Annotated in this window: 47 protein-coding genes, 1 tRNA gene and 1 pseudogene (2 of these 49 cut by a window edge); 25 read left to right on the forward strand and 24 right to left on the reverse strand. The window is 65.2% G+C overall.

The window, feature by feature from the left end:
• Positions 1 to 692, forward strand: partial view of an RHS repeat-associated core domain-containing protein gene (locus tag J7J50_RS14480; RefSeq protein ID WP_215056262.1) — the final stretch only. 4,132 nt of this gene lie to the left of the window's left edge; 692 of the gene's 4,824 nt are visible here — the last part of the coding sequence; the start codon falls outside the window, past its left edge; it ends in the stop codon at positions 690 to 692.
• Positions 692 to 1,105 (forward strand): hypothetical protein, encoded by a 414-nt coding sequence (locus J7J50_RS14485; RefSeq protein WP_215056261.1) that lies wholly within the window; start codon positions 692 to 694, stop codon positions 1,103 to 1,105. The genes J7J50_RS14480 and J7J50_RS14485 overlap by 1 nt, the downstream gene beginning before the upstream one ends.
• Positions 1,106 to 1,133: 28 nt before the next feature.
• Here the strand turns inward: J7J50_RS14485 and J7J50_RS25135 are convergent, their stop codons facing one another.
• Positions 1,134 to 1,259: a hypothetical protein gene (locus J7J50_RS25135; protein WP_285222284.1), complete on the reverse strand. Its 126-nt coding sequence runs from the start codon at positions 1,257 to 1,259 to the stop codon at positions 1,134 to 1,136.
• A 2,756-nt stretch (positions 1,260 to 4,015) separates the two neighbouring features.
• Complete coding sequence (locus tag J7J50_RS14490; RefSeq protein WP_215056260.1) at positions 4,016 to 4,306, reverse strand: hypothetical protein; 291 nt, start codon at positions 4,304 to 4,306, stop codon at positions 4,016 to 4,018.
• 941 nt (positions 4,307 to 5,247) lie between these two features.
• Between J7J50_RS14490 and J7J50_RS14495 the strand changes: the two genes are divergently transcribed.
• Positions 5,248 to 6,105: a hypothetical protein gene (locus tag J7J50_RS14495; protein ID WP_215056259.1), complete on the forward strand. Its 858-nt coding sequence runs from the start codon at positions 5,248 to 5,250 to the stop codon at positions 6,103 to 6,105.
• Here J7J50_RS14495 and J7J50_RS14500 read toward each other — a convergent pair.
• From J7J50_RS14500 to qatA, 7 genes and pseudogenes are all read right to left on the reverse strand, one after another.
• Positions 6,098 to 6,306 (reverse strand): annotated as a pseudogene (locus J7J50_RS14500) (DDE-type integrase/transposase/recombinase); the annotation flags it as partial. The gene J7J50_RS14495 and the pseudogene J7J50_RS14500 overlap by 8 nt on opposite strands.
• Before the next feature lie 203 nt (positions 6,307 to 6,509).
• Positions 6,510 to 7,958 carry a hypothetical protein gene (locus J7J50_RS14505; RefSeq protein WP_215056258.1) on the reverse strand — a complete coding sequence of 483 codons (1,449 nt, stop codon included), beginning with the start codon at positions 7,956 to 7,958 and terminating at the stop codon, positions 6,510 to 6,512.
• Between the two features lie 272 nt (positions 7,959 to 8,230).
• Entirely contained in the window at positions 8,231 to 8,827 is a 597-nt protein-coding gene (locus J7J50_RS14510; protein ID WP_215056257.1) for a DUF4238 domain-containing protein, read from the reverse strand.
• Between the two features lie 945 nt (positions 8,828 to 9,772).
• Positions 9,773 to 10,585 carry a Qat anti-phage system TatD family nuclease QatD gene (gene qatD, locus J7J50_RS14520; RefSeq protein WP_215056256.1) on the reverse strand — a complete coding sequence of 271 codons (813 nt, stop codon included), beginning with the start codon at positions 10,583 to 10,585 and terminating at the stop codon, positions 9,773 to 9,775.
• The gene (gene qatC, locus J7J50_RS14525; RefSeq protein WP_215056255.1) at positions 10,582 to 11,955 is read right to left on the reverse strand and encodes a Qat anti-phage system QueC-like protein QatC; all 1,374 of its coding nucleotides are present in this window, start codon (positions 11,953 to 11,955) and stop codon (positions 10,582 to 10,584) included. The genes qatD and qatC overlap by 4 nt, the downstream gene beginning before the upstream one ends.
• Positions 11,952 to 12,539 carry a Qat anti-phage system associated protein QatB gene (qatB, locus tag J7J50_RS14530; RefSeq protein ID WP_343222515.1) on the reverse strand — a complete coding sequence of 196 codons (588 nt, stop codon included), beginning with the start codon at positions 12,537 to 12,539 and terminating at the stop codon, positions 11,952 to 11,954. The genes qatC and qatB overlap by 4 nt, the downstream gene beginning before the upstream one ends.
• 282 nt (positions 12,540 to 12,821) lie before the next feature.
• Entirely contained in the window at positions 12,822 to 14,810 is a 1,989-nt protein-coding gene (gene qatA, locus J7J50_RS14535) for a Qat anti-phage system ATPase QatA (RefSeq protein ID WP_343222516.1), read from the reverse strand.
• Positions 14,811 to 15,676: 866 nt separating this feature from the next.
• Between qatA and J7J50_RS24840 the strand changes: the two genes are divergently transcribed.
• The 5 genes from J7J50_RS24840 to asnB all read left to right on the forward strand — a co-directional run bounded on the left by J7J50_RS24840 (position 15,677) and on the right by asnB (position 21,317).
• Positions 15,677 to 16,216, forward strand: a complete 540-nt coding sequence (locus tag J7J50_RS24840) for an AlpA family phage regulatory protein (RefSeq protein ID WP_251044653.1) — start codon at positions 15,677 to 15,679, stop codon at positions 16,214 to 16,216.
• 464 nt (positions 16,217 to 16,680) lie between these two features.
• Entirely contained in the window at positions 16,681 to 17,370 is a 690-nt protein-coding gene (locus J7J50_RS14545; protein ID WP_215056253.1) for a winged helix-turn-helix domain-containing protein, read from the forward strand.
• Positions 17,367 to 18,725 carry an ATP-binding protein gene (locus J7J50_RS14550; RefSeq protein WP_215056252.1) on the forward strand — a complete coding sequence of 453 codons (1,359 nt, stop codon included), beginning with the start codon at positions 17,367 to 17,369 and terminating at the stop codon, positions 18,723 to 18,725. The genes J7J50_RS14545 and J7J50_RS14550 overlap by 4 nt, the downstream gene beginning before the upstream one ends.
• 295 nt (positions 18,726 to 19,020) lie before the next feature.
• Complete coding sequence (locus J7J50_RS25140) at positions 19,021 to 19,143, forward strand: hypothetical protein (protein ID WP_285222283.1); 123 nt, start codon at positions 19,021 to 19,023, stop codon at positions 19,141 to 19,143.
• A 173-nt stretch (positions 19,144 to 19,316) separates the two neighbouring features.
• Positions 19,317 to 21,317 (forward strand): asparagine synthase (glutamine-hydrolyzing), encoded by a 2,001-nt coding sequence (gene asnB, locus J7J50_RS14555; RefSeq protein WP_215056251.1) that lies wholly within the window; start codon positions 19,317 to 19,319, stop codon positions 21,315 to 21,317.
• Positions 21,318 to 21,431: 114 nt separating this feature from the next.
• On the opposite strand, the gene J7J50_RS14560 is transcribed toward asnB, so the two are convergent.
• The gene (locus J7J50_RS14560) at positions 21,432 to 21,908 is read right to left on the reverse strand and encodes a hypothetical protein (RefSeq protein WP_215056250.1); all 477 of its coding nucleotides are present in this window, start codon (positions 21,906 to 21,908) and stop codon (positions 21,432 to 21,434) included.
• 521 nt (positions 21,909 to 22,429) lie between these two features.
• Here J7J50_RS14560 and J7J50_RS14565 point away from each other — a divergent pair.
• The 3 genes from J7J50_RS14565 to J7J50_RS14575 all read left to right on the forward strand — a co-directional run bounded on the left by J7J50_RS14565 (position 22,430) and on the right by J7J50_RS14575 (position 27,821).
• Positions 22,430 to 24,271: a SpoIID/LytB domain-containing protein gene (locus tag J7J50_RS14565; protein WP_215056249.1), complete on the forward strand. Its 1,842-nt coding sequence runs from the start codon at positions 22,430 to 22,432 to the stop codon at positions 24,269 to 24,271.
• Between the two features lie 111 nt (positions 24,272 to 24,382).
• Positions 24,383 to 25,963: a peptidoglycan recognition family protein gene (locus J7J50_RS14570; RefSeq protein ID WP_215056248.1), complete on the forward strand. Its 1,581-nt coding sequence runs from the start codon at positions 24,383 to 24,385 to the stop codon at positions 25,961 to 25,963.
• 220 nt (positions 25,964 to 26,183) lie between these two features.
• A complete protein-coding gene (locus tag J7J50_RS14575; RefSeq protein WP_215056247.1) occupies positions 26,184 to 27,821 on the forward strand; it encodes a dihydroxyacetone kinase subunit DhaK in 1,638 nt (545 codons plus the stop codon).
• Positions 27,822 to 27,976: 155 nt separating this feature from the next.
• Here J7J50_RS14575 and J7J50_RS14580 read toward each other — a convergent pair.
• Positions 27,977 to 28,052 (reverse strand) — tRNA-Ala (locus J7J50_RS14580).
• Positions 28,053 to 28,155: 103 nt separating this feature from the next.
• Positions 28,156 to 29,259 (reverse strand): ribonuclease D, encoded by a 1,104-nt coding sequence (gene rnd / locus J7J50_RS14585; protein ID WP_215056246.1) that lies wholly within the window; start codon positions 29,257 to 29,259, stop codon positions 28,156 to 28,158.
• Positions 29,260 to 29,594: 335 nt separating this feature from the next.
• Here rnd and J7J50_RS14590 point away from each other — a divergent pair, with 335 nt between their 5' ends.
• A complete protein-coding gene (locus J7J50_RS14590; protein ID WP_251044652.1) occupies positions 29,595 to 31,427 on the forward strand; it encodes a formylglycine-generating enzyme family protein in 1,833 nt (610 codons plus the stop codon).
• A gap of 147 nt (positions 31,428 to 31,574) precedes the next feature.
• A complete protein-coding gene (locus J7J50_RS14595; RefSeq protein WP_215056245.1) occupies positions 31,575 to 32,498 on the forward strand; it encodes a M48 family metallopeptidase in 924 nt (307 codons plus the stop codon).
• 477 nt (positions 32,499 to 32,975) lie between these two features.
• On the opposite strand, the gene phbB (J7J50_RS14600) is transcribed toward J7J50_RS14595, so the two are convergent.
• The 4 genes from phbB (J7J50_RS14600) to gluQRS form a co-directional block, all read right to left on the reverse strand.
• On the reverse strand, positions 32,976 to 33,716 hold the full coding sequence (gene phbB / locus J7J50_RS14600) for an acetoacetyl-CoA reductase (protein WP_215056244.1): 741 nt from the start codon (positions 33,714 to 33,716) through the stop codon (positions 32,976 to 32,978).
• A 170-nt stretch (positions 33,717 to 33,886) separates the two neighbouring features.
• The gene (gene phaR / locus J7J50_RS14605; protein WP_057942443.1) at positions 33,887 to 34,375 is read right to left on the reverse strand and encodes a polyhydroxyalkanoate synthesis repressor PhaR; all 489 of its coding nucleotides are present in this window, start codon (positions 34,373 to 34,375) and stop codon (positions 33,887 to 33,889) included.
• Between the two features lie 336 nt (positions 34,376 to 34,711).
• A complete protein-coding gene (phbB, locus tag J7J50_RS14610; protein ID WP_215056243.1) occupies positions 34,712 to 35,452 on the reverse strand; it encodes an acetoacetyl-CoA reductase in 741 nt (246 codons plus the stop codon).
• Between the two features lie 42 nt (positions 35,453 to 35,494).
• Positions 35,495 to 36,421, reverse strand: a complete 927-nt coding sequence (gene gluQRS / locus J7J50_RS14615) for a tRNA glutamyl-Q(34) synthetase GluQRS (protein WP_215056301.1) — start codon at positions 36,419 to 36,421, stop codon at positions 35,495 to 35,497.
• Positions 36,422 to 36,650: 229 nt separating this feature from the next.
• Between gluQRS and htpX the strand changes: the two genes are divergently transcribed.
• Complete coding sequence (gene htpX / locus J7J50_RS14620; protein ID WP_215056242.1) at positions 36,651 to 37,565, forward strand: protease HtpX; 915 nt, start codon at positions 36,651 to 36,653, stop codon at positions 37,563 to 37,565.
• A gap of 178 nt (positions 37,566 to 37,743) precedes the next feature.
• On the opposite strand, the gene J7J50_RS14625 is transcribed toward htpX, so the two are convergent.
• Together J7J50_RS14625 and epmB are read right to left on the reverse strand one after the other, a co-directional pair.
• On the reverse strand, positions 37,744 to 39,843 hold the full coding sequence (locus J7J50_RS14625; protein WP_215056241.1) for an EAL domain-containing protein: 2,100 nt from the start codon (positions 39,841 to 39,843) through the stop codon (positions 37,744 to 37,746).
• 177 nt (positions 39,844 to 40,020) lie between these two features.
• The gene (epmB, locus tag J7J50_RS14630; protein WP_215056240.1) at positions 40,021 to 41,052 is read right to left on the reverse strand and encodes an EF-P beta-lysylation protein EpmB; all 1,032 of its coding nucleotides are present in this window, start codon (positions 41,050 to 41,052) and stop codon (positions 40,021 to 40,023) included.
• Between the two features lie 269 nt (positions 41,053 to 41,321).
• Between epmB and efp the strand changes: the two genes are divergently transcribed.
• From efp to J7J50_RS14675, 9 genes are all read left to right on the forward strand, one after another.
• On the forward strand, positions 41,322 to 41,888 hold the full coding sequence (gene efp / locus J7J50_RS14635; protein ID WP_215056239.1) for an elongation factor P: 567 nt from the start codon (positions 41,322 to 41,324) through the stop codon (positions 41,886 to 41,888).
• Between the two features lie 280 nt (positions 41,889 to 42,168).
• On the forward strand, positions 42,169 to 43,509 hold the full coding sequence (locus J7J50_RS14640; RefSeq protein ID WP_215056238.1) for a TRZ/ATZ family hydrolase: 1,341 nt from the start codon (positions 42,169 to 42,171) through the stop codon (positions 43,507 to 43,509).
• Between the two features lie 136 nt (positions 43,510 to 43,645).
• Positions 43,646 to 44,428 (forward strand): bifunctional 2-polyprenyl-6-hydroxyphenol methylase/3-demethylubiquinol 3-O-methyltransferase UbiG, encoded by a 783-nt coding sequence (ubiG, locus tag J7J50_RS14645; RefSeq protein WP_215056237.1) that lies wholly within the window; start codon positions 43,646 to 43,648, stop codon positions 44,426 to 44,428.
• Positions 44,425 to 45,123 carry a phosphoglycolate phosphatase gene (locus J7J50_RS14650; protein WP_251044651.1) on the forward strand — a complete coding sequence of 233 codons (699 nt, stop codon included), beginning with the start codon at positions 44,425 to 44,427 and terminating at the stop codon, positions 45,121 to 45,123. The genes ubiG and J7J50_RS14650 overlap by 4 nt, the downstream gene beginning before the upstream one ends.
• Positions 45,105 to 45,890: a phytoene/squalene synthase family protein gene (locus J7J50_RS14655; RefSeq protein ID WP_215056236.1), complete on the forward strand. Its 786-nt coding sequence runs from the start codon at positions 45,105 to 45,107 to the stop codon at positions 45,888 to 45,890. The genes J7J50_RS14650 and J7J50_RS14655 overlap by 19 nt, the downstream gene beginning before the upstream one ends.
• 88 nt (positions 45,891 to 45,978) lie before the next feature.
• A complete protein-coding gene (gene folE2 / locus J7J50_RS14660) occupies positions 45,979 to 46,914 on the forward strand; it encodes a GTP cyclohydrolase FolE2 (RefSeq protein ID WP_215056235.1) in 936 nt (311 codons plus the stop codon).
• Between the two features lie 44 nt (positions 46,915 to 46,958).
• A complete protein-coding gene (locus tag J7J50_RS14665; RefSeq protein WP_215056234.1) occupies positions 46,959 to 47,141 on the forward strand; it encodes a hypothetical protein in 183 nt (60 codons plus the stop codon).
• A 150-nt stretch (positions 47,142 to 47,291) separates the two neighbouring features.
• On the forward strand, positions 47,292 to 49,064 hold the full coding sequence (locus J7J50_RS14670) for a GGDEF domain-containing protein (protein ID WP_215056233.1): 1,773 nt from the start codon (positions 47,292 to 47,294) through the stop codon (positions 49,062 to 49,064).
• Positions 49,061 to 49,924, forward strand: coding sequence for a hypothetical protein (locus tag J7J50_RS14675; RefSeq protein WP_215056232.1), 864 nt, complete (start codon positions 49,061 to 49,063; stop codon positions 49,922 to 49,924). The genes J7J50_RS14670 and J7J50_RS14675 overlap by 4 nt, the downstream gene beginning before the upstream one ends.
• Before the next feature lie 13 nt (positions 49,925 to 49,937).
• On the opposite strand, the gene J7J50_RS14680 is transcribed toward J7J50_RS14675, so the two are convergent.
• The 3 genes from J7J50_RS14680 to yidD are packed head-to-tail and all read right to left on the reverse strand — an operon-like array spanning position 49,938 to position 52,431.
• Positions 49,938 to 50,756, reverse strand: coding sequence for a M23 family metallopeptidase (locus J7J50_RS14680; RefSeq protein ID WP_251044660.1), 819 nt, complete (start codon positions 50,754 to 50,756; stop codon positions 49,938 to 49,940).
• A gap of 53 nt (positions 50,757 to 50,809) precedes the next feature.
• Positions 50,810 to 52,141 carry a dihydroorotase gene (locus J7J50_RS14685; RefSeq protein WP_215056230.1) on the reverse strand — a complete coding sequence of 444 codons (1,332 nt, stop codon included), beginning with the start codon at positions 52,139 to 52,141 and terminating at the stop codon, positions 50,810 to 50,812.
• Positions 52,126 to 52,431 (reverse strand): membrane protein insertion efficiency factor YidD, encoded by a 306-nt coding sequence (yidD, locus tag J7J50_RS14690; RefSeq protein WP_215056229.1) that lies wholly within the window; start codon positions 52,429 to 52,431, stop codon positions 52,126 to 52,128. The genes J7J50_RS14685 and yidD overlap by 16 nt, the downstream gene beginning before the upstream one ends.
• Positions 52,432 to 52,788: 357 nt before the next feature.
• Here yidD and dksA point away from each other — a divergent pair, with 357 nt between their 5' ends.
• Positions 52,789 to 53,883 (forward strand): RNA polymerase-binding protein DksA, encoded by a 1,095-nt coding sequence (gene dksA / locus J7J50_RS14695; protein WP_215056228.1) that lies wholly within the window; start codon positions 52,789 to 52,791, stop codon positions 53,881 to 53,883.
• Positions 53,884 to 54,128: 245 nt separating this feature from the next.
• Here the strand turns inward: dksA and J7J50_RS14700 are convergent, their stop codons facing one another.
• The 3 genes from J7J50_RS14700 to cysS are packed head-to-tail and all read right to left on the reverse strand — an operon-like array spanning position 54,129 to position 57,234.
• Positions 54,129 to 55,364, reverse strand: coding sequence for an MFS transporter (locus J7J50_RS14700; RefSeq protein WP_215056299.1), 1,236 nt, complete (start codon positions 55,362 to 55,364; stop codon positions 54,129 to 54,131).
• Positions 55,365 to 55,414: 50 nt separating this feature from the next.
• Positions 55,415 to 55,864, reverse strand: a complete 450-nt coding sequence (locus J7J50_RS14705) for a SufE family protein (RefSeq protein WP_215056227.1) — start codon at positions 55,862 to 55,864, stop codon at positions 55,415 to 55,417.
• A complete protein-coding gene (gene cysS / locus J7J50_RS14710) occupies positions 55,861 to 57,234 on the reverse strand; it encodes a cysteine--tRNA ligase (protein WP_215056226.1) in 1,374 nt (457 codons plus the stop codon). The genes J7J50_RS14705 and cysS overlap by 4 nt, the downstream gene beginning before the upstream one ends.
• 291 nt (positions 57,235 to 57,525) lie before the next feature.
• Here cysS and J7J50_RS14715 point away from each other — a divergent pair, with 291 nt between their 5' ends.
• On the forward strand, positions 57,526 to 57,671 hold the 5' portion of the coding sequence (locus tag J7J50_RS14715) for a hypothetical protein (protein WP_215056225.1). The gene runs 325 nt beyond the window's last position; 146 of the gene's 471 nt are visible here — the first part of the coding sequence; its start codon is at positions 57,526 to 57,528; the stop codon falls past the right edge of the window.

A 57,671-nucleotide genomic window follows, 5' to 3' on the forward strand; every position in this document is an offset into this window, starting at 1 on the left:
ACTATGATCCAGCCTCAGGCCGTTATCTTCAGAGCGATCCGATTGGTTTGGCCGGGGGCTTTGATACCTATTCATATGTGGGAAGTAATCCCGTACAGTTCATTGACCCAAATGGATTGCAATCGAGAGATTTGGAATATATATACAAGGAATCTGGCGCGACACCGCCTCCGCCGGGTAATTTAAATTTTGCCGGCTGGATGTTAGCCGAAGCGCTTTGCGGCTTCTGTGACTTAAGCTACACGGCGCCAGAGGGCTTGCAGTCGATCGACGCGCCGTGGGAAATGGGATTCGGGGTTCGAGGGCTATCCAATGCCGCCGGACGCGCAACTGCAAGAGCAGCGGCCTCCTGTAAAGTATTTAAAAACTTAGCTCCCGAAGATGACATCATCCCTGCCGTGCTTTTTAAAATTAGCGACATCCTCAAGGTTAAATACTCGGGACGACTTACATATGTAGTCCGGGATTCAGGCGAGCTTATCGTCGGCAGAACTCCCCATACTAGCTTGGCACGAGGAGCCGACGTTATCGCTGCTGGCGAGGCGAGATTCGTAAATGGTGAACTCCGCTCTATAGATAACGCATCGGGGCACTACAGACCCTCTGGCGAGTCAGCTCGCGACGCTGCAGAAGCAGCGTTTAACCGTGCAGGGCTCAACGCGAGCGGAAAATACACAGAAAGGAAATTTTAATGGATGACACTCTTGCGAAAGACCTCTTTGATACTCTTGTCGAAAATTCCTCACGTGTTCTAGCCAAAGGCTACGGAATTGGATGGGCTGAGTCCTCTCTTTTTGAGGTGGTCAGACTATTGAGGCAAGAGGAATCGCTTAAAAGTTATTTTTTGGAGCGCGTTTCATCGGAGTTCTCTCGCCGCGCCCCGGGTGTGAAGTCGACAGAATTATCTACTGAACTTATTGAACTAGTTGCGCATGAACTGAGGTGGATGGAATTACTACAGCTCGCACAAATCAGAATCGAAACTGTGTTCCAGGGCGACAGTGTGCGCGCCGTTGGAGACATATCTGCTCGACTTGCATCGGCATACGATGACCAATGGGAGGACCGCGAATTCTATAAGCGTTACAGAGACAATAGTATTTAATCTTTATATCAATTCTCACTAGTTTGACTCACGCAGTTGGCAACAGCTCTTGGTTTTTAAGATTGAAAAGCGCGTCCTGGAAGTGAGTAAGTAGGTATGCTTCAAAAAAGGCCCCGGCAACGGGGCCTTTTTTGCGCAGCAGCAAATGCTTCATAGCTATGTGCTCGACTAGTGCCGCCAAAGATGTCGGCCACCCTTGTGGCCCCTAGCTTCACCGAGCGCTTGAGCTGCCTTGCTGACGTCCATGCGATTGAGTCTCGTCAGTTCGTCCTGTAGATCGAGAGCAAGGTTGGCTAGCCCCTCTCCCCAGCATCAGGATTGGCCTCCAGACAGGCCATCCTGCCGCTCGACACAAGTAGCGCCTCGACGGGGCGAAGCGTCTCGCCCTCGTGCATCCCGACCTGACCGGCCAGCGCGCGGCCAAGCATCACCCGCCGCCGGGACGATCGCCGTGCAACAGGAACCTCGACAAGCGGCTCCTTCCTCCAGCCGCAGATCCAGCCGCAGATCCAGCCGATATCGGCGCATACGCGAAGCAGTCGCGCTTCAATTCTTTCCCGCAGCGCAGCCTTCCTTTCGGGCGGCCGAGCCACTCGCCCTCGACGATTGCGCTTCGTAATCTTCATGCTCTTCGCCGCAGAAAACCAGACGAACACGATGTGGCCATAGCGGCTGCACCGCAACAGCCATTTCGTTGCTGTGACGGTGGTAATGGTCGTGACGGTGTATCCGGACCTTGAACTATGGGTGAGAGAGAAGAAAGCAGGTCAGCAGCGCGGACTCTCTTCTTCAACACCGAGCGCTAGGTCGGGACAGAGCGTCACCACCGTCACGACCATCACACCTGTGGATAACGTGACGGCCGTGACGCTGGTGATGGTGTATCCGGACCTTAAACTATGCGTGGAAGAGAAAAGGTGCCGTTGCCGCGGCACTTTAGGACAGATCTTTCCTTTCGTATCCAGCCCAGCGGAAGAGAGACGTCCTCAGATTATAAAATCAGCGCGACCGCCGTTAATTGTATTCAGCTTAGAGGTGAAGCAAACTTGAAGTCCGCCAGGACGGCGGATTCAAGGAGTGAAACTATGTTGAAGCTGACTTCGATAGCTGTAGGGATCATCTTGGCTGGCGCTGCGGTTTTTCCCGCGGCAGCCCAGCAGACCGTCGTGATAGGTGATATCCGATACACATGCCCGAATAGCTGCGTGGTAACGCAAGGCCAAAATGGTCCAGCGGTACGTGACAGCGAGGGTGCCCAGATCAACGCAGAGTTCTTGCGCAGCGGTGAACCGGATCGGGATCCCTAATACGGAAGTAATTGGAGCTGAGCGGCTCCTCCGCTCTGTCTCCATAACATGATCGTTACTGCGTAGCGTCGGAAAGAGGCTACGCAGTTCGTCATGTGTTTCCTGGATTGGTCACGATCGGGGAAGAAGGCGCCAAGTACTAATCAGATCGGAAGCTGCAACCGCTTTCGTTAGCGCCTAGTCGGCATGCTGATCGCGCTGTGTTTCGACGCGGCGCATCGCTAGGGCCAGCCTGGAGTGCCTCCGTCGCCTCCTCTGCTCCGGGCTGGCCCGCCTTCTCCAAGCTGCCGCGCCCTAGGTGCGGCCAATTGTTACGGCTGAGCGATCTCAAGCCCGAATCGATGCAAAAACTCCCGCAGGGTCGCGAGCTGACTCGTACCGGTGCAGTCGAAAGCCACGACGACTTTATGAAGATCATCCCGCTGTATGACCGGTGATTGGATGCCGGGGACACCTTGTAGGGCGATGATCGCCAATTCCTCTAGAGGCGTAGCGATCACTCGCGTATTCCACGCTCTGCGGACAGTAAGGGTCATCCACATGATGTCTGCTCCTTCCTGGATCGTTCAACGACCGAAATATTCGGGCGGCGGTGTCCGGGCGGGCACGCAACTGCGCACCGAAACTGTGGTGCCGTTCATTGGCGTCGGAACAGAACACTCATGTCCATCCTTCGATCAGAGCGCAGCGCGGTGAAGCTGGCAATAGGTATTTTCCCTCAGCGTCGCCAGGCTGCGATGAACGGCACAGGTCGGCTTGGATGGAAATCCCACCACGAAGATTCGCCCAACTGCATCCGGCTGCGGACACGCGGCCATCACGACCGAGTAGGTCAGAATTTTTCTGAGAGTAGCTAGCAGCTAAACCCGTCGCCATAACAGCCTTCGACGGCGTCAGGCGTACGGCCTAATCCTGGCGTCAGGAGAACGGGATGGATAGAGCGCTGGACATTGTCACCGGTGCGCTGGTTGACGCAGAACAGCTCTGGCTGTGACACGTCGCGGTACCAGTGCGCATCGTGTGGTATTGCACTTCGGCCGGCGGCATACAGCGTCGACGCCACGCGAAAGCGACCGTATTTCACTCTGGATCGTTCGGCCCGGCATGCCCCGAGCTGCCGGATGATGGCGTACAAGGAGTTGGCTCTTCGGGCGAGACACGAGCGCATTCCTATGGAGGAGCTGCGTCAGTTCAATGCAATGCCGGACCGAGCAAGGTTCGGCTCATTGGCGCCGAGATTCCCGGGAGAAGAACGTGGCCAAAGCCTGCGTCGCGTTGCTTCGGCCTATTGCAGCTTTCCTCATAACCGTGATCACACACTGCATATAGACGAGATAGCAGGCCAAACGTATGAAGATGCTATCCGGCGGCTCGCGGTAAACGAAATCGTGCGCTATGCGAGGAAATCAGTTTTGTTTGGTCGGGCCGCTAGGAAGACGTTTCCCTTAGAGTCCAACGCGGCATTTGAGATTACGTTGCGGGAAGGAGCGTCCTCTACCAATGGAGCGCAACGATCCTATCGCGTGCGAGTCCATTGGTTCTCCTGGCACCCTAACGCACGCCTCGCACTAGTCCGGGAGTTGAGGCCTTGCTGCAGGAATCTCTAGGCAATCGAATTAGCCGGTATCTGGCCCCCTGGGTGTTCTTTATTGGCGATCAGGATGCAAGGGATCCTGCCCTCTTTCATGTGCGTGACCATCGCCACATTTGTACTCGAAATGCGGTCGTCCAACTCAACGTCCCAAGAGAAGGCTCCCTCGGCCTGATGCGCAGGACGAGTTAGCAACGCCGCCCTTAGATACTTCGGCAGGCGCAACGTGCGCTGAGCCAATTCGACGAAGGCTTGTCCGAGATCGGAGAGCGGCCTAGGCCGTCCGTCATCGATATCAAACATGATGACGGTGCTCGCTATGCATCATTCGAATTTTACCCTGGTCCAGCCGGCATGCTGATTGCGATGCGCCGTCAGTCAGTCCGCATCTGATATCCGGAAACAGCGCTGCGACGTGTGCCATCGGACGTGATCGCGTAAGCCACAACGTTCGTGTCGGCACGGCACAGACCCAAGCGGTTAAGCGAGGCGTTGTCTATGACGGGTGGGTTTGTGCCCACCCAGCAATAGGAAACGAACACCGTTCCTCCTTCGATGCGTTCGGTACGGGGGTTGATGACTCCCGCTACGCCATCGATGACGCATTCTGCGAGTTCGCCCAACGGCAAGTCGTTGAAACCCGTATGTCAAAAACGCTTAAGCGCTATTCGCTGCCGAGTCATGGCCGTCCTCCCTTTGAGGCGAGGCGGGCCGAAACAAACACGACCACGACTCTCGCTTATGGGTCAGCGGGTTTACGTTGACAGCGGCACTGTGAATATTCGCTAGACGCGCACAGGCCACGCGACAGGCGGTGTGTGAGGCCGAGATTCATGATGCGGCGAGACCCTTGGCCGGGCTGGCTGCGGCCCGTAGTGCGCCGCACGTTGCGCCGTTTAGCCTGAAATCGCGGGTCCTTCCTCGCGACTTTGACAAGCGGGGGCATGGCCGCAAAACCCCGCTAGGGACCTGTTACGCGAAGAGGGCTGGATACCCGAAAGTGAGTCCGTGCGTGACGCGGCTACGCTTTTCAATCGACTGGCGGGCCAACCCGCCGGCGACGCGCGTTGGAGGCCCCTGGTCGTCAATGGCCATGACAGCCAACTGTTGGTCACTTCGGTTCTCGGCGTTAGAGTCAACGTCGCACATGAGCCAACCGATACGAGCATAACTGTTGCCGAGTGGTTCGGTGGCCAGCTAGTATTTTTCCTGGAACGCAGTCGGCGTACAGAGACTTTCAAAGCATGCTGTTGGAGATCGCGGCCACTATATTTTCGGCGACTTGCAATTTTAAGAGTTTCGCAGACGCAGCGACGCGGCTACTCGAAGCAGATGCTGGCATGGACCGCGTTGCGTTGATCGGGTCACTATGTCTTAGCCGTCAACGTGTTTTTAGCGGTGTTTCCCGTGTTAGCGCGTGGGAAAAGCATTCGCCAAGGCGATATGAGGCGAGGTCGAGCAGGCCGGCGATTACTCCTGAATTTCCGGCACAAGCGGCATCCGCAGCTGCCGACGTTGAGCAGCGTGATGAGAAATACTTCCCGAAGGTGACCGACCACCGTGATGTTAAGGTGCATTCGGTTATCGACGCGCACTTGTGGGATCGTGCGGCTTGGGCGGGCACCGCCTTCGGTACGCTCGATCTTATGGCACCGCCGTTCTTGGCTTTCATGTTCAGAGACAATGAAGCCGCGACGAAAATCTTTGAGAGATGGCGGGATCGGTTCGGGATGATCGACAAGGGCGAGGAAATTCACATCGGCATCGTTCGACGTTTCACCGTTGAGCACCCGGCGCATTATGGAATGGTCGTGACATCAAATCACCCGACGGATCCATCCGCGGCACGGATCTCCATGCTGGCGTCGCGCTCGCTCACTATGGAGCCCGCCGACGATTCCAATCTGACACGATTCCTCGGCGATTTCGAGAAAGCCGGCGCCTATCTCTTCATGCCAATGTTGCTGACGCCCGGGCAGCCACCAGTGCTTATGAAAGAACATTCTCTGCTAAAGCGGGAACTTCATGTAAAGATGGCCGCAGATATCGCTCCAAACGACCTTGAGAATGTGTTTCTTAAGCTTCGCGGCTTGAAGATGTGAATTTACTGCCCTGATCCGAGTGAAAGAGTAGGCCGGGTTCGGGCTTGCGGCGCCACACCGCCGTTAACAGGCTTGCAGTACCAGATCGGTGTGCTGCGTCGGACGCGTGGCTCAGCCCACCTGACGGGAGAACAAATCCAACACGACGGCTAAGTACAGAAAGCCTTCGTGGGTGCGGATGTAGGTGATGTCGGTGACCCAAGTAATGGCATTCCATAAGGACTGAGCAGCGTTGAATCTGCCGCAATGCAGCATGCGTGCGCGCTAACTATCCAGATTGGCGCCGCATCGAAGACCCGTCCGCTTACGGCCAGAAGCGGACGAGCCAAGGCACATAAAACTTTCGGGTCGACGGCCGTTTCACAGACAAGACCCGGCTGATTCCTTGATCACGTGGGGTGGCCTCAGGCCTCGGCACGCATTCGCTCCGCCGCCCGCTGCAGGGTGCGCGGAGCGCGCAAATTCACCTGCTGCGCCATCACGTGCTGCTCAACGAGTGCCTTGCGCTGGCCTCGAATGCCATTTGCCGTGGTGATCTCGCGCAGGATCTGGCCCAAGGAGACGCCACGTGCCACCGCCAAGGACACCAACTGCTCCAGTTCGAAGATGCTCACGAATAGCATGTGCCCCGGCGCAAGACGCAGCGAATCCCATCGCGCATGACCTGTGCCATCGGCGGTGCCGGCGACCAGTTCGCGCAAGGCCACTCCATCGGTGACCAGCAGTTGCTTGAAGGTCACGCATACGAAGTATGTCTCATTCCGACGCAGGTCCTCGGGAAGCCGCGAGGCGCTGTTCACCGCCTGGTCGACGGCGCGCAGCAGAGACAATTTCATCCGTTCGGCCAGCACGGCCGGTAGATTGTGGTAGAGCTCCTCGTAGTGGCCTTCGATTCCCTTAGCGTCGAGCAACACCAAGGCGTCGTCCGCGGGCATGGCAAAGTCCACCACGTTGCCCTCGCCTTGCAGGCGCTCTTTGAGCTCCGTCTCACGGATCACCGGTGCCGCCAGGTCCTCGAGGACTTCGGCAATGTAGTTCTCGAATGCAGGCCCGAATTCATTCATGAAGGCGCGCGCTCCAGTGGCGCGTGCCAAATCGAACACCGCAGTGCCCAACGTCTGGAACAGAAGCTTGTGGTGGATGCACACCGGCCCTTGCTGGGCGAGCAGGAAGGGAGTAGCGATGAAGGGCGACTGTTCGCACACCTCCACCTCCGGCGGCGTATTTCGTTGTTCGGCCTCGAGCGCGATGCGGTGCAGGTCGGGCACCGGTCGGCTGAAGTGCCGCCGGATCACTTCCCAGTGCTGCAGGTCGCGAAGGCCTGCCGGCCGCTGTTGCGATAGCCCCGGGATTTGCAGAGCATCGCCACTGTCGGCGGCGAGGTACGCGAGTTGGCGCAGAAACTGCGCCGGCGTTAGCCGGTGGCGTTCCACAAAGCGCGCGGAGGTCGCCGAGTTGGCCAGCATCTCGCCCAACATGCGATGTTGGCGGGCGAGAGACCCCGGGTCGAAGCGACGCTGGAACCAAATCTGCTGTAGGAACAATCGCCTCGCAAAGATCGTCTCCCCCGCACCGGGCATGTTAAGGGCGGCCATGGCATCCCAAATTGACTGGCCAACGAAGTTGATGTCGTCGTCGATCGGCACGGGACGCTCATCGTTCGGCCGCCAGCTGGCAAGGCCCCACTTGGCGATGAGTAACCACACGTGCGGTTTGCGCAGGTACCACTCTTCACCGTCGTCAGGTGGGCGCCGCAACATGTCAAAGGCCGCATTGAAAAAAGCCAGGCCATGGCAGGCGCGAAGGCGCGCCTTGGCCTGCGCGAGCAACTCTCGTCCGTGTTCGATTGTCATTGCATCGTCAGGGGCATTCATCGGCGGAGGTGAGCTTTGTTATGGACTCGGTGCAGGTTGCGATCGAGTTGATAGCAAATGCCGGTAGGTGTGGGCCTGTCTGCTGTTGATGATCGGCCGTTATCGGACAGGAGCGGACATATCGAAGTGCGTAGCCCGTCGATAAGAGTCGAGCAGCTGTGTGTGTGTGGACGCAGACGCGCTGAGCAGCTACTAGGTACCCAAATTTGGTCAAGACTTGAAGGGCATTAGGTCAGCTTCCGCCTGCGCAATCAAGACGCGGGCCGCGTTGTCCGCTTGACCCGATTCGTTTCAGCCACCTCGGTTGGCGTCGCGAGCCGGCGCGTCCAATCGGGAAGCAGCTCGCCGTCCGCGGGACTCCACCGAAGGGCCAGTCCGCTCGAGATAGGCAAGGTGAACCCCTGGCCGAGGTTGGGTGGAAACGGAGTGTCTCCCAACACGAAGGCCGTTCCGACCGGGGCGTCCAGGATCTCTACGCTGTGCCGCGCCAGTTGGAAGAAGACGCGCTCAATCGTTTCTGGATCGAGCGCGATCTGCGAGGGCAAGATTGCGTCGTTCGGAGGCCGGGTGAGCACATCGTCCATCTCCTCAAGTAACGCTTCCTCATCCCGTTTCCGAATGAGGTCGTAGGCCCACGCAGCTTCCTCAGGCCCGATCCCAAGCTTGCACAAGCTGACCTGATAGTCACTCAGAGACTGATTGAACGCGTCAACCAGCGCGACAGCGAGCTCTTTCGACCTGCGGTGACCCATGTTCAAGGTGTCCGGATGTCGGCATGCGCTGAAGGCCACGAACCATCGAAGGAAGATCTGGTCCTCGACCGAGCCCACTGCACCTAGCGTGTCCAAATTCGAGAACGCCTTCGCTGCCTTGGTCTCGAAGTGACCCGCCGCGCGCTCCAACGCATTGGAAGGACGCCCCCCCCGCGTCATAGATCGTGTAGAGCCAATCCTGGCTCATTAACTTCTTCGGGCCGACCTTCTTCGTGCGGTTGTCTTGTAGGGTCCAGACTTCTCCATTTCCAGCCTCGAAACGTCGCTGCCAGAACTGGGGCACGTAGTGTCGGTTCCGGGTTTCGAGCGGATCGTATTCGTTAGCGGAAGCCATGGGCCTATCTTACCGACGACAATGTCTGCTATGGGTCGAAAGCTGTCATTGGCGGCACATGGAAGCTCGCTCGCTTCGATAGCCACCCGTAAAAACTACATTGACCCACCGGCCAGCGCTTGCCGCACGGCAGTGGCGATATAGTTAATGTGTTCCGGCGTCCGCAGATCCCCGCTAATTTCCAGCTGCGCTCCCATTCCGCGACTTCCTCGATTACAAATGTTGGCAGGACGTCGTGCCGGGAACTCATGACCGCTAGCAATTGCAGGGTAGCTTGCTCCTATCAATGCGGTAGTTAACAAAGCTGCCAAGGACTTGTCCAAGCCCCCGACGCATATCCTTGCGTCGCCCGAACACCCATGAATGGCGACAACCGTATGCGCCAGTGCCAGCATTTCAAGACAGCGAGGCTCAGAAAATCGATGGCTGGTCACATGAAGCACGCCATTGCCTTCTGCCTTAAGCCCTTCAAACAGGTAGACAGAGTAGTCCGCACCGGCAATGCCCCTCGCGAGCGGAGAGGTTCCGGGCTCAATACCACCGCCATGGGGGGGGCGAGCACGAGTACGTCTTGCCTAGCTCCGCGAATATCGGTAATAGAGTAGTCGTGGCCAAGTATCTCAGCAGCGGCTAAGTCTTCAAAACTGGAGTAGTGGTCGGGTCTGCCCATAGTAGAAATCACAAGCTCAAGTGGTTTTGAACAGTCGTAGCTGTCTGTTGATGCTGGCGCCAGGTGTGGGAGAGAGCATCGAAGCCAAGTTGCTCGTAATCTGGTCAGCCAAGCGCGTGGAATCGATGCCTCGCAACTTTGCGAGCAAAGCTACTGTGGACGGAATATCTGTCGGGCGCGCTGGACGCTCATCGAACGTCACGAACGGCCCATCCGTCTCGGTTAATAGACGATCTATAGGTAGGGCTCGAAGCAATGCATGCATCTTCTCGGACCTAACCATCTCGACGTTGAGGGAGAAATAGCAGCCCAACTCTATCGCACGGGTCGCCTCAGACTTCGTTCCGGTAAACCAGTGCAGAACCGGCACACAGGTTTTATTACGTAGATGCAGATCCAGTTCTTTAAGGACCTTGGAAACAGCCCTCACGCTGTGAATGCTTAGGATCTTCCCACCGTGCTCATCGCAGGCCCTAAGGATCCGCTCGAACACGCGCCGCTGCTCTTGGAAGCTAGAGTAATACCGCGGTCCCGCATCGAGGCCGATTTCGCCCACATACCGCGCCCGGGATAAGAGCTTCTCAAATATTGGCAGTTCGTCCGCTCGCTCCGCGACCAACTGCGGATGTAGGCCCAGCCCTACGAGGGTGTAGGGATAGCCCATGGCCATCTCGACGTTACGCGCGAAAGCCTTGGGGGTCGTTGTTACCCCCAAAGTTACGATCTTCTCCGCATCGCACTCGCGTATGAGGTCCTGATGGTCCCGATACAGATCCAAGTGACAGTGGAAGTCGACCCATCTTGGTGATGTAGGAACCGCGCTAGTCAATCTGAAGGCCTCGACTCGACATTCTCCAGCAGACGGGCTACTTCCTCTAAGCCGTTACGATATACGGCTTCATAGTCGCCCCAGTTGTCCGGGAAGTCTATCAAGGGCCCGGGTTTGTGGATGTCGAATTTCGCCCTTTGCGGACGCGCCCTCAGTCGGGCGATGGCGAGCTGGAACGAGCGGACGTGCTCTCCCTCAGCACTCTTGCTGTCCAACGCGCTTTCTTCCAGGTCGATTAATTGGTAGTCGGTGTCGTCCCGTCCGAAACCGCGCTTCAAAGCAGCTCGTCTAATAAGGCAGGGAACGCAATGCCCACAGTTTTTAGGCTGACGCCTATCCTCGTCCTGAGAGAAGCGAGCCTTGTTCGGCGATGAGCACGAAATAGTGTTGCTAGCGTGCTCTACTAGAAACTTCTGATCCGCACAGTGCTCGACCATCTCTCCCTTCGTCATGTGACGATACGCATTATGGAGATTTCCGCTCACTCCAATGACGCGTAACAACTCGTTGAAACGAGCCATGTAGTAGGGATGGGTTGTCCGGGTACTAAGGGATCCCAAGCGGAGCGGATCGAGCGGTACATTGAGGGAGATCAAACCATTCTCGGGCACATGGATGATGACATCACCGCCGATCGCGTCGGCAGCAAGCGCCGCCAGCGCGAAGAAGAGAAATGACCTCCCTCTCAACGTGTTCTCGCCCTTGGAACCCTCTACCGTACCGGTCGCAAAACCCACTCGCGCCCTGACCGAATAGAACGAGACATCGGCATAGCTCTCATGGAGCGCGGATAGGCAAATGTCTTGATGTTTACTTGTGATGCCATCCCACCAGTGACTCACAAGCAAGACACTCTCTTTCTGGGTCAGCAGGTCTACAGCGCCAATGAAACTATCCAAGCCTCCGGAGAACAAGCAAACCGATGCTGGCTTGTCCGCAAGAGTGTCCGTAATTGGTTCGAGGATAGCCGCGACGGAAAGTGCCCGCGGCCTGAACGCGAGGGTCCACCTATCACCAGTGAGGAAGTTGAGTGTCGACTCAATGAGTGGCGTCGCCCCCACCCATATCTCGTGGTCGCTCATAGGAAGACATAGCTCCAGTTCTCGCGTCCACCCGTCTTGCCCGTCCACACCCCGTTCTACACGAGTATCTGCGGCGGTAACTGCTGCTGCGAGCAGTGCCAGATCAAGCGCTCGCTCAGATGGCTGCAACCCAAGCGCTTCCAGCTTGGTCAACATACCTCCGAGCTGATGATCGATAGCGTCGAAACCTTCGAAGAAAACCTCGGTGACGTGCGATCCATCAAGCCTCCGATCTACCTGTGCCACATCGTCTGCGCCGATTCGGAATACGATCGATTGCCTAGTCATTCCATGTCTCCCGCCGTTGCCGACACCAGTTCAAAGGAGGCCTCGTAGATGGATTCGACGACTTGCGCAACCTGCTGATCCGTCTTCTCCGTCAATCCATCGAAATGCCGGGCCAAATGACCGCGTACACATCCAGCGACAAAGTCGTGCAGTTGGTCCAGGATGCGTTCAACTTCCCGCACGTTCTCTGGTGAGTCGATCACGTGTTTTCCTATATCGGCGATCACACGTCCCTCAATAGTATGAATAACGAATCCTTGAAAGAACTCGGATAGCTGGTCCGCCGTCATCTCCTCAAAGGTACCCGCATCCGATTCCGCGAGATCCGCGATCGAATCGAGGAGTGCTTGCCTTGCAATGGCTTCATCTACTCGGCCGCCTGGCGGACACATTCCTTCTAGCAATTCGACAAAGACTTCAGCGGCAGGTCGACCCGCTAAGTGTCCGAGGTTGAGTCGCTGCAGAACGATGGCAGCGCCGTCTCGGTCGATGTCGCGAATGACCTGAAGTAGCTGCTTACCAACACCTCGGGACGCCCCCATACGCCGAGCGGCTTTACCAGCGGAGCCAGTGCCGTTACGCACGTATTGGGACACTGCTCGCCGAAGCGTTTCGGAATCTCCACTACGAACAAATCGAGTGAAGTTGCCCTTCGCTCCGCCAAGCGCACCGGCAGAGGAAGTGTCAGGCCCGGCAACTGGAACCTTTGGGGAGGTCGGTTGCGGCGCAGGAGATCCATCGTTGCCACTCGCGGGATCACTTGGCGCTGCGGTAGGCGCCCCCGCCGCCCCGGGGGCGGTGTCGTCAATCCAACTGGGAACCAGCCCCGATGGGGCTCCACCGTATCCCTTCGATGTGCCCATATACTATTTTTCTCCGATTTTACTGCTGAGATCCGCTGCTCGTTGAAGTTTCTTGTTGTCCGACTGCTCTAACCAACCCTTCAGCACCTCCTGATAGTCGAGGCGGGCAGCCGCGTCGGTGAACGCATTCCCGAACGCTGCCGGCGGCCAGACCCCCACTTTTTCTATAGGCAACTCTTTGATGAAACCAACTAAGCGTCCTTCCAGCTCGGGCCGCGCCTTAACAAGCTCCAGCAAACCACGTACGCCTTCGGGCTGCTTGCTGAACGCGTCCTCCTCAAGAATGCGGATCCTCACTGAGTCGAACAGTTCCTCCGCAAAGGACGCCGTCATGCCCTGAGCAGATTGTGCGGCGGCTTTGGCCTTCAAGGCTCCAGCCATGAGATCGTCAGTGAGTTGGCCGAGCTGAGTGGTGGCGCCGGTGCCTCCGAGCAGCATTCGCTTATCGCGAGTGACGAAGATGTAGGGCCGCAGATCGGCGTTGGCTAATGGCGGTGACAGCGATGCCCACGTCTTTATCCAATCGATTTTGATCCAATCTTCGATATCCTCAGGGGGGACAGGCTTCCCTGGCTTCATCTTCAACAATGCTCCCGGCTTGGCCGCTTCTGGCGGCGTGACCGAAGCAGGTTCGGCCACGAACTCTTCAAGCACCTTGATGCGAGCCGAGGATCCATCACTGGACCCACTGGCGTCCCGGGCGATCTCCTCGAAAAAATCGGACTTGAATCGCTCTGCAAGCATGAGTTTGGCAAGCGCAGGAACGGAAATATCGCCGCCAAAACCTCTCGCATCGCCGATTTCCTTTCGAAGCAGCATGGAGTTCAAGAAGCGTTTTATCTGCCGTGGATTTCCTTTTGTCCCTTCAGCCAACATTGCGGTTAGCTGGCCAGCAACAACGAGGGCCTGATCGGCCGCCGGCGGGGCTGGATCCCCCATCGCAGCAATCATTGCTTTGGCGGTTATGCCTTCGCTAAGCCAGGGGCGGCGCATGTCTTCACGCGCTGCTTCGAGAAGCTTGCCGAACCCGGCGTGGCTAGAACCGAACTCAGCTTCGACCATTAGCAACGTGATGTAGGTGCGTGTCTCCGCACCACCTAAGGAGGGAATACGGAACGGAACCTGGATGAGCTTTTCAAGATAATTTCGAGCGTAGCTGACCGGACCTGCCGAAGGAGGGAGGTCAGGAAAATGATCTCTGACCGCATATTCGATCATCATCTCGTCGGCACCGATGACAAATGCTGTGCGCTCGACGAACAGAAATAGGCGAATTGCTTCCAGAGTACCGATCGCAGTAGACGGCAAGCAGCGATCCAGATCGTCGACCATCACCACTAATTGCTTAATATCCGCGGCATCCAGCAAGTCGATGAACTCCTTGCGAAAGGCATGGATATGCATCGGGATGCTATCTTCCTCTGCATCCTTGAAAAGCCCAGTCGTCTCGTCGGCGAAACCCTCAATGTCCTCCCTTGTCAGCTCGCCAGCGGATTTCCCTAATGCCGTTTTGGCCGCGCCGATGAGGTCCCCTATCTGACTGAAGGTTGGAATACCAGTTGCGACCGTGAACGCGAGTCCCCCCGCCTTCTTCGCCACCTTCAGCCAGTCCACACGCTTAAGCAGTTTTTTGGCGGCATCTTTGACCTTCTGAGACTGGGGCCTCGCTCGCCTCAGCTCGTCAATAATCGTCTCAAGAACGACGGTCTTCGCGTCCTCGAACCCCTCGAAGGCCCAGCCGTTAAACCAGACGCAGAGGACGCCATCCTTCTCCTCTAGCACTGCTTGCGCCATCTTCAAGACGCTCGACTTACCCGCGCCCCAGTCGCCATGTACGCCTATCGTTATAGGTATACCAGGAGTCTTCTCGATCAGTTTGACAACTGTTTTGGCAATAGCGTCGTACTGCAACATGTCTGTCGCAGTTTCTTGGTCACTAATGAACACCCTACACCTCCGTGCATAGCAGACGCCCGTTGTCCGGCATGCCATCCACGAGATGGATACCGACCACTGCCAACTTGATTCGAACGAAAATGCCGTTCTTCGGCTATGCCGCATCCATGCAGCGTAGGCGGCAAGAAATCAATATACCAACAACCGCTATCGCAGCTAAACGCAATACGGGCTACATTGCGGCCATCTCTTCACGTCGATCTGTTAGCCACGTCAGACATGAACGGCCAGCTAGCCCTTTTGAACGGCCCTAGTTCCTTACGCCCCCCTTAAGAGGTGGATCTCGATTTCGCACAGGGACTGTTATGTCCGGCGAGGCCTCGCCGGTCGGCTTGACCACACGTACCAGCGCGCGTAACACCTTCCGCACCGCGGCGTTTCGGGCGCCCGCCTCGATGAAGGGCAGGGCCTAGGTCAGAGTCGGTATGGCGACGGTACCAGCACTGCCCGGAAATTCGCCTTGAGCTCGGCCTCGGACGACACTATCCACAGCGTCGGCGACGTGAGCCCAGCTCGAAGACAGGGCCAGCAACATCCGCAGCAGAAATCGCTTCGACCTCATGCATCACCTTCCCGGGCGACCAGGCGGCGAACATTGCACCGCAGATCGCGCGTCTCGCGGCTTCGGCGCGACTAGGCGTTTGGCTGCGAGGTGTTGACGAAACCCTGAGCGATTCAGGGGGGCGCTGCTGGCGTCTCTTAATCAGAAATTTTAATGGCATATGAAAATCTGATTTGCAGTCAGGATGACAGGATGAAACGTATTGCGGTATCAGGATGACAGGATGACTTTAAGCATCTGATCCTGAAGAAGAAAGTCGTTGACTTCGAAGGTTCGGTTCCCACATTATCGGAGCGCGCCAACTGCGGCTTGCGCACTTCGAAACTAAGGGACTCACGAGATGCATACTACATATGCAGTCGCTAAAGCGACTGCCGACGCTACCGTCTTGCCTGCTGTTTGCGATCTGGATATATCCGATGGCGAAAGATTTTTCGAGTTGTTGCGTTCCAAATCAACCGAGCTGGGATGGTTGCTGCGCCAAGTCGAAACCCATATCGATGAGCAGCACCAGCGGGCCAAAGCAGCCCGTGACATTGATGAAATGCAAAGATTGGAAGATGCCGATCCCTATCGCTGGTTCGCAGACGCAAAACACTCGTTGCAGGCCGGCCTCATGTTTCTGGAGCGAGCTGTCACCCAATCGACGGCTTTCCACGGTGGGGGCGTGGAACGGCGTCTGATTAGACTTCCTCAAGTGGTTGAACGGACTGGCTTATCGCGTTCCACCATTTATCGTCGCGTAGCCGAAGGGGGCTTCCCCAGGCCGGTCAACCCCAGAGGTTCCCTTTCGGCCTGGGTTGAAGATGAGGTCAATGCCTGGATCAATGCCGAGATCATGAATCGAGACGCGAAGTCCGGCTTCAGCTCCATGGATTGATGCGCCTGCGAGCAAGTTGTACACTTGTGACGCGCGACCAAGTTTGTGTGCAAGTACGAGTCAGGCTTTATAGAATTCTTTTGGTGTCAGTGGGTTGGGGCTGTGGTTCGAGTCCTCTCCTGGCACCACTACATCGATCGTCGTCACGGCGCCGATCCTTAAAAAACCCCGCCAGCGCGGGGTTTTTTATTGCCCGCGATATCGTCCGCGACACCGCCGCCGCGCCGGCGATTCACCGTCGCCCGACCCGCATCAGGGCTATCGGCCGCGAGCGCCGAAACTTAACGCCGGCCGCACGATCTCCGACTTCCAGCTGAAGCGCGCGGCGCGCGAAAGCCTCATTGTCGCGGGCACGGGCAATACTTCACCGCCTCCACGCCCCGGCACCGTCCGCGGTTCATCGCAGCCCCAGGCGGGTCCGCGATGCCCTCATTGCGTCCGCGTATCTCCGCCACAGCGTTGCCATGACCGACATCCTGCTCATCGAAGACGACGAACGCCTGGGCACGCTGGTCGCCAATTATCTGGGCAAGCACGGGTATTCGGTCGCGGTCGAAGCCGATGGCGCGCTCGCGGTCGGCGCGATCCTCGAACACGCGCCGGCAGTGGTGCTGCTGGATCTGTCCCTGCCCGGGCAGGACGGTTTCGAAATCTGTCGCAGCGTGCGCTCGCGCTACGGCGGCGTGATCTGCATGCTGACCGCGCGCACCGACGACATCGACCAGGTGCTGGGCCTGGAACTGGGCGCGGACGATTACATCGGCAAGCCGATCGAGCCGCGAGTGTTGCTGGCGCGGCTGCGCGCGCATCTGCGCCGCGACAGCGTCGCGCGCCAGAGCGGCAACGCCCTGCGCTTCGGTCAGCTGCGCATCGATCGCGACACGCGCGAGGCGACCTTGCGCGAACGCCGCATCGAGCTGACCACGGCCGAGTTCGACCTGCTGGTGCTGCTGGCCGATCGCGCCGGCCAGATCCTCAGCCGCGACGATCTGCTGCAAAGCCTGCGCGGCATCAATTTCGACGGCCTGGATCGCTCGATCGACGCGCGCATCTCGCGGCTGCGGCGCAAGCTCGGCGATCTGGCGGAAGAGCCCGAGCGGATCAAGACCGTGCGCGGCAAGGGTTATCTGTTCAACCGGGCGGCCTGGGAATGAGTCTGCGCGCGCGTCTGTCGCGCTGGTTCGGCGCCCGCGACAACGGCAAATCGCGGCACGGCCATTTCGGCCTGTTCGTGCGTTACTATTTGATCGTGGTGGTGATCTACGCGGTGGTGATCGTCGGCGGCATCTCGGCCTGGATCTACGTCACCGGCCAGAACGGCCGCGACTACGCCGAAGCGCAGATGCGCGGCACCCACTACCTGCTCGAACAGCGCTACTTGAATACCCCGCGCGAAGACTGGCCGTCGCTGACCCGAACCCTGAGCGAACATTTCGCCTATCCGGTGCGGCTGCTGGCGATGGATTCGCTGCGCGAGGGATTCACCCCGCACGAATGGCAACGCCTGCAACGCGGCGAGCTGGTCATGGAAAGCGAGGATGAGGCCTATACCTACCGGCGTCTGCCGGGCACCTCGCAGGTGGTGGTGCTGGGCGATTTCGACGATGTGATCGTGCAGGGCGTGCCGTGGCGCGATCTGGACCTGATCGACTCGATCGTGATCCTGGCGATGTACTTCATCGCCATCGCCTTGCCCCTGTATTTCCTGGTCTATCGCTTCTGGCGCGATCTGCGCAAGTTGCGCGACACCGCCGACGCGCTCACCGCCGGCGAGCTGGACGCGCGCGCGCCGGAGGTCACCACGCGGCTGGTCAATCCGCTGGGCCACGCGCTCAACCAGATGGCCGGACAAGTGCAGCAGGTGCTGGAAAGCCAGCGCATCCTGGCCCAGGCGGTCGCGCACGAGATCCGCACGCCGCTGGCGCGCATGCGCTTCGGCCTGGAGATGTTCGAGGCGGCGAACGAGGAGGGCGAGCGCGCGCATCTGCGCGAAGGCCTGGAAAGCGACATCCGCCGGCTGGAGCATCTGGCCGCGCACAGCGTGACCTATGCGCGGATCGGGCGCATGGTCGGCATCGAGCGCAGCCAGATCAAGGTCAGCGCGTTGTTCGCCGATCTGGCGGACATCTTCGAACCGGCGCCGCCGATGTCGCTGAGCTTCGCCGGCGCCCAGGTCGAGAGCGTCAAGGCCAATCGCGAAGCGCTGGAACTGGCGCTGCACAATCTGATCACCAACGGCCTGCGCCACGCGCGCTCGCGCGTGGCGGTCAGCATCGTCCAGGAAGGCGACCGCCACCTGCTGCGCGTGGACGACGACGGCGACGGCGTGCCCGAGGCCGAGCGCGAGCGCGTGTTCCAGCCCTTCACTCAGTTGCAGAAACATCCGGAAGGCTTCGGCCTGGGCCTGGCGCTGGTGCGCGTGGTCGCGGAGAAACATGGCGGCTGCGCCGGTGTGTCCGACTCGCCGCTGGGCGGCGCGCGCTTCCAGTTCGAGCTGCCGGCCGGCTGAGCTCGCGGCCGCATCGCGGCGGTAAACCTTTTCGATACTCGTGCGTTATCGACCCGGTGCGGATTCGCACCGGGCCGTCGCGCGTGAGCGCTCGCCCACACGTAAACGCTGCTGCGGCAGCGTTGTGGCGCATCGCACCGATGCCGACGCGCCGGTTCGCCGATACCGTTTCGCGCCGCGCGCGTTACATACGGTTACGCAACGTCCAACACCGTTACATCGACGCCGACAGACTGCAACTGAAGTCTGGTTTTGCTTGCGCGAGCATGGCTGCGTCCTTCATGACGGAATTCCCATGCGGCATTCGCGATTCTTCATCGGCTCGCTGCGCCTCGACATCGACGGCTCGACGCGGGCCGAACGCGATGTCCAGCGCGAGACCGGCGAAGACACGTTGAGCCCGGGCTACCGGTTCTAAATCCGATCGCGCGCGTCGCGTCGGCCCCGGCCGCGCGGCGCGCCGATCCGCGGACGCCGTCGTCCGGCGGTGTCCGGCGATCTCCCCATCCGGACACGGCGGCCGCATGCCGCACAGCGCAGGAGCGACGCGATGCATCCCATTCCGAGCCAACCCATGACGCGAGTGCATCCGTGAGCGGCCTGGCCGGCGTGTGGCGCTCGCACGAGGATTGGGACGAGGAACGTCTTCGCTATTGCGCGCGTTCGATGATCCACGCGCTGCGCCATCGCGGCGCGCACGATCACGCCGTCTGGAGCGACGCCGCGACCGGATTGGCGCTGAGCCATTGCCGCGCCTTCGAAGGCGACACGGCGCAACCGGCGCATTCGGCCAATGGCCGTTACGTGCTGAGCCTGGACGGCGCCTTGTTCAATCGCGAGTCGCTGTATCACGAACTCGCCGCGCTCGACGACGTGGCCGCGGACGCCTGCGATGCGGCCTTGCTGCTGACCGCGATCACCCGCTGGGGACTGCAGCGCACGCTGAGCCGTTGCAACGGCGCATTCGCGCTGAGCCTGTGGGACCGCCGCGATCGCATCCTGTGGCTGGCGCGCGACCGGGTCGGCAAACGGCCGCTGTATTACGGCTGGGCCGACGGCGATTTCGTGTTCGCGTCCGAACTAAAGTCGCTGCACCGCCATCCCGGCTTCGATGCGGTGGTCGATCCCGACGCGATCAGCCTGTTGCTGCGCTACGACTACATTCCCGCGCCGCATTCGATCCATCGCGGCATCTTCAAGCTTTCGCCGGGCGCGTTCTTGCGATTGAATCCGGCGGCCATGCGCGCCGGCTACGGTGCGCACCAGCCCGCCCACGACACCCAGGTGTACTGGTGCGCGCGCCAACGCATGACCGAGGCGGTCGGCTCGCGCACGCAACTGGCGCTGGGCGAAGCGGTCGATCAACTGGAAATCCTGCTGCAGCAGGTGGTCAGCGCGCGCATGAGCGCGCCGCGGCCGGTCGGCGCGTTCCTGTCCGGCGGCACCGACTCGTCGCTGGTGGCGGCGATGATGCAGGCGCAGACGGCCACGCCGGTGGACACCTACGCGATCGGTTTCGCCGACGACCGCCACGACGAAAGCGACTGGGCGCGCAAGGTCGCGCGCGCCCTGGGCACGCGCCACACCGAGCATCGCGTCGATGGGCGCGAGGCGCTGGGCATGATCGAGCGCCTGCCGCAGGTGTGGTGCGAGCCCTTCGCCGCTTCCTCGCAAGTGCCGACCCTGATCGCCAGTGAGATCGTCGCCCGGCGCTCGCCGATCGCCATGACCGGCGACGGCGGCGACGAATTGTTCTTCGGTCATTCGTCCTATTGCCGCGCCCTGCGCAACGCGCGCTGGAACGCGCAGCTGCCCGGCCCGTTGCGGCGCTGGGCGCATCGCAGCGGCGGCGCGCGGGTCGAGCGCGCGCGCCTGGGCGGCTTGCGTGCGCTGTGGGCCGAACTGGGCGCGCGCGAGGTCGAGGACAATTATCTGCAGCGCGTCTCGCGCTGGCGCGACCCTTCGGCGGCGGTGCTGGGCGCCCGCGAACCGCTCACCGTGTTCGGCGATCCGCAGCGGCAACTGCAGACCGGCGACGCCGCCGACCGCATCCAGTTCCTGGATTTCCAGATGGATCTGCCCAACGGCATCCTGACCAAGATCGACCGCGCCGGCATGGCCTGCGGCCTGGAAACGCGCTCGCCCTTGCTCGATCGCGCGGTGATCGAATTCGCCTGGTCGCTGCCGACCGCGCTCAAGCACCACCGCGGCGAGCAGAAGTACATTCTCAAGAAATTGCTTGAGCGCTATCTGCCGGCGCCGCTGGTCTATCGCCCGAAGAACGGTTTCGGCGCGCCGGTCGCGAGCTGGCTGCGAGGCGCCTTGCGCGAATGGGCCGAAGCCCTGCTGGACGAATTGCGTCTGCGCGCGGAAGGGCATTTCGATGCGCGGGTGGTGCGCGGGCTGTGGGCCGAATTCCTCGGCGGCCAACGCAAATGGCATACGCATTTGTGGAACGTGCTGATGTTTCAAGCGTGGTGGGAACAGTATCGGCCGCAGACGGCTTCCACCGCTGTCGCGGTGCTGCCGGAACCGGAGCAGGCGCCGGCGGTCGGGCCTGAGCGCAACGCGCGAGTGCAGTACGGGTGCTGACAGATAACGCGGGCTGGGCTGCATCGCCGAAGGCCATGCAACCCGGGGCCGTTGCTCGGCCCCGGGCGCGGTCAATCCCTTAGCTTTGCCGCCGGCGGTGCGCCGGCACAGCGCTTACTGCGGGCACGATTCCTGCAACTCGTACCACTGCAGTTCCGAGCGATCGATCGACCAGCCGCGTCCCTGGATCAGGCCAGCGGCGTCGGCGTAGGAGACGTTGATGGTGACGGCGGCGAAATCGCCGACGGTGACCGAAGCGTAGATGCTCTTGGCCGTGGTCGTGGCGTCGTAGAAGTCCAGCGCGGTCTTGAACCGCGACAGCGACACCGAATTGCTGGTGAAGGTCCGCAGCGACTGCAGGTCGAGCGGGAACACGTACTGGACGTTGGTCGGGCCGTAGGTGTTGACCACGGTCGGGGTGTGGATCGGCTTGGAACTCCAGTAGTGGTTGATCACCCGTAGTTGACACGCGGCGGCGTTGGGGAAGCCGGTGGGGGCGTTGAGGCGCCCCAGCGAGGTCCATTGCGACGCGAACGCGCCGTGGCTGGTCAGGGCCAACACGCAGAGCAGGGCAAGACGCTTGAGGTTCATGAGACTCCTTGTCGTGATTCGATGTGCGGGTTGCGGCCGCCGCGGCCGTGGTCCGGTGGCTCGGTGCGGCCGGACTATTTACGCAAATTCGCGTCTCTCACATTCGGACTGGCACGCGGTCGATCGAACGGAGCGCGATCTTCTCGTCTCGGTTCCAACGCCGCATGCACCCGAGCGCGCGCCAGTATCGCCAGCGCACTTGACCGTGATGCGACCGCCGCGCCGGCTCGCCGGTGCCGCGACCCGGCGCCCAGCGCGCCGCACATCCGCGCAGTGATCGCGGTCGCGATACCGGACACCGATCGCCGCCGCCCCCGGCCGCGACAGGTGCGCGACAGGCCCCAGCCTTAAAACGGCTTCCACCGGCGCGGTCCGTTCGTCCCCACGCGAAGGCCCGTTCGATTCTCGAACGCGAGCGACCGATCCCGACGCACACACCCGGGTCGGCACGTTCGGAACAGTGCGTACCGGCCGGCGCACGGAACCCGTCGCATCTCAACCCGCCAACCTGGGGCAGTGGAATGAACAGCAGCATCGCAAGCAAGATCAACGCTTCTAACCGCGATTCCGCCGCTCCGGCGATGCAGCCGCTGGCGGCCACGGGGCTGCCGTGGCTCGCCGGCGCCTGCGCGCTGGCGATGAGCACGGCCTTCGCCGGGCAAACGCTCAAGGCCGGCGACAACGCCGGTGCGCCGGCGATCGCCGTGCGCAACACCGCCACGCAGGCGGCGATCGATGTGCGCGTGCGCGACAGCGTCAGCGGCCGCGCATTGCAGGCCGTACTCAGCATCGCCCCGGTCGGCCGATCGGATGCGCGCCGGATGTTGCCGCTGGCCTCGCAGGGCGGCCGCGTCGCCGGCCTGGCCAAGGGCGATTACCAACTCACCGTCAGCGTCCCCGGTTATCAGTCGCTGACCACGCGGGTGAATTCCGATGGCGCGCTGGGCCTGCCCACCACGTTGTGGCTGTCGCCCGAACGCGAGTCCGATCAGCTCGACCTGCTCGCGCTCAAGGCGGTCGAATGCAGCGATTGCGTCGTCTACAGCGGCCACGTCTACGACCAGCGCAGCGGCAAGCCATTGGCCGGTGTGTCGGTGCGTACCGGCGAGGGTGAACGCGCGGTCACCGACGGCGCGGGTTATTTCGAAGTGCGCAGCAAATTCGCCAAGACCGCGCTCAAAGACGATGCGTTGCCGCCGACCACGACGATCGACATCGAAGGCGCGGGCTATCGCGCGCATCGCTTGTCCGGGGTGTCGTTGCTCAACGACAGCGCCCACTTCGTCGTCGATCTGCAGGCCGGCAGCGGCCGCAGCAACGAAAACCTGACGCACGTGCAGGCGCTGGCCAAAGACCGGCCGCTCAAGGAACGCGAGGCGATCCTGCAGCAGCTCGACGCGGCCAATGCCGATCAGGCGATGCGGCCCGGCCAGACCCTGAGCGCGGCGCAAGTGTCCGCCACCGCGGTGGCAGTGCCGTCGAGCATCCGCGTGGGCACCAGTTGCTCCGGGCGTTCGTGCTCGGGCGTGTTGGTCTACAGTCTGGAGGACTACGTCGGCAAGGGCCTCGATGAAGAGTGGATTCCGTCGTGGCACGCCAATTCGCTGGCCGCCGGCGCCGTCGCCTATCGCACCTACGGCGCGTACTTCGTCGCCCATCCGATCAGCAGCCGCTACGACATCTGCAATACCACTTCATGCCAGGTGTTCAATTCCGATTCGGTGTCGGCTACCGTCGCCGCGGCCAAGACGACCAAGGGCGTGATCCTGAGCCGCGACGGCAGGAGCGCGGCCTTCAGCGAATTCTCCTCCGAGAACAACGCCTGGGACGATCCGAGCGACGGCCTGTCGTGCAGCAACAACGACCTGAGCTGCGGCAACGGCAAGAACGGCTCGCCGCGCAATAACTGGCCGTGCCTGAGCGATTCGGTCGGCAAGGGCAAGGGCTGCTTCGGCCATGGCCGCGGCATGAGCCAATGGGGCACGCAGCGCTGGGCCAACAGCAATGGCCGCGACTGGAAGTGGATCACCGACCACTACTTCAACAACAACAACAGCCCCGGCGGCATGCGCAACGCTTACCGCTCCGGTTCCGGCGGCACGCCCAATCCCGGCAGCATCACCGGCACGGTCAACACCAACGGCACGCCGTTGAACGTGCGCTCCGGCCCGGGCACGAGTTACTCGATGGTCGATACGCTCGCCGACAACACCAGCGTGACCATCCAGTGCCAGACCAGCGGCACCTCGGTCACCGGCACCTACGGCACCAGCAAGATCTGGAACCGGATCGGCAGCGGCCGTTTCATTCCCGACGCCTACACCTACACCGGTTCCGACACCTCGGTGGCGCCGGCCTGCTGAGCATGGCCGAACGCGCTACCGATCTTCCGTGCGGCGAGCGCATGCGGCGGCGAGCCAATCCGTTCGCCGTATGCGCAGCCCTTCGATGACCATCCATCACAAGGAACTTCCGTGAATCGATCCGTGAACACCTTGCTGTGCACCGCGCTGGTCGCCTTGTTGTCGCCGATGGCGATGGCCGGCAAACCGGCCGCGGCCGTCGATGTACTGGCCGACCCGGCGCTGAGCCCGCGATTGCACGCCGAACAAGACGCGCTGCGGGCCGAGCGCGCGCAGTACCCGGCCTATTTCCGCCAGGCCTATGTGCGTTACCCATCGATCCCGGCGGGCACGCTGGAAGCGATGGCCTATGTCGCCAGCCGTTGGCAGCACCTGCGTCCGGCGGTGTCCGATGCCGGCGTTGGCAAGGAAATGCCGCGCGCGTTCGGCGTGATGGGGCTGTACCACGGCGAAGGTTTCGCCGATCAGGTCGGCGAAGCCGCGCGTCTGCTCGGCGTGCCCGAGTCGCGCGTGCTCAACGAGGCCTCGACCAACATCCTCGCCGCCGCGGCCTTGCTCGATCGCGAAATCGCGCGCGACGGCCAAGGCCCCGCGCTCAGCGCCGAAGCGCTGCGTCCGGCGCTGCAGCGTTACGCCGGCTACGCCAAGACCCAGGCCAAGAGCGCGGTGCAGGATTACGCGCGCCTGAGTTTCGCCTTCGACGTGCTGCTGACCCAGGATCGCGGCGTCAGCGAATCCGGGATCGCCGTGCCCGCGCGCGCGATCGCCTGGGAACGCGCGTTCGACGTGCCCGATCTGGTGCGCCTGCGCGCGCCGCTGCTGCGCTTGAACGCCGACAGCGACCGCATCGAGACCGAACACTACTTCGTCGATCCGGTCACCCAGACCCTGCAGAACAAAGACCCGCGCGTCGGCGCCGCCGCGGCCAGCCCGGACTACGGCCCGGCGTTTTGGGTGGCATCGCCTTATCACTCCGATCGCACGTCTTACGACTCGGTGACCATCCACACCGTGCAGGGTTCCTACGCCGGCAGCATCTCGTGGTTCCAGAACAATCCCAAGCACGTCAGCATCCATTACCTGGTGCGCAGCAGCGACGGCCAGATCACCCAGATGGTGCGCGAGAATCGCGCGGCCCATCACGTGCTGTCGCATAACCAGACCACGCTCGGCATCGAGCACGAAGGCTATGTGGACAACGCCGCGTGGTACACCAGCGCGATGTACAACGCCTCGGCCGGCATCACCCGCCACTTCTGCGCCAAGTATCCGGCGATCAAGTGCAGCACCGCGTTCCAGGGCCCGGCGACGCGCACGGTCAGGGTGCTGGCGACCACGGTCAAGGTCAAAGGCCACCAGCACTACAGCGGCAACGATCACACCGACCCGGGCATCAACTGGGATTGGGCGCGTTACTACAAATTGCTCAATCCCGGCGGCACCGGCGCGAGCGGCACGGTCGATACCAGCGGCTCGCCGTTGAACGTGCGCTCCGGCCCGGGCACCAGTTATTCGGTGGTCGATAGCCTCGCCGATGGCGCCAGCGTCACCATCCAGTGCCAGACCAACGGCAGTTCGGTCACCGGCACCTACGGCACCAGCAGCCTGTGGAACCGCATCGGCAGCGGCCGTTTCATTCCCGACGCCTACACCTACACCGGATCGGACGGACGCGTCGCGCCCGATTGCTGATCGCAGCACTTCAAACCAGCCAGACACCGAGTCGAGGTGGACGGGCGCGGCGACGAGCGGTTGGCATCGTCGCGCCCGTTTTTTTCCGGCGCGCGTTTTGCAACGGCCCGAAGTGCAAGCCGAGGCCGTTCAACCGCCAAAAACCGACAGCGCGACACGCCGGAGCCGGCGCGCGGCTGATCTACTATCCGTCAACCCGATGTCCAGCGAGTGCAGTGAGATGGAGCGTTTCTTCAACCGGCCGGCCGATGTCGTCACCCAGGTGTTGAACAGCACGGCCGCCGGCGCGGCGCTGGCGGTGGCCGATCCGGCCTCGGGCATGCGCATCCTCGCGCGCGCCGCGCTCGACCGCGGCCGGGTCGCGTTGCTGTCGGGCGGCGGCGCCGGCCACGAGCCTTCGCACGCCGGCTTCGTCGGCCGCGGCATGCTCAGCGCGGCGGTGTCCGGGGAGATATTCGCCTCGCCCGGCGTGGCCGCGGTGCATGCCGCGATCCGCCACTGCAGCGGCAGCGGCGGCGCCTTGCTGATCGTCAAGAACTACACCGGCGATCGCCTCAATTTCGGACTGGCCGCCGAGCAGGCGCGGCGCGAAGGCGTGGACGTGCGCATGTGCATCGTCGCCGACGACATCGCCCTGGCCGACGCGCCGCGACCGCGCGGCGTCGCCGGCACGGTGCTGGTGCACAAGTACGCCGGCTATCTGGCCGAGCTGGGCCTCACGCTCGACGAGCTGACCGAGCGCACGCAGACCTTCGCCAACTCGCTGATGTCGCTGGGCCTGTCGCTGTCGAGCTGCACCTTGCCCGGCCACGCGCCGCAGCCGCGCGGAGCCGAATTGGGGCTGGGCATCCACAACGAACCCGGCGCGCGCCGGATCGATCCGCGCGACGCGGCCGAAGCGGTGCAACTGGTGCTGACGCCGTTGCTGGAACAGGCGGTGCAGCGTTTCGGCATCGGCACGCGCTGGATCGTGATGCTCAACGATCTGGGCGGATGTTCGACCCAGGAACTGGCGGTACTTGCCGACGAAGTGCTGCGGCGCATCGGCCGCGAACGCATCGCGCTGATGGTGCGTCCGTCGGCGTTGATGACCTCGCTGGACATGCACGGATTTTCGTTGACCTTGTTGCCGGCGTTGCCCGATTACGTCGAAGCCTTGTCGGCGCCGGTCGAGCCGCTGGCCTGGCCCGGCGTATTCGAGCCGCGCGCGCCGGGCATCTTCGCCGTAGTCGCGGATGCGGAGGCCACGGCCGTCGGCGCGCAGGATGCCGCGATCGCCGCCGCCATCGACGGCATCGCGCGGGTCTTGCTCGCGGCCGAACAGACCTTGGATGAACTCGACGCGCGCATCGGCGACGGCGACGCCGGCAGCACCTTCGCCGCCGGCGCGCGCGCGGTCGGCGAGGCGCTCAAGCGGCAATCGTTGAGCACCGGCGAGCCGGCGAAGCTGTGCGACGAACTCGGCCGCCTGTTGGCGCGTGCGATGGGCGGCTCCAGCGGCGTGCTGCTGTCGATCCTGTTCACCGCCACCGGCACCGCGCTGGCCGCCAGCCGCGGCTGGCAGGACGCGCTGGGCGAAGGCATCGCGCGCATGCGCCACTATGGTGGCGCTTCGCCCGGCGACCGGACCATGCTCGATGCCTTGATCCCCGCGGTCGAAGCGCTGGACCAGGGCTTCGCCGCCGCGGCCCGGGCCGCGCGCGAAGGCGCCGACCGCACCGCGACGATGACGCGCGCCGGAGCAGGGCGGGCTTCGTACGTGCCCGAGCACGCGCTCATGGGCGCGATCGATCCGGGCGCCGAAGCGGTGGCGCGGGCGTTTGCGAGTCTGGCGGGGCAGGCGATCGGCGTGAAGTAGGAAAGTAGCTGGTCGGGCGAGTCGATCCTCCTCAAGCCGTCATTCCCGCGAACGCGGGATCGAGCGAAAGCGCATGAAGCCGAAGCGCCTCCGCCTTTCACCGAACGCCCGCGCAACAAAAAAGCCGACGATCGCTCGTCGGCTTTCTGTGGAAGTGGTGGAGCCAGGGAGGATCGAACTCCCGACCTCGTCATTGCGAACGACGCGCTCTCCCAGCTGAGCTATGGCCCCACATTCAGAGGGAACAAGTTTAGCCGGACGAAACCGCTCGCGCTAGTAGCGGGGCGAATTTCCGCGACGCGCCGCCTGATCGGCCCGCCAAGGCCGCCGTGGTTCAGCGTTCGGCGGCCAGCAACGGCGCCAGATCCGGCTCCAGGGCGGCGCGGCGCCAGCCGGACAGGGCGTCGGGCCAGTCGCCATGATCGAGCAGCGCCTCCAGCCAGCGGCGCGAGGCCAGCACGCCGTCGGGCAGGCCGAGCGCGGCGCTGCGGCTGGCGACGGCGTCCTGCAGCTGGCGCAGGCGTTGCTTGTCGCGGGTTTCGGCGACGCCGGCATCGGGCGCCTCATCCTCGTCGGCGAGCGGGGTGCTCAACGCCGCCCACAAGGTCTCGGTGAGCTTGCGCGGGGCCTTGGGGTGGGCGTCGAGCTGGCGCTGCAGCGCGTCGCGATCGGCCGGCGCCTGGCGGGCCAGGGCCACGGCCAGTTCGTTGTCCAGAATCCAGCTGCGCGGCTTGTCGCTGTCGCGCGCGTACACATCGCGCCAGCGCAGCAGCCGCACCAGCCGGCGCTGGGCCGGCAGGTCGAGGAATTGCGCGCTGCGCATCGACAGATGCGGCCAGCGCTCCGGCGCTTCGTTTTCGGCGTTGACGACGGTGCGGCCGGCGTCTTCGGCCAGCCAGTCGCCGCGGCCGAGCTGATCGAGCATGCCGGCCAACGCGTCGTGCATCGCGAACAGATACAGCACGTCGTCGGCGGCGTATTCCAGCTGCGACGGCGACAACGGCCGGCGCATCCAGTCCGAGCGGGTCTCGCCCTTGGCCAGGGCCACGCCGGTGAGTTGTTCGACCAGTTTCTGATAGCCCAGCCCGCTGCCGATGCCGGCCAGCGCCGCGGCCTGCTGGGTGTCGAACAGCGGCTTGGGCACCACGCCGCAGGCGTGCTTGAACGCGACCAGGTCCTCGCTGGGACTGTGCACCACTTTGAGAACCGCCGTGTCGGCCAGGATCGGCGCCAGCGCCTCGTTGACCCCGGGGCGCAGCGGATCGATCAGCAGGATCGTCGGCTCGGCCTCGCCCTCGCGCTCGATGGCGATCTGCACCAGGGCCAGTTGCGGCCAGTAGGTGCGCTCGCGGATGAATTCCGTGTCCAGGCCGATACGCGCGGGCTTGACCTCGAAATGCGCTTGCAGCGCGGCGGCGGTGTTGATCCAGACGGGCATGTTTTTCGGTGGTTTCGCTTGCGGGTGGAATGAAGGCCGGCGGGCGACAATAGCCTAATGCAGCCGGCAAGGGGGCGTGGGGCGGCAATCGGGAATCGGGATTCGGCCTGGATCGGGCGATTGCGATGCCTTTGCAGCCATTGCGAGTGGGATCGCTGCGATGGTGGATATGGCTGGACTGCCGGCAGGCCGCGCCTCAAGCTTTTGCCGATTCCCGATTCCCGATTCCCGATTCCCGATTCCCGATTCCCGATTCCCGATTCCCGATTCCCGGTATTAACCCTCGAAGCGATATGCTGCGCCGGTCGCTCGCGCCATCCGGGAGAGGTCGAAGTTTGCGCGCACTGATGTGGACCAGCATCGTCGCCGTGGGGCTGTTGGCCGGTTGTACCGACCGGACCGGCAAGAGCGCCTCGCAGGACGCCGCCGCGCGCACGCCGATCGTGACCGTCAGCGCCGATCAGGCGGTTTCGCCGGTGCCGCCGTGGCAAGCGCCGGCGATCGCGGTCGGCGAGCACAATGCGCGCGAGTTGCACAAGCGCGCGCAGGCCGCGCTCAAGTCCGGCGATCTGCACGCCAACGCCGATTCGGCGATCCCGCTGTACCTGGCCTTGCGCGGCTTCGCTCCGAACGACCGCGTCGCCGCCGCCGGCCTGGACCGCGCGATCGCGCTGCTGCTGGTCGAAGGCGACACCGCGCTGAAGAAGATCGACGAAGACCCGCTGTCGCTGCGCGCCGCGCACGAGGCCGCGGCGGTGGCGCGCGCGGTCGCGCCGGAGCATCGCAAGGTCGAGGCCTACCTGGAGCGGGTGGATCGCGCCGATCAGGCGCAGGAAGCCGACCGCCTGGGCGAAGTGGACCTCAACGCCGGCCGCATCGGCGAAGACGGCAAGAGCGGGGCGCTGGCGCGGTTCGGCGAGGCGCTGGAGCTGCGCCCGGGCGACGTGCGCGCCAGGCAAGGCATCGCCGCGGCCGAGAGCGCGCTGATCCGCCGCGCCGAGATCGCCGCCGACAAGGACGATTACGCCAGCGCGGAGCGTTGGCTGGGCAAGGCCGCGCTGGTGCGGCCGAAGATGAGCACGGCCTCCGATGCGCAAGGGCGGATCGCCGCGCAACGGCAGGCGCGGATCGGCAGTCTGCGCGATCAGGGCATCGCCGCGCTGCCGAAGTTCCGCGGCATCGACGAGGCGCGCGGCTATCTGGCCACTTTGTTGCGGATCGCGCCGACCGGCGATCCGGCCGCGGCCGAGCTGCGCGAACGCATCGAACTGGCTACCCACTACGGCCTGTTCCGTCCGGGCCAGGTGTTCACCGACGCGATGAACCTCGGCGGCCGCGGCCCGGCGATGGTGGTGATTCCGCACGGTGCGTTCCGCATGGGCGCGGACGTGAGCGAAGCCGACTCCAGCGACGCCGAGCGGCCGCTGCGCAACATCCGTTTCGACCGCGGGCTGGCGATGTCGCGCTACGAAATCACCGTCGGCGAATTCCGTCGTTTCATGAATTCGACCAAGCATCGCGCGCGCGCCACCCGCCGCGGCTATTCCATCGCCTACGACGAGCGCAGCGGCAATCTGGTGCGGCGCGGTGGGGTGGACTGGAATTCGGACTACGCCGGCCAGCCGGCCGCGGACAATCTGCCGGTGGTGCACGTCAGCGCCAAGGACGCGGCGGCGTACGTGGAGTGGCTGTCGGCGATCACCGGTCAGCGTTATCGCCTGCCCAGCGAGGCCGAGTACGAATACGCGCTGCGCGCCGGCAGCCAGGGCCGCTATCCCTGGGGCGACGGCGCCCCGCCGGCCAAGATCGGCAATCTGACCGGCAGCCTGGACGCATCGCCCAGCGGCCGGCGCTGGCGCAACGCCTTCCAGGGCTACGGCGACGGCGCCTGGGGGCCGGCGCCGGTCGGCAGTTACGTGCCCAATGCATTCGGTCTTCACGACATGGGCGGCAATGTCAGCGAGTGGGTGGCCGATTGCTGGCACGACAACTACCGGCGCGCACCGCGCGACGGCGCGGCCTGGTTCAATCCGGGCTGCCGCACGCGGGTGTTTCGTGGCGGTTCGTGGTCGAGCTCGCCGGCGCAGACGCGCGCGGCGTGGCGCCAGGGCACCAGCGCGGACACCACCAACGGACGCCTGGGTTTCCGGGTCGTGCGGGATATTTGAGTTCGGCCGATGGCGGTCCATGATGGGGCGCCTGCGGCCGATCGGCGGCAGGAGTCGAGCGGGTCGATGCGGCGTTCGCGAAGGCGGCGCGGCGCGATCGCAGGGTAGGGCGTTCAGCGCTCGCAGGCAGGTTTCGGGAGTGTGCAGATGAGGATCGATCCCCTCGGCAATCGGGCGCAGGGCGGACGGCGCGGATTCGGCGGTTTTCGCTGGTGGATCCTGTTGCTGTTCGGCTTGTACGCGGCGTGGTCGTGGTTCGGCAGCGCCAAGACCGATCCCTACACCGGCGAGAAGGCGCATTACGGCGCCAGCGCCGACGAGGAAGTGCAGCTCGGCGAACAGGCCTTCGTGCAGGTGCTCAACGACGCCACCGCGCAGCGCGCGCTGTTGCCGTCGGCCTCGCCGCAGAGCCAGGACGTCAGCGAGATCGCCCAGCGCCTGATCAACAAGGTGCCGCAGGTGACCCAGGCGCTGGCGCAGCAGAACAACCAGGCCGCGCCGGAGGACTACAAGAACTTCAAGTGGAGCGTGGCGGTGATCAATTCGCAGGAGGCCAACGCCTTCTGCCTGCCCGGCGGCAAGATGGCGGTGTACACCGGCCTGCTGCCGGTGACCCAGAACGACGATGCGCTGGCGGTGGTGATGGGCCATGAAATCGCCCACGCGCTGTTGCGCCACGGTTCGCAGCGCATGGCTCAGCAGAAGCTGGTGCAGATGGGCCAGATGGCCGCCGGCATGGCGGTGGGCGGCATGGACCCGCAACAGCAGCAGATGATCATGGGCGCGCTCGGCGCCGGCGCGCAGTACGGCCTGGTGCTGCCGTACGGCCGCAATCACGAGACCCAGGCCGACAAGGTCGGACTGATGCTGGCGGCGGCGGCCTGTTACGACCCGCGCCAGGCGATTCCGTTATGGCAGCGCATGTCGCAACTCGGCGGCGGCCAGCGCCCGCCGGAGTTCGCCTCGACCCACCCGGACCCGGCCAACCGCATCCAGACGCTGGAGGCGCTGATGCCTGCGGCGATGAAGTTCTATGAGGCCAATTGCGCGGGGAAGCCGCTGGCCAAATGAGGCGAGGGGCGGTGGTCGCCGCGCGGTGATTCGACGCGTATGAGTTCGACAGGATTCCCGGATGACGTACGGGGAGGGCGTGCGCGTTTGCTCTTGCTCGTCATTCCCGCGAACGCGGGCTCTGCTTTACTTCGGCGGAGCCGAACATCCAGAGACTTCAGAGTCATGTCGCGAAAAGCCCTGGATCCCCGCCTTCGCGGGATGACGTGCCGGTAGGGAGCGCGCGTCTGCTCTTGCTCGTCATTCCCGCGAAGGCGGGCTCTGCTTTACTTCGGCGGAGCCGAACATCCAGAGACTTCAGAGTCATGTCGCGATAGAGCCCTGGATCCCCGCCTTCGCGGGGATGACGTGCTGGTAGGGTGCACGCGTTTGCTTTTGCTCGTCATTCCCGCGTTCGCGGGAATGACGGTTGTGAGAGGGCGAGGGCAACCACAATCCGACTTCGACTTCGAATCCCGACTCCCGATTCCCAGCCCCTCAAAAACTCATAAACAACCCACCATTCACCGGAATATTCGCCCCGGTAATGAATCCCGCGTCCTCGGCCGTCAGAAACTCCACCGTGCGCGCGATCTCGCTGGGCTTGCCCAGGCGCCCGACCGGGACGCTGTCGATGATCTTGCCGCGGATGTCGTCGGCGATCGCCATCACCATCGCGGTTTCGCAATACCCCGGCGACACCGAATTCACCGTCACGCCCTTGCGCGCGACCTCGCGCGCCAGCGCCATCGTGAAGCCGTGCATGCCGGCCTTGGCCGCGGAGTAGTTGGTCTGGCCGAACTGGCCGGTCTGGCCGTTGACCGAACTGATGTTGACGATGCGGCCGAAGCCGCGTTCGGCCATGCCATCGATCGCGTGCCGGCACAGGTTGAACACGCCGTCGAGATTGACGCTGAGCACGTCGTCCCAGGCGCGCTTTTCCATCTTGCGCAGGCTGCCGTCGCGGGTGATGCCGGCGGCGTTGACCAGGATGTCGATCGCGCCGTCCTCGCCCACGATGCGTTCGATCGCCGCGCCGCAATCGTCGTAGTCGGCGACGTTGGCCGCTTCGAAGCGGATGTCGAAGCCGTCGGTGAGCGCGGCGAATTGCGCGATGCGTTCTTCGCGCGCGCTCAGGTCCAGCGCGATCACGCGGCGTCCGGCGCGCGCCAGCGACAAACAGATTTCGGTGCCCAGGCCGCCGATGCCGCCGCTGACCACGGCGATGCGTTTGTTCATGTCGGTTCCCCACAACGAAAGACGCGCCGCATGCCGGCGAGCCTTGAATTCACGAATAGCGGCCGCCGCCAGGCGTGCGGACGCGGAGGATTCACGCGTCCCGGCACCGTCCCCACGGTCCGCGAACGATCATCCGCGCCGATGCGCGGCGCGCAAGAAAAAAGCGCGGCTCAACGCTCGCGCTTGGTGTCGGTCTTCTGCTTCGGCGTGACCGGTTGGCCTACGCTTCCGGAAAGATTCTGCTGGAACTCTTTCCACAAGGTCAGGTTGCGCTCGGTGAGCTGATTCATCATCGCCCACGGCGTCTGCCCGAGCATGCCGCCCATCTGGTTGCGGAAGGTCTGTTGCTGATCGAGGAACACCTGCATCGACCGCTCCAGGTAGTTGCCCATGAAGCCCTGCAGCGAGTCGCCGTAGAAACGGATGATCTGGCTCAACAACTGCGTGGAGAGCACCGGTTCGCCGTCTTGTTCGTGCTCGGCGATGATCTGCAGCAGCACTTGCCGGGTGAGGTCGTCGCCGGAGCGCGCGTCGCGCACTTCGAACTCTTCGCCATCGACGATGAGCTGTCGCACGTCTTCGATGGTGATGTAGCTGGAGATCTCGGTATCGTAAAGACGACGGTTCGGATACTTCTTGATGATGCGGGTCGAGGCCATTGAGCTTTGGCTCTAAAAGCGTGGTGCCTTGCAGCATGGCGCAGGGCGCAGGGGCTTGCAACAGGGGCGTGCGGGAGGCTGCGCAGGGCGGCCTGCGACGGCCGCGCGGGATATTCGCCGCGCCTGCGCCCGATCCGCCGCCGGAGCCGCGGGGGCGGCAAAAACCCCTTCGAATCAGCCCTTGAGCGCGCGATCGCCAAGACCGCCGGCCAAGCCGGGAGCGTGTCGGGTCGGTGAACGGGAGGGTTCGAGATTTTCGTGAAAGCAACGCTTGCGCGCGGCCGGTGCGCGGAGCCGGAGACCTGAACAGGCCTCCGGCCCGAACTCGCGCCGGGCTTACCAGCCCATGTACTGGCCGCCGTTGGCGGACAGGTTGGCGCCGGTGATCCAGCTGGCTTCGTCGGGGATGAAGAAGCTCACCGCATAGGCGATTTCTTCCGGCGTGCCCAGGCGCCCGGTCGGGATCTGCGCGACGATCTTGTTGCGCACGTCCTCGGGCACGGCCATGACCATGTCGGTGCCGATGTAGCCGGGCGAGACCGTGTTCACGGTAATGCCGAACTTCGCGTTTTCCTGCGCCAGCGAAATGGTGAAGCCGTGCATGCCGGCCTTGGCCGCGGCGTAGTTGGCCTGGCCGTACTGGCCCTTCTGGCCGTTGATCGAGCTGATCTGCACGATCCGGCCCCACTTGCGCTCGCGCATGCCCTCGATCACCGGGCGGGTGACGTTGAAGCAGGAGTTGAGGTTGGTGGAGATGACGTCGCTCCACTGCTGCGAGGTCATGCGGTGGAAGGTCGAATCGCGGGTGATGCCGGCGTTGTTGACCAGGATGTCGACCGGGCCGAGTTGGCGTTCGACATCGCGGATCAGCGCTTCGGCGTGTTCCGGCGAGGCCACGTCGCCGTGCGCGATGGCCACGTCGATGCCCTGTTCCTTCAACTGCGCCTGCCAGGCGCGCCCTTTGGCTTCGTCTCGGTAATTGGTCGCGACCTTGTGGCCCATCTTGGCGAGGCGTTGGACGATCGAGGTGCCGATGCCACCGGTACCGCCGGTGACGAGTGCAACACGGGACTGCATGCTGAGCTCTCCTTGACCGCGAAGGGCGGTCTCGTCCCGATTCTAGACAGCATTCGCGCAAGGATCGTTGTGCATCGCGGCGAGACCGGCGACGGTCTGCGGAATCTGTGCCGGGCTGAACGAAACCCGTGCCGCGGCGAGCAATTGCGTGACAGTCGCCACCTCATCCAGGGCGTGCGGATGCTGGCCCAGCGCCTGCCATGCGGCGCGCAGCGCCGGCAGCGGATCGGCGGGATCGAGCGGATGCGCGGCATCGGATTTGGACAGCTTGCGGCCGCTCGCGTCGAGCAGCAGCGGCAGGTGTGCGTAGTCCGGCGTGGCCAGGCCGAGCGCGCGCTGCAGCAGGATCTGGCGCGCGGTGGAATCGAGCAGGTCGGCGCCGCGGACCACTTCGGTGATGCCCTGGTCGGCGTCGTCCACGACCACCGCCAGTTGATACGCCCAGTAGCCGTCGGCGCGGCGCAGGACGAAGTCGCCGACCTCGCGGGCGACATCTTGATGTTGCGGACCCAGGATCGTATCGACGAAATCGACCGCGGCGCCGTCGGCCACGCGCAAACGGATCGCCGGTTGCGGCGCGCCGTGCCCCGGACGCGCCGCGGCGGCCACGCAGCGCCGGTGGATGCCGCCGCTGGCGGCCAGGTCGCTGCGGCTGCAATGGCAGGCGAAGGCGAGGCCGGCGTCGAGCAGGCGATCCAGCGCCGTCTGATAGAGCCCATGGCGATCGCTTTGCCGGACCACCGCTTCGTCGCTGTGCAGGCCGAACGCGGCCAGCGCCTGTAGTTGGCGCTGGGCGGCGCCGGGAACTTCGCGCGGCGGATCGAGGTCTTCGATACGTACCAGCCACGCGCCGCCGTGATGGCGCGCCAGTAGCCAACTGCCGAACGCCGCCAGCAGCGAGCCGGCGTGCAGTTCGCCGGTGGGCGAGGGTGCGAAGCGGCCGCGGTAGCGCGCGTGCGCCGCGGCCAGCCGCTCGGCCGACGAACGGGCCGACGGATCGGTAGGCGGCTGGGCGTCGGCAGGATGTCCGGACAATGAACGAAGGCTCGCGCGGCGGTGGATTTAAGGCCGATTCTCGTTGAATTAACCACCTGTTTGCCACATTAGAACTTTCGCGGCGTTGCGCCGCGATCAAAAAACGACAGGGACCGTCGCCCTGAAGCCGCGCATGGTGCGCGGCACGATACGCCCTACGACCATGTTCAAACGCATAGCGCTTTTCCTCGCCACCAACCTGGCCGTGCTGGTGCTGCTCGGCATCGTGATGTCGGTGCTGCAGAACGTCTTCGGCATCCGCCTGGGCAATAACGGCGCGATCCTGGTGATGGCGGCGGTGTTCGGTTTCGGCGGTTCGCTGATTTCGCTGCTGATGTCCAAGTGGATCGCCAAGCGCACCACCGGCGCCTATGTCATCGAGCAGCCGCGCAACGCCGACGAGCAGTGGCTGGTGTCGACCGTGCGCCGCCAGGCCGAAGCGGCCGGCATCGGCGTGCCCGAGGTCGCGATCTACGACGCGCCGGAAATCAACGCCTTCGCCACCGGCGCCAATCGCAACAACGCGTTGGTCGCGGTGTCGACCGGCTTGCTGCGGGCGATGACCCGCGACGAGGCCGAAGCGGTACTCGCGCACGAAGTCAGCCACGTCGCCAACGGCGACATGGTGACGATGGCGCTGATCCAGGGCGTGCTCAACACCTTCGTGCTGGTGGCCGCGCGCGTGGTCGGCGGCTGGATCGACGCGATGATGAGCGGCGGGCGCGAGTCGCGCGGCCCGGGCCTGTTCTATTTTGTGACGGTGTTCGTGCTGGATATCGTGTTCGGCATCCTGGCGAGCATGATCGCGATGGCGTTCTCGCGTTACCGCGAGTTCCGCGCCGATGCCGGCGGCGCGCGTCTGGCCGGTCGGCAGAAGATGATCGCGGCGTTGCAGCGTTTGTCGCAGACCTATGGCGAGAGCACGCTGCCCAAGCAGGTGCAGGCCTTTGGGATCAGCGGCGCGGTCGGTCATGGTTTGTCGAAGCTGATGCGCAGCCATCCGCCGTTGGAGGAGCGCATCGCGGCGTTGCGCAATGCGCCGCAGGAGCAGGTGGGTGGGGGCGTGGTTGCTCGTTGAGGCAAGAGCAAGAGCGAATCCCCCCAGCCCCCCTTTTTCAAAGGGGGGAACAGCAAAAGCTCAGGGCAACAAAAAGCCCGCCATTCGGCGGGCTTTTTGTTGGGTCGGAAGTTTTAGCCTTTCCCGATTCCCGATTCCCGATTCCCGATTCCCGATTCCCGATTCCCGATTCCCGGCCTTACTGGAAGTCGTAATCCATATCCGGCCCGGCCGCGGCCAGGAAGTGACCCTGGGCGTAGTCGATGCCGGCGGCGAACAGCAGGCTCATGCTGGCGGCATCCTGGACGAACTCGGCGATGGTCTGCCGGCCCAGTTCGCGCGCCTTTTCGGCGATTTCGCGCACGCGCTGCTGGTGGTCGGGGTTGGAGGTGAGGTCTTCCATGTAGCTGCGGTCGATCTTGAGGAAGGCCGCGTCGAAATGGGTCAGCAACTGGAACGAGTTCAGGCCGGCGCCGAATTGCTCCAGGCCCACGCGCACGCCGTAGTGGTAGATGCGCGACTGGAACTCCTGCGCCGCGCGCAGGTTGGTGAACACCTTCGACTCGGGCAGTTGCAGCACCAGCAGCTTGCCGTCGGCGCCGTGCTTGGCCAGCAGTTCGACGATGTGCTGCTGCAGGCTTTCGTCCTGCAGCGAGGCCTGGGTGATCTTGACCAGCAAGGTGGTGCGGCGGCCCTGGCGCATGCGCTCGCCGATTACCTGGATCGCGCGGCCGACCACCCAGCGGTCGATTTCCCACAGCAGGCCGTGTTCCTCCGCCACCTGCAGGAACGACAGCGGCTGCACCAGTTCGCCGCCGCCTTCGTCGGTGCCGGTGCCCAGGTTCTGCATGCGCAGATAGGCCTCGTACATCTCGATCGGCTCGCCGTGCAGATTGATCAGCGGCTGGTAGTTCATCACGAAACGATCGGCGTCGAGCGCGTCGCGGATGCGCGCGACCCAGGCGGCGATGCGTTCTTCCTCGGCGCGGTCGGCCGCGCCCGGGTCGAACAGCTCGATGCGGTTGCCGCCGATGTCGCTGGCCGATTGCAGGCATTGCGCGGCCTTGCCCAGCACCGCGGTGACGCTGGCGATCTTCTCGCCGATCTGCACGCCGCCGACGCTGGCGGTGGCGCTGAGCGAGAGGTGGTCGGTTTCCAGCACCTGCGCCGAGAACGCTTCGCGCAGCTTGTCGCCCAGGCCGGAGGTGTGCGAATGGTCGCTGTGCAGGGTCAGCACCGCGAACTGGTGCTCGCCGAAGCGCGCGGCGATGTCGTCCGGGCCGATCGCTTCGCGCAGGCGCTCGCCGCAGGCCTTGATCAGCTGGTCGGCCTGATCCAGGCCGATTTCCTGCAGCAGTTGGTTGTAGTGGTCAGGCTCGATCAGCAGCAGGCCGTGATGCGCCGAGTTCTGCGCCGCGTCGGCGACCGCGTCTTCCAGAGCGCGCAGGAAGGTCGCGCGGTTGAGCAGGCCGGTGACCTGATCGCGCTGGCGCAGGGCTTCGACCTCGCGCGCCAGTTCCGGATCGATCTCCTGCCGGCGCAGCACCACCTGCAGGCATTGCTCGCCTTCGTAGGTGGCCGCGGTGAATTCCATCACCGCCGGGAAGGCGTTGCCGTCGAGCGCGCGGGCCTGGGTCTCGTAGCTCGGCGGCGGCGTTTCGCCCTTGCTGAGCTGCTTGAGCAATTGCTTGAAGCCGTCGACCTGGCCGGGCGCGACCAGATCGAGCAGGGACATGCCCTCGATGTCCTCGAAGGACTCGAAGCCGAAAATTTCCAGATACGCGGCATTGGCACGAATGTGCATGCCTTCGTGGATGTAGGCGATGGGATCGCGCGAGGAATCGATCAGCGCGTCGCAGCGGCGCTCGGTCTCGCGCACCTGCGCTTCCAGGCGGCGCAGCGAGCGGCGCGCTTCCAGGTCGGACCATTCGGCGCGGACCACGTTCTGCAGGTGGCTGATGTTGGAGCGCAGGACGATGCCGCGCGCACCGATTTCCATCACCCCGAGCACGGCGGCCTCGTCCACGGCCTCCATCAGCACCAGCACCGGCAGGTCCTTGCCGCTGGCGTCCACGCTCTGCATCAGCTTGAGCAGGGAGATGTTGCGCGAATTGCGCGCGGCCAGCACCAGATCCGGCGGATGCTGCAGGATCAGCGCCGACAGTTCCTGCTCGTTCTCGGGGCGGGTGGGCCGCACCGCGATACCGCTGTTGCGCAGCGCGCTGACGATGGCTTCGGCCGCCTCGACGCTGTCGTCGACGATCAGCAAGCGCAACACCATGTCTTTGCCGAATTGCATTGACCACCTCCGTGGGCCGGTTTTATGACACGAAGCACCGGCCTCGTCCACGCAAGGACGAGAATCTGTGACCCGTTATAGGGTTCGATCACGCAAAGAGTGCATCGCTTACGCTGTTGTGCTTGCGCCGCGTGCTATCGCTGCGTTCCCCGATCAAACCCCATCCAGATTACAACCTTACAACGGACGCTTGCCCGGGTCGCCTGCCACTTCCCGCACCAGCCTGGGCACCAGGTAGCCGGAGATGCGCGCGGCCAGGGCGCGGTGCAGCGCGCGCGCGGCCTCGTCGGAGATCTCGAAATGGGCCGAACCCTGGACCCGGTCGAGCTGATGCAGGTAGTAGGGCAGCACGCCGGCGGCGTAGCTGCGCTCGCTCAGCGCGGCCAGGGCCTCGACGTCGTCGTTGACCCCGCGCAGCAGAACCGCCTGATTGAGCAAGGTGGCGCCGGCTCCGCGCAGGCGCCGCATGGCCGCGTCCACCTCGGCGTCGAATTCGTTCGCGTGATTGGCGTGCAGCACCACCGCCACCGGCCACGGCAGGCCTTGCAGCCACTGGGTCAGCGCGGTATCGACGCGCTCGGGCAGCACCACCGGCAGGCGGGTGTGGATGCGCAGGCGCTTGAGGTGGGCGATCGGCGCCAGCGCGTCGGTGAGCTCGGCCAGCTTGGGCGTGGCCAGCGACCACGGGTCGCCGCCGGACAGGATCACCTCGTCGATGCCCGGGTCGGCGGCGATCGCCGCGACCGCCTCGCCCCAGCCGGCCGCGGCCGCGGTTTCCTGCGCGTAGGGAAAGTGGCGGCGGAAGCAGTAGCGGCAGTTGATCGCGCAGCTGCCGGTGGCGATCAGCAGGGCGCGGCCGTTGTACTTGCGGATGACGCCGTGGCCGGCCTTGGCCGCGCCGTCGCCGACCGCGTCCAGGCTGAAGCCCGGCATCGGCCGCATTTCATCGTCCAGCGGCAGCACCTGACGCAGCAGCGGATCGGTCGGGTCGGCATGGCGCATGCGGGCGATAAAGCCGCGCGGCACCCGCAGCGGAAACTGCGCCGCGGCCGCGTCGGACACGGCCAGGGCGGCCTGCGACAGGCCGAGCAGGGCCAGCAGCTCGCGCGGATCGCGCACCGCATCGCGCCACAGGGCCTGCCAGCGCGGCGGCGCGGCGGCGCCCTGGGGAGCGGCTGGATGCGGGACGGGTTGCGCAGCAGGTATCATGTGGGGCTAGCCTTCAGGGTTCCGATCACGGCGCCCGGGTTCCGACCACGCGGAAAACCGCTGCGGACGGAGCCGGCGCAGCCCGACATTCTAGCCTTGCATCGCCGGCATGGCGGTCCGTACGCGCCTTCCGCGCCCCCTGGACCCCGCCCGCGACCCGGGCCGGCCCGGGACGGCGCCGTCACGACGGCAGACGACGGCCCCGGTGCAAGGCGGGGGCGGCCGGACCCCAATCACCGCCACATTATTCATTTGTTAGGAGTTCCAGCATGGCCAGCCTAGGCATGAACGACGTCAAGACCGGACAGAAGATCCTGGTCAATAACGACCCGTGCATCATCACCGAGACCGAGTACGTCAAGCCGGGCAAGGGCCAGGCCTTCACCCGCATCAAGTACCGCAGCATCAAGTCGGGCCGCGTGGTGGAAATGACCATGAAGGCCACCGACAACGTCGAGCAGGCCGACGTGGTCGATACCGACATGCAGTACCTGTACTCCGACGGCGAGTACTGGCACTTCATGAACCAGGAATCCTTCGAGCAGGTGCAGTCCGACAAGGCCGGCATGGGCGGCGCGGAGAAGTGGCTCAAGGGCGAGGAAGAGTGCGTGGTGACGCTGTGGAACGGCGTGCCGATCGCGGTCCAGCCGCCGAACTTCGTCGAGCTCAAGATCACCGAGACCGATCCGGGCGTGCGCGGCGATACCTCCGGCGGCGGCGGCAAGCCGGCGACCCTGGAAACCGGCGCGGTGGTGCGCGTGCCGCTGTTCGTCGGCCAGGAAGAAACCATCAAGGTCGATACCCGTTCGGGCGAGTACGTCAGCCGGGTGAAGTGACGCATCGGCCGTGGCCGCCTCGCGGTCACGGCTTTGCTGGTGCGCGATTCCCGCGAAGGCGGTTCGACGCTTTCGCAAGCTGACGCGGATTCCGGTCTCGTCAGCGCATCCACCAAGCGATCCTCCGGCGACGATTCGGCCGATCCGGACGCAAGATCCACTGCGAGCCGCGGGCCGCACCGGCCCAGGCGTCGCACCGCGGTAGCCGGCGAATGCCATAGTCCCCGCCGGCGCTGCCGCACGACAGCGACACGCACTTCAACCCGCACGTGAGACGCGAATGACGACCGAGACTTCCGCCATCCCCTGCGACCTGTTGATCGAAGCGGGCTGGGTGGTGCCGGTCGAGCCGCATGCCGTGGTGCTGGACGACCACGCCGTCGCCATCAAGGGCGGGGTGATCGTCGATATCCTGCCGATCGCCGACGCTCGCGCGCGCTACGCCGCGGCCGAAACCGTCAGCCGGCCCGAGTCGGCGCTGATCCCGGGTCTGGTCAACGCCCACACCCACAACCCGATGACCCTGCTGCGCGGCATCGCCGACGATCTGCCGCTGATGGAATGGCTGCAAGGCCACATCTGGCCGGTCGAGGGCGCGGTGATCGGGCCGCAGTTCGTCGAGGACGGCATCGCCCTGGCGATCGCCGAGATGCTGCGCGGCGGCACCACCTGCGCCAACGAAAACTATTTCTTCCCCGACGTGCAGGCCGCGGTCTACAAGCGCTACGGCTTCCGCGCCCGGGTCGGCCTGCCGGTCATCGATTTCCCCACCGCCTGGGCCAAGAGTTCGGACGAATACTTCGACCGCGCCGGCGAAGTCCACGACCTGTGGCGCGACGATGCGCTGGTCGCGACCGCGTTCGCGCCGCACGCGCCGTACACGGTCAGCGACGCCAACTTCGAACGCATCCGCATGCTGGCCGACCAGCTGGATCTGCCGATCCATCTGCACACGCACGAAACCGCGCAGGAAGTCGCCGATTCGATCAAGCTGCACGGCCAGCGCCCGCTGGCGCGGCTGGACCGGCTGGGCCTGGTCACCGACCGCCTGATCGCGGTGCACATGACCCAGCTCACCGACGCCGAGATCGCCCTGTGCGCGCAGCGCGGCGTCAGCGTGGTGCATTGCCCCGAATCCAATCTCAAGCTGGCCTCGGGCTTCTGCCCGGTGTGCCAGCTGCAGCAGGCCGGAGTCAATCTGGCCATCGGCACCGACGGCTGCGCCAGCAACAACGATCTGGACATGTTCGGCGAAACCCGCACCGCGGCGCTGCTGGCCAAGGGCAGCGCCAACGACGCCAAGGCCCTGGACGCGTTCAGCGCGCTGCGCGCGGCGACCCTGGGCGGCGCCAAGGCGATGGGCTTCGAGGACAAGATCGGTTCGATCCAGGTCGGCAAGCAGGCCGATCTGGTCTGCGTCGATCTGGGCCAGCTGGAAACCCAGCCGGTGCATCACGTGGTCTCGCAGCTGATCTACGCCACCGGCCGCCATCAGGTCGGCGACGTGTGGATCGCCGGCCGCGCCAAGCTGCGCGAACGTGCGCTGGTCGATATGGATACTGCGGCGCTGGTCGCGAATGCGCGGCAGTGGCGCGCGCGCATCGCGACGATCAAACGCTGACGCCGGGCGCCGCGCACGCGCGCGGCGGCCGCGTCGTCGCGTCGCGTTCACACCCGTAGCCTCGGGCTTGATTCAAACTAGCCACGCGCGCCGCCCGGCGGCCGCGCGAGGCACCGACCGCAGTGAGCAGGCAGGCATGAGCGCAGCAAGCAACGCATCCGATCCTCAGGGCAGCGATTCGCAACCCGCCGCCGCCAGCGGCCACGACAACTTCAGTCAGGCCGAACTGGACAAGTTCGGCGCCCTGGCCAATCGCTGGTGGGACCCGCTGGGTCCGCAGAAGCCGCTGCACGCGCTGAATCCGGTGCGCCTGGACTACGTCGCCCAACGCGCGCCCCTGTCGCAGGCGCAGGCGCTCGACGTCGGCTGCGGCGGCGGCCTGCTCAGCGAGGCCCTGGCCGCCGCGGGCGCGCAGGTCACCGCGATCGATCTGGCGCCGGAACTGATCAAGGTCGCCAAGCTGCATCGGCTGGAAACCGGCGTCGCCGTCGATTACCGGCTGCAGTCGGTCGAATCGCTGGCGCAGGAGCGGCCGGAGAGTTTCGACACCATCACCTGCATGGAAATGCTCGAACACGTGCCCGACCCGGGCGCGATCGTGCGCGCCTGCGCCAGCCTGCTCAAGCCCGGCGGACGCCTGTTCCTGTCCACGCTCAACCGCACCCCGGCCGCGTTCGCGCTGGCCATCGTCGGCGCCGAGTACCTGGCCCGGCTGCTGCCCAAGGGCACCCATCAGTACCGCGACTTCATCAAGCCCTCCGAGCTGGCGCGCTGGCTGCGCGAAGCCGGCCTGGAGCTGGAAGACGTCAGCGGCCTGATGTACGAGCCCTGGCGCAACGGCGCGCGGATCACCTCGCGCACCGACATCAACTACCTGGCCTGCGCGTACAAGCCCGCCGCGCAGGTCTCGGCCGCATGAGCGCGGCCGCTCCCGCGCTGAGCGGCGCGGCTTATCCCCGGGCGGTGTTGTTCGACCTGGACGGCACCTTGCTCGACAGTGCGCCGGACATGCTCGCCGTCGCCAATCGCATGCGCGCCGACCGCGGCCTGCCGGCGATGCCGATGGCGCCGCTGCGCGCGCAGGTGTCGAAAGGCTCGCGGGCGATGCTCGGCGCGGCCTTTCCCGATGTCGATCCGGCCCAGCGCGACGGCTGGGTGCAGGAGTTCCTGGACCTGTACGAGGCCGAGCTCGGCCTGCACGGAGCGCCGTTCGACGGCGTGGAGGCGATGCTGGCCGCGCTGGAAGCCGCCGGTTCGCCCTGGGGCATCGTCACGAACAAACCCGAATACCTGGCGCGCAAGCTGATGCCGTTGCTGGGTTGGCAGACCCGCTGCGCGGTGCTGATCGGCGGCGACACGCTGAGCGCGCGCAAGCCCGATCCGCTGCCGCTGACCACCGCCGCGCACCGGATCGGCGTCGAGCCGGCGCATTGCATCTATGTCGGCGACGACGAGCGCGACATCATCGCCGCGCGCGCCGCCGGCATGCCCTCGGTGGTGGCGCTGTGGGGCTACCGCCTGGATCACGACGATCCGCTCGCCTGGCAGGGCGATGTATTGATCGAATCGCCCGCGCAATTGATCGGGGCGGGCGCATGGCCGGCGACGCGATGAAGCCGCAGGTCGCCGCCGAAGTCGAGGCCGCCTCGCAGGAGCAATCCTCGCAAGAGCAGGCGCTGCAGGACTTCGCCGGCAAATGGCGGGCGCGCTGGCCGGAATGGTCGGTGGCCGAGGTGTTCGTGCCGCGCGCACAGCGCGGCGTCGCGGTGGCCTGGGCGGCGCTGCAGCAGGAACTCACCGACGCGGCTTGGGGCGGCAGCGACGCGCTGCCCGGCGAGGCCAAGCTGGGCTGGTGGATGGAAGAACTGCAGGGCTGGCGCATGAACCGCCGGCGCCACCCGCTGGGGCTGGCGCTGCAGCGGCAGGCCGCGCCCTGGGGCGATCTGGCCCTGGCCCTGCCGGCGCTGCGCGACAGCCGCGAGCGCCCCGGCGACCGCAACGAGGCTTTCGACAGCCTGATTCCGGTCGCCACCGCCATCGGCGCCATCGACATGGCCCTGTTCGAACCCGTACCCGGCCAGCTCGCCGAGGCCGCGGTGCCGGCGATCCAGTCGAGCCTGCTGGAATCGCGGCTGGTGCTGCAGGGCGACGCGTCGGTGCCGCTGAGCGTGGTCGCGCGGGCGATGGCGCGTCCGGGCGAGGGCGCGGCGGTGGAATGGAGCCGCGACCTGCTGGCGCAATGGCCGGCGCGCTTCGGCGCGACCGTGCCGCGGCGGCTGTGGACCGCGCTGGCGCATACCCGGCTGCAGCGCGGCGACGCGGCGCGGCCGTTGTCGCCGTGGACGGCCCTGCTGGCGGCCTGGCGCGGCGCCCGCAACTGACCGTTGCAGGCCCGGGCCGGGGCGGCCGGGCCGGGCCCGGTAGAATGGCGCCGTTGCGTTTCCCCCACGCGCCCCCACTGATTTCGTCGTGACCAATCCCCAGACCCCCTCGCGTTCCGCCTTGCCCGATGTCGCCTTCGATGCCGCCGCCGCGGCGCGCGCGCTGGACTGGGTCGGCATGTCCAACATCGCCCTGCCGCTGCGCATCGCCGGCGGCGACGGCACCCCGATCCAGGTCGCCGCCTCGGTCGATGTCTCGGTCAACCTGCGCGACCCCAACGCGCGCGGCATCCACATGTCGCGCATGTACCTGCATCTGCAGAACGCCTTCGCCAGCGAGACGGTGACCCCGGCCGGCCTGCGCCGCGCACTGCAGAGCCTGATCGACGGGCAGGGCGGCATCTCCAACGCCGCGCGGCTGGTGCTGCGCTACGAGCAACTGCTGCTGCGTCCGGCGCTGGCCAGCCACAACGCCGGCTGGAAGCGCTATCCGGTCGAGATCGACGCGCGCCTGATCGACGGCCACCTGCACCTGGGCCTGCGTTTCGCGGTCGAATACTCCAGCACCTGTCCGGCCTCGGCGGCGCTGTCGCGCCAGCTCAACGCCGAACGCTTCGCCGCCGATTTCGCCGCCGCCCATCCGCTGTCCACGGCCGTGGTCAGCGACTGGCTCGCCTCCGAACGCGGCATGGCCGCGACCCCGCACGCGCAGCGCAGCCGCGCCGACGTGCGCGTGGAGCTGCGTCCGGCCTTCGACGAACTGCCCCTGGTGGCGTTGATCGACGCGCTCGAACGCGCGCTCGCAACGCCGGTGCAGACCGCGGTCAAGCGCGAGGACGAGCAAGCCTTCGCCCGCCTCAACGCCGAGAACCTGATGTTCTGCGAAGACGCCGCGCGCCGGGTCGCCGCGGCGCTGTCGGCCGATGCGCGCATCGAGCGCTTCGACGCCGAAGTCGCGCACTTCGAAAGCCTGCACGCGCACGACGCGGTCGCCCGCGTGACCGGGCAGGGCGCGCGCGAGTAAATCGCGCCGCTTCGGCGCCGCCGCGGTGTGCGGAGTCTGGCGCCTTGAACCTCGCGATTCGCGCATCGAACACGGGCGCGCCCGGCATCGATCGGCGCATCGCTCGCCGATCGGCGCACGCCGCCGATATCGGCTCGCGAACCTCCGCCGCGCGGTCGCCCTCATCCTCGGAAAACGCCGCGAACGGCCGGTTTTACCGGCAGCTGCGCATGCGTTCCCGGGTGTAGGATCACCGGCCGATAGACCCGAGCGGTGCGGCAATGCATGGAGGCGTGTGCGCGGGCACACTACAAGTCGCAAACCGTGATGGTCCCCACCCCCGGAATACAGGGGCCTTGGGCTATGCTCAGGTCACCAGACTAGTGACCGGAAGGGGCATGGGGAAACCCTGGTGTCGTGGCTGGCAGGCCCTGTTGGTTCTGCTGGGGATGTGGGCGGTGGCGGCGATCGCGTCGGCGCAGGACGTAAGCCTGCCCCAGCCCGGCCCCTCCGCGCCTTCGGCGGTGGCCCCGCGTTCGGATCGCGAACCCTACGACCCCGCACACTACCGCGCGCCGTCCCTGAGCCTGTCCCGGCTCGAACAAGACCCGGTGCCGGCGCGGGTGCTGGCCGGCGAGTTCGAGCGCCGCTTCGAAGCGGTCTCCGGCGACATGCTGTGGGCGCACAAAGGCCAGCCGACGTGGTGGCGCATCGTCGTCAATCAGGACGTCGCCGAAGCCGACGCGCCGCAGCTCACCATCGACCGCCCATCGCGGCGTGAAATCGAACTGTGGCGTCCCGGCGACGATCTGCCGCTGCGCCGCTCGATCTACGGCCCCGACACCGACTTGAACCACTCCACGCGGATGATCGTGTTTCCGCTGCCGCGCGGCCTGCGCAAGGGCGATCGCCTGTACCTGCGCATGCTCGCCGCCGACATGATGAGCTCGCGCGCCGAGATCCAGCCGCTGGCGCGGGTGCAGCGCGAGGACATGATGCACGTCGGGCTGCGCAGCGTGGTGCTGACCGCGATGGGCGTGATCGCCGTGCTCGCGTTCGGTTTCTGGATCGGCCTGCGCGAACGCGGCTACGCCTATCTGGGCCTGACCCTGGTGCTGCAGATCCTCACCCTGACCTCGGACGGCGGCGAGATGCGGGTGGTGCCGTGGCTCAACGAGATCGCGCCCGACAGCCGCACCAACATCGTGCTCAATACCGCCGCGGTATTGGCCAGCATCCGCTTTTTGATCTTCTTCCTCGGCCTGCGCACCACCCAGCCGAAGGCCGCGCGCCTGCTGGACTGGTGCAGCATCTCGCTCGGCGGCCTGCTGCTGGTGTCCTTGTTCCGGACCTGGAAGTACAGCGCGCTGTTCGGCAACCTCAACCTGCTGATGGTGGTCGCGCTGGTGCTGTACTGCACCGTGGTCGCGGTCTGGCGGCGCCAGCGCGAAGCCTATTTCCTGCTGCTGGCGTGGCTGCCCCTGATGCTGTTGCTGGTCGCCCTGGTCGGCGCCAACCACCAGTGGTGGCCGGAATTCAGCTGGCTCGAATACACCTTCCCGGTCGGCCTGGCGTTCGGTGGCCTGGGCCTGCTGCTGGGTCTGACCTCCAAGCTGCAGCAACTGCGCCGCGACCGCGACACCGCCAATCGTCTGGCGACCTACGACAGCCTGACCGGCGCGATGACCCGCGCGGCGATCTCGCAAAGCCTGCGCAACGCGGTGGACAGCGCGCACCGTTCGCGCCGGCCGCTGTCGGTGGTGTTCTTCGACATCGACCACTTCAAGCGCATCAACGACGAGCACGGCCATCGCGTCGGCGACGAAACCCTGCGCATCGTCTCGCTGCGCACCCGCAACCGCTTGCGCGCCTACGACCTGTTCGGCCGTTACGGCGGCGACGAGGTGCTGGTGGTGCTGGCCGATACCCATCTGCGCGACGCGGTCCGCGTCGCCGAGCATCTGCGCGAGTCGGTCAGCGGCAGCCCGCTGTCGATCGACGGCCGCCTGCTGCCGGTCAGCCTGAGCCTGGGCGTGGCCGAACTGATGCCGGATGAAACCCCGGAGCAGTTGCTCGAACGCGCCGACGCGGCGCTGTACGCAAGCAAATCCGCCGGCCGCGACCGCGTCACCGGCCACAGCGTCGAGCCCGAGCGCGAGGTGGTGTCGTGACTCCGGACGGCGGCGGCCCCGGCGCGATCCAGGCCGCGCAACTGCGTACCGGCGACGTGCTGCTGATGCGCGCGCGCGGCTCGTTGGCCGCGCTGATCGCCTGGTTCAACGAAAGCAGCTACAGCCACGTGGCCTTGCTGGGCCGCGCCGGCTATCTGATCGAAGTCGGCGTCGGCGGCGTGATCGAACTGTCGCTGTCGCAGCGCCTGACCGATCCGGCGCTGGTCGCGGTGGACGCGCGCCGTCCGCTCGGCGCCAGCGCCGACCCGCAGGACAACGATCGCATCGCCGTGCTCGCGCATGCCTTGTCGCTGCGCCGGCCGGCCTTCTCCGGCGATGCGCTGGCCGCGCTCGGCCGCGCCGCGGCCCTGCGCGATCGCAGCCTGCCGCCGTCGCCGCAGTTGCGCGCGGTGCTGCGCGAAGCGCTGCATCACGCCGCGTTCGACCACGCCGGGGCGATGAGTTCGAGCGAATTCGTCTATCGCTGCTTCGCGGAAAACACCGCGCAGCCGCGCGGCCGTCTCGCCCCGAGCCTGCCGGTCGCCGCGCCCTCGGCGCTGGCGTTTCCGTCGCTGGACTGGGAAGCCTTGTGGCGCGACATCGCGCCGTGCCTGCGCCCGGCGCGCCGCGATGCCCTGCGCCTGGACGAACACGGCCAGCCCGGTTCGGCGCAGGAAGTCGGCGAGGACGAATTCGCCGCTGTGGTCGCCGACACACGTCAGCGCCTGGGCCTGATGGAGCGCGGCAACGCCTTGCTGGCGATGGCCGGGCCGCGTCTGCCGAATCCCAAATGCGTGCGCCTGCGCGAGTTGGAGCAGTCGCCTTCGTTCGAAGTATTGGGATCGCTGCTGAAGCCTTGAGCGGCGCGCCGGCTCAGGGCGCGCTCTTGCCCGCCTGCATCGCCTGCGCGCGTTCGAGCACCAGCAGCGGATCGATGCGCACGTCGAACCAGTTCATGCCCCAGTGCAGATGCGGGCCGGTCGCGCGTCCGGTCGCGCCGACCGCGCCGATGATCTGGCCCTGACTCACCCGGTCGCCGACCTTCACGTCGATGCGCGACATGTGCAGGAAGTTCGAACTCACACCGTGGCCGTGATCGAGCAGCACGGTGCCGCCGGTGAGGTACAGATCCGGCCCGGCGAAAGTGATCACGCCCGCGGCCGGCGCCTTGATCGCGGTGCCGCTGGGCGCGGCGATGTCCATGCCCGAATGGCCCGAGCCTTTCTGGCCGTTGTAAACGCGCTGATTGCCGAAGCGGCCGCTGATGCGGCCCTGCACCGGCCAGACGAAGGCCTGGGCGAAATCGGCGCGGTCGTCGTCGCGCGCGCGCGCGGCCACCACCTGCGCCTGTTCGCGCTCGATGCGCGCGGCGATCTCCGGCGGCGGATTGACCGTCTTGGGCGGAACGCCCTGGATGTATTCGGTCGGGAATTCGCGCGCGGCGACCGCGATGCTGGCGGTCTCGATCCGGCCCGGCGCGACTTCGATCTGCACCGTCAGCGGCCCGGTCGCGTCGCGGCCGACGCCGAACACCACCGTGCCGTAGGCGGTGGTGCGCAACTGGCGTTCGCCGTAGCGCACTTTGCTGCCGGGCGGGACCTTGCCGATGACCAACCCGCCCTGCGAAACCTGCGAGGGGAAAACGATGCGCGCATCGGCCGGAGCGGTTGCGGGCGTTTGCGGTTGCGCCATCAGCGTGGAGCAGGGCGCCAGCCAGGCCAGCGCCAGAGCGATGACGCCAAACCTCATCGAGCGAACGCCAGGCGCTGCCCGTTCGGCGAGCCGACCAGCGAGGTGCCGTCCCAGGCCAGCACGCCGTTGACCCAGGTCGAGGCGATGCGCGAGTGGAAGGTGCGGCCTTCGAACGGCGACCAGCCGCATTTGGACAGCACGTCCTCGCGCTGCACGGTGTAGGGCAGGTCGTCGATCAGCACCAGATCGGCGAAATAACCCTCGCGCAGGAAGCCGCGCTGCTCGACATCGAACAGCTTGGCCGGCGCGTGCGCGAACTTGTCCACCACCTGGGCGGTGCTCAGGCGGCCTTCGTGCACCAGTTCCAGCGCGGCGTTGAGGGCGAACTGCACCAGCGGCAGGCCGCTCGGCGCGGAGGTGTAGGGGCGGGCCTTTTCTTCCAGCGTATGCGGCGCGTGGTCGGTGGCGAGCACGTCGATCACGTCCTCGGCGACCGCGCGGATCAGCGCCTCGCGATCGGCCGGGTCCTTGATCGCCGGATTGCACTTGATCAGATGGCCGAGCTTGGCGTAGTCGTCGCGATCGAAGCGCAGGAAGTGGATGCAGGTCTCGGCGGTGATGCGCTTGCCCTCGATCGGGCCGGCCTGGAACAGCGCCAGCTCGTCGGCGGTGCTGATGTGCAGCACGTGCAGGCGGGTGTTGTGCTTGCGCGCCAGCGAGATCGCCAGTTCGGTGGATTTCTTGCAGGCCTGGCGCGAGCGGATGTCGGGATGGAACTGCGCCGGAATGTCGTCGCCGTACTTCGCCTTGTAGACGGCGAGCTCGGCGTCGATCATCGGCGTGTCTTCGCAGTGGGTGATGATCGGCGTGGGCACGTCGCGGAAGATCGCGTCGAGGGTGACCGGATCGTCCACCAGCATGTTGCCGGTCGATGCGCCCATGAACACCTTCACTCCCGGCGCGGTGCGCGGGTCCAGCGACTGGATCGCGGCGAGGTTGTCGTTGCTGGCGCCCAGGTAGAACCCGTAGTTGGCCCGGGCCCGTCCGGCCGCGCGCCGGTACTTGTCCTCCAGCGCGGCGGCGTCGAGGGTGGGCGGGCTGGTGTTGGGCATGTCCATGAAGGTGGTCAGCCCGCCGGCCACCGCGGCGGCCGATTCGGTCGCCATGTCGGCTTTGTATTCCAGTCCGGGTTCACGGAAATGAACCTGGTCGTCGATCATGCCCGGCAGCAGGCGCCGGCCGCGCGCGTCGATCACGCTCTCGCCGTCGCGGCCGGACAGGCCGGTGCCGATCTGGGCGATGCGGCCGTCCTCGATGCGCAGGTCGCCGTCGTACTCGCGTCCTTCGTTGACCAGGCGGGCGTTGACGATCAGGGTCGATGGCATGAGCAGTTTCCGGAAGAGGGCGCGGTGGAGGCGGATTCGCGGTGATGCGGACCCGGCGGGGCGGAGTCGTCCCCGGTGCCGGGCACCGGGTCGTAGCCGCCGGGATTGAGAGGATGGCAGCGCGCCAGTCGCTTGACCGTGAGCCAGCTGCCCTTAAGTGCGCCGTAGTGCCCGATCGCCGTCATCGAATACGACGAACAGCTGGGATGAAAGCGGCAACGTTGGCCGAGCAAGGGGCTGATCCAACGTTTATAGCCACGTAGCAGGGCGATGAGCAGGCGGTCGATCACGTTTCCTTAATGCCGGCAACGGTAGTGACGGGGGGCGGGGAAGCGTGTCGCAAAGCCCCGCGCAGGACGCTATTTTACGCCGCGATCGGCCTCGCACAGCGCGGTTGCCGCGGGTGCCGCAGCAGGGTATAACAGCGCGCTTTCCCCAAACAAGGCAAGTGCAAGACGAAGGTCCGCCGCAGCGTGGAATCGCTGTTGCCGTGCTGGTCGGACTAGGCGAAAACCGGCTTGTCGCCGGATTTCACTTGCGGTCATCGAGCGCATGTGCATTTGATGGCCGGGTGGGTCATGCTTGGCCCGCGATGTCTCCGGACCGCGTTCGGAGGCGCCCTCAGGGAATAGAAGGACAAGCCGCTCGTGGCAGTGAAAAAACCTGCGAAGAAGGCCGCCAAGGCGGTCAAGAAGACCGTCAAGCCGGCTGCGAAGAAGGCGGCCAAACCTGCGGCCAAGCCCGCGCCGAAGAAAGCGGTCGCCAAGAAGGCGGTCGTCAAGAAGGCCCCGGCCAAGGCGGCGGCGAAAAAGCCCACGGCGAGTAAACCGGCGGCCAAGCAGGCCGTTGTGACCAAGAAAGCGGCGCCGGCCAAGCCGGCACCGGCGAAGAAGACCGTCGCCCCACCGGCCGCCAAGCCGGCGGCAGCGGTGAAGAAAGCGGCGCCCGCGCCGGCCAAAGCCGCGACCGCGCCCTCCGCGGCAGGCAAGAACGTAGCAACAAAGACGCCGGAGCTTAAAAAAGTTGAAGCTAAAAAGCCCGAAGCTGTGAAGCACAAACCTGCGCCTGCCGCCAAACCGCCCGCATCGCAGCCCCCCGCCCCGGAGGCGGCCGCTGCGGCACAGGCCGACCGTATCTCCGACCAAAACAAGAACACAGTGACCCAGACAGCATCCAGCAAGACACCCGCGGGTAAGCCCGCGACGACCGCCGCCGCGGCCCCGCGTCCGGCCGGCAAGGTGGCCGTGGCCGTCACGGCCAAGCAACCCACCGCGCCGGCCCCCAAGACCAAGGTCAAGGTCGTGGCTTACAAGAACGATCCCGCCACCGGCCGCCCGATCGTCCCGGAGGGCTACAAGCCCGGCTCGGACGAGGAATACATGAGCCCGTTGCAACTCGAGTACTTCCGTCAGCGCCTGCTGCAGTGGCGCACGGATCTGGTCGAGGAGTCCAAGCAGACCATCGAGAACCTCAAGGACGAAGTGCGCGACGTCGGCGACGAAGCCGAACGCGCGACGCGTGAGACGGAGAACTCGCTCGAACTGCGCACCCGCGACCGTTATCGCAAGCTGATCAGCAAGATCGACAGCACGCTCAAGCGGGTGGATTCGGGCGACTACGGCTTCTGCGTCGATACCGGCGAAGAAATCGGCCTGGAGCGCCTGGAGGCGCGCCTGACCGCCGAGCGCACCATCGACGCGCAGGAACGCTGGGAACATATGCAGAAGCAGATGGGCGACTGACCGGCGTTTGCTCTCCGGTCGATCCAGAAAGAAGCCCCGCGCAAGCGGGGTTTTTTTTGTGGCTGTGGGGCCGACCACGTGCTTGGAACTGTCAACGAAACCGCATCCTCTCCCTCTCCCGCTTGCGGGAGAGGGCTGGGGTGAGGGGGAGCGCCGCAGGCGCGAACACCCCTGCAGTTCCCTCACCCCAACCCCTCTCCCGCGAGCGGGAGAGGGGCTATAGCGGCGTCCTCGTTGTTGGCGGCCTACTGCAACTCGCGCAAATCCAGCCGCCGCAATTTCGGCGCCAGTTTCGCCGTCGCCCCGACCACGGCCAGGGTCATGCAGCCGCCGAAGATCACCGACGGCACCAGGCCCATCAGCTTGGCCGCCAGGCCCGATTCGAACGCGCCCAGCTCGTTGGACGAGCCGATGAAGATGCCGTTGATCGACGACACCCGCCCGCGCATCTCGTCCGGAGTGGACAACTGCAGGATGGTCGAACGCAGCACCACCGACACCCCGTCGCACATGCCCGACAGCATCAGCATCGCCGCCGACAGCCAGAAACTGCGCGACAAGGCGAAGCCGATGATGCACAGGCCGAACCCGGCCACGGCGTACAGCAGCAGGCGCCCGGTGTTCTTCTGCGGCGGGTGCCGGGCCAGCCACAGCCCTATCAGCACCGCGCCGGCGGCCGGCGCCGCGCGCAGCACGCCGAGGGCTTCCGGGCCGTAGTGCAGGACGTCGTGGATGAACGCCGGCAGCAGCGCCACCGCGCCGCCGAACAGCACCGAGAACATGTCCAGCGCCTGCGCGCCGAGCACGACCTGATTGTTGAAGACGAAACGCAGGCCTTCGCCGATGCTCTTGAACACCGGCGCGCGCTCGGCCTGCGGCGGCGGCTCGGTCACGCGCAGGGTGATGATCGCGATCGCGGCGGCCAGGGCGAAACCGGCGGCGACCAGATAGGCCGAAGTCTTGCCGCCCCAGGCCACCAGCGCGCCGCCCAGCGCCGGGCCCAGCACCAGCCCGGTCTGCATGACCACGCTGCTGATGCCCGAGCCGCGCGCGAAGTGCTCGCGCTTGAGCACGCGCGCGAACAGCGACATGTACACCGGCGACAGGAACGCGCGGACCACGCCGTTGATCGCGATCGCCGTGTAGATGGTCAGGGTGGAGAAGCCGAAACCGCCGGCGGGCAGCACGACGCCGGCGACGCCGGCCAGCATCAGCGTGGTCAGCAGCAGGCCCAGGCAGGCGAACATGCCCAGCTTGCGCCGCGGCAGATGATCGACCGCGTAGCCGGCGAACAGGGCGAAGCAGAAGTAGGGAATGACTTCGGTGAGCCCGATCAGGCCCAGCGCGAACGGATCGCGGGTGATCTCGTAGACGTGCCAGCCGACCGTGACCGCGACGATCTGGTACGACAGCATCGCCAGCAGGCGATAGACCAGCAGCCCCGCGAACCCGGGATTGCGCAGCAGGTGCGAGGCGCTGATCGGGGTGGGGCCGCTCGCGGCGCCGGGTTCGGCGCGGACGGCGTTCTCGTTCACAGCCGGCGCTGCGCCTGTTCGCGAATGAAGGCCAGCAACGAGGCCAGACCGTTGTTGCGGGTCGGCGAGAGGTGCTTGGCCAGGCCGATGTCGGCGATGTAGTCGGCCTGGGTGGCGACGATTTCGACCGCGCTGCGGCCCGAATACACGCGCAGGGCCAGATAGATCAGGCCCGAGACGATGGCCGAATCGCTGATGGCGTGGAAGGTGAGGTGGCTGGCGTCGCCTTCGACCACGATCCACACCATCGACTGGCAGCCCAGCAGGCGGTGTTCTTCCGTTTTCCATTCCGCCGGCAGGTCCGGCAGCTTGCGGCCGAGGTCGATCAGGTACTGATAGCGCTCGGACCAGTCGCCGAAGAACGCGAACTCGTCACGGATCGCCGCCTGCGCCTGCGCGGCGCTGGCTTCGATCGGGAACGGCGAGGCGAGGGCGGTGGCGTTCATCGCGAACGCTTCCAGCGCACGCCGGCCGGCGTGTCTTCCAGCAGGATGCCTTCATCGGCGAGTTGCTGGCGGATGGCGTCGGCGCGGGCGAAATCGCGCGCCTTCTTGGCCGCGTTGCGTTCATCGACCAGAGCCTGGATGCGCGCGTCGTCGCCTTCCGCCGTCGCGCCGGAGAACCACGCGGCCGGGTCTTGCTGCAGCAGGCCCAGGGCCAGGCCGGCGCCGAGCAGATCGCGCTTGAGCCGCGATTGTTCGGCCGGATCGGTGGCCTTGCGGGCGTCGCCGGCGATGCGCGCCAGCTCGGCCAGCGCGCGCGGGGTGTTGAGATCGTCTTCGAGCGCGGTTTCCACGCTGTCGGGAATGGCGACAGCGCCGGCGTCGACGCCGGCCAGATCGCGCAACGTGCCGTACAGGCGTTCGAGCGTGCGCGTGCACTGCTCGATCAAACCGTCCGACCACTCCAGCGGCTGCCGGTAATGCGCCGACAGCAGGGCGTAGCGCAGGACTTCCGGAGGATATTGCGCGATCAGATCGTGGATCTTCTGAATGTTGCCGACCGACTTCGACATCTTGCCGCCGTCGAAATTGAGCATGCCATTGTGCAGCCACCAGCGCGCGAACACCTTGCCGCCATGCGCGCACTCGCTTTGCGCGATCTCGTTCTCGTGGTGCGGGAACTGCAGATCGACGCCGCCGGCGTGGATGTCGATGGTCTCGCCCAGGTGCGCGGCGGCCATAGCCGAGCATTCGATGTGCCAGCCCGGACGGCCGCGGCCCCAGGGCGACGGCCAGCCGGGAAGCTCCTCGCTGGAGGGCTTCCACAACACGAAATCGCCCGCATCGCGCTTGTAGGGCGCGACTTCGACCCGCGCGCCGGCGCGCATGTCTTCGATGTCGCGGCGCGAAAGCTTGCCGTAGCCGTCGAAACTGGCGATCGAGAACAGCACGTGCTGCTCGGCCTCGTAGGCGTGGCCGCTTTCGATCAGGCGCCCGATCATCGCCACGATTTCGCCGATATGCGCGGTCGCGGCCGGCTCCAGGTCCGGCGGCCGCACGCCGAGCGCGGCCATGTCCTCGCGGTAGGCGGCGGCGAAGCGGTCGGTGATGGCCGAGATCGGCACGCCTTGCTCGGCCGCGGCGGCGTTGATCTTGTCGTCTACGTCGGTGATGTTGCGCGCATAGGCCAGCGCGCCGTAGCGCCGGCGCAGCAGGTCGGCGAGCACGCCGAACACCACCGGGCCACGCGCGTTGCCGATATGGACGTAGTTGTAGACCGTGGGGCCGCAGACATACATCGTCGGGCGCGAGGGGTCCAGCGGCTGGAACGGTTCGACCTGTCGCGACAGGCTGTTGTAGAGATGCAGGCTCATGGATAGAAGGCTTGGGGTCGGGTTCATTCTAGCGGCCGTAAGTGTTCGCGGACGCGGCGGCGGACGAATATTCCGCCCGGACGCGGCAATTCGACGAAACCCGGCGGCCCTCGCCGCGTTATCGCCGCCGGCCCGGGCACGAAGCGGCCGCGCAGACCGGCGCCGACCGGGCCTGATATCCGGGGCGCGCGGCGAGCCCATCGCCAGCAAGGACGGGGCCTAAAGGCGGGATTCAGGCCGTGAGCGGACACTGCTCTTACACTTTATTCACAGTTCCCACTCGCGAGCCCGATGAACCGAATCGCCCTGCAGGTCTCGATCCTGGTGCTGACCGGCGCTGCGGCGGTCCTGTGGACGAAGCCGGCGGCGGCGCAGCAGCACACGGTGATCCAGGCCGAAAACGTGCGTTTCGACTACGCCCAGGTGCTGCGAGTGAC

Source organism: Lysobacter sp. ISL-50, assembly GCF_018612875.1.
GTDB lineage: Bacteria > Pseudomonadota > Gammaproteobacteria > Xanthomonadales > Xanthomonadaceae > Lysobacter.

What these genes read in the sequence shown, in the direction of transcription:
- J7J50_RS14485 (WP_215056261.1), top strand. Translation starts at nt 692, where the DNA reads ATGGATGACACTCTTGCGAAAGACCTCTTTGATACTCTTGTCGAAAAT.
- J7J50_RS25135 (WP_285222284.1), bottom strand. Translation starts at nt 1,259, where the DNA reads ATGAAGCATTTGCTGCTGCGCAAAAAAGGCCCCGTTGCCGGGGCCTTT.
- J7J50_RS14490 (WP_215056260.1), bottom strand. Translation starts at nt 4,306, where the DNA reads ATGTTTGATATCGATGACGGACGGCCTAGGCCGCTCTCCGATCTCGGA.
- J7J50_RS14495 (WP_215056259.1), top strand. Translation starts at nt 5,248, where the DNA reads ATGCTGTTGGAGATCGCGGCCACTATATTTTCGGCGACTTGCAATTTT.
- J7J50_RS14505 (WP_215056258.1), bottom strand. Translation starts at nt 7,958, where the DNA reads ATGACAATCGAACACGGACGAGAGTTGCTCGCGCAGGCCAAGGCGCGC.
- qatC (WP_215056255.1), bottom strand. Translation starts at nt 11,955, where the DNA reads ATGACTAGGCAATCGATCGTATTCCGAATCGGCGCAGACGATGTGGCA.
- qatA (WP_343222516.1), bottom strand. Translation starts at nt 14,810, where the DNA reads ATGGCATGCCGGACAACGGGCGTCTGCTATGCACGGAGGTGTAGGGTG.
- J7J50_RS24840 (WP_251044653.1), top strand. Translation starts at nt 15,677, where the DNA reads ATGCATACTACATATGCAGTCGCTAAAGCGACTGCCGACGCTACCGTC.
- J7J50_RS14545 (WP_215056253.1), top strand. Translation starts at nt 16,681, where the DNA reads ATGACCGACATCCTGCTCATCGAAGACGACGAACGCCTGGGCACGCTG.
- J7J50_RS14550 (WP_215056252.1), top strand. Translation starts at nt 17,367, where the DNA reads ATGAGTCTGCGCGCGCGTCTGTCGCGCTGGTTCGGCGCCCGCGACAAC.
- J7J50_RS25140 (WP_285222283.1), top strand. Translation starts at nt 19,021, where the DNA reads ATGCGGCATTCGCGATTCTTCATCGGCTCGCTGCGCCTCGACATCGAC.
- J7J50_RS14560 (WP_215056250.1), bottom strand. Translation starts at nt 21,908, where the DNA reads ATGAACCTCAAGCGTCTTGCCCTGCTCTGCGTGTTGGCCCTGACCAGC.
- J7J50_RS14565 (WP_215056249.1), top strand. Translation starts at nt 22,430, where the DNA reads ATGAACAGCAGCATCGCAAGCAAGATCAACGCTTCTAACCGCGATTCC.
- J7J50_RS14575 (WP_215056247.1), top strand. Translation starts at nt 26,184, where the DNA reads ATGGAGCGTTTCTTCAACCGGCCGGCCGATGTCGTCACCCAGGTGTTG.
- rnd (WP_215056246.1), bottom strand. Translation starts at nt 29,259, where the DNA reads ATGCCCGTCTGGATCAACACCGCCGCCGCGCTGCAAGCGCATTTCGAG.
- J7J50_RS14595 (WP_215056245.1), top strand. Translation starts at nt 31,575, where the DNA reads ATGAGGATCGATCCCCTCGGCAATCGGGCGCAGGGCGGACGGCGCGGA.
- phbB (WP_215056244.1), bottom strand. Translation starts at nt 33,716, where the DNA reads ATGAACAAACGCATCGCCGTGGTCAGCGGCGGCATCGGCGGCCTGGGC.
- phaR (WP_057942443.1), bottom strand. Translation starts at nt 34,375, where the DNA reads ATGGCCTCGACCCGCATCATCAAGAAGTATCCGAACCGTCGTCTTTAC.
- phbB (WP_215056243.1), bottom strand. Translation starts at nt 35,452, where the DNA reads ATGCAGTCCCGTGTTGCACTCGTCACCGGCGGTACCGGTGGCATCGGC.
- htpX (WP_215056242.1), top strand. Translation starts at nt 36,651, where the DNA reads ATGTTCAAACGCATAGCGCTTTTCCTCGCCACCAACCTGGCCGTGCTG.
- J7J50_RS14625 (WP_215056241.1), bottom strand. Translation starts at nt 39,843, where the DNA reads ATGCAATTCGGCAAAGACATGGTGTTGCGCTTGCTGATCGTCGACGAC.
- epmB (WP_215056240.1), bottom strand. Translation starts at nt 41,052, where the DNA reads ATGATACCTGCTGCGCAACCCGTCCCGCATCCAGCCGCTCCCCAGGGC.
- efp (WP_215056239.1), top strand. Translation starts at nt 41,322, where the DNA reads ATGGCCAGCCTAGGCATGAACGACGTCAAGACCGGACAGAAGATCCTG.
- J7J50_RS14640 (WP_215056238.1), top strand. Translation starts at nt 42,169, where the DNA reads ATGACGACCGAGACTTCCGCCATCCCCTGCGACCTGTTGATCGAAGCG.
- ubiG (WP_215056237.1), top strand. Translation starts at nt 43,646, where the DNA reads ATGAGCGCAGCAAGCAACGCATCCGATCCTCAGGGCAGCGATTCGCAA.
- J7J50_RS14650 (WP_251044651.1), top strand. Translation starts at nt 44,425, where the DNA reads ATGAGCGCGGCCGCTCCCGCGCTGAGCGGCGCGGCTTATCCCCGGGCG.
- J7J50_RS14655 (WP_215056236.1), top strand. Translation starts at nt 45,105, where the DNA reads ATGGCCGGCGACGCGATGAAGCCGCAGGTCGCCGCCGAAGTCGAGGCC.
- J7J50_RS14670 (WP_215056233.1), top strand. Translation starts at nt 47,292, where the DNA reads ATGGGGAAACCCTGGTGTCGTGGCTGGCAGGCCCTGTTGGTTCTGCTG.
- J7J50_RS14680 (WP_251044660.1), bottom strand. Translation starts at nt 50,756, where the DNA reads ATGGCGCAACCGCAAACGCCCGCAACCGCTCCGGCCGATGCGCGCATC.
- J7J50_RS14685 (WP_215056230.1), bottom strand. Translation starts at nt 52,141, where the DNA reads ATGCCATCGACCCTGATCGTCAACGCCCGCCTGGTCAACGAAGGACGC.
- J7J50_RS14705 (WP_215056227.1), bottom strand. Translation starts at nt 55,864, where the DNA reads ATGAACGCCACCGCCCTCGCCTCGCCGTTCCCGATCGAAGCCAGCGCC.
- cysS (WP_215056226.1), bottom strand. Translation starts at nt 57,234, where the DNA reads ATGAGCCTGCATCTCTACAACAGCCTGTCGCGACAGGTCGAACCGTTC.